Source organism: Weissella fangxianensis (assembly GCF_024718545.1).
Lineage (GTDB): Bacteria > Bacillota > Bacilli > Lactobacillales > Lactobacillaceae > Weissella > Weissella fangxianensis.
In genome coordinates this window covers 1-57,671 of the sequence record NZ_JAMXDB010000002.1, presented here as the reverse complement: position 1 = coordinate 57,671, position 57,671 = coordinate 1, and the positions used below count along the sequence as shown (strand labels likewise).

The 57,671-nt window shown below is 39.8% G+C and carries 43 protein-coding genes, 4 tRNA genes, 4 pseudogenes and 1 riboswitch (1 of these 52 running past the window's edge); of the genes and pseudogenes, 38 read left to right on the top strand and 13 right to left on the bottom strand.

Annotation, left to right across the window (positions count from 1 at the left end; all coding sequences use genetic code 11):
- Positions 1-153: the 3' end of a 23S rRNA (uracil(1939)-C(5))-methyltransferase RlmD gene (rlmD, locus tag NGR58_RS01115; protein WP_258087888.1), read on the top strand. 1,224 nt of this gene lie to the left of the window's left edge; 153 of the gene's 1,377 nt are visible here — the last part of the coding sequence; the start codon falls outside the window, past its left edge; its stop codon occupies positions 151-153.
- A 72-nt stretch (positions 154-225) separates the two neighbouring features.
- Here the strand turns inward: rlmD and NGR58_RS01110 are convergent, their stop codons facing one another.
- On the bottom strand, positions 226-738 hold the full coding sequence (locus tag NGR58_RS01110) for an rRNA methyltransferase (RefSeq protein ID WP_258087887.1): 513 nt from the start codon (positions 736-738) through the stop codon (positions 226-228).
- Complete coding sequence (locus NGR58_RS01105) at positions 701-1,393, bottom strand: phosphatase PAP2 family protein (protein ID WP_258087886.1); 693 nt, start codon at positions 1,391-1,393, stop codon at positions 701-703. Before NGR58_RS01105 ends, NGR58_RS01110 begins: the two co-directional genes overlap by 38 nt.
- Positions 1,394-1,548: 155 nt before the next feature.
- Between NGR58_RS01105 and leuS the strand changes: the two genes are divergently transcribed.
- From leuS to NGR58_RS01085, 4 genes are all read left to right on the top strand, one after another.
- The gene (leuS, locus tag NGR58_RS01100) at positions 1,549-3,963 is read left to right on the top strand and encodes a leucine--tRNA ligase (protein ID WP_258087885.1); all 2,415 of its coding nucleotides are present in this window, start codon (positions 1,549-1,551) and stop codon (positions 3,961-3,963) included.
- 315 nt (positions 3,964-4,278) lie between these two features.
- Positions 4,279-4,351: transfer RNA gene (locus NGR58_RS01095), tRNA-Arg, on the top strand.
- 26 nt (positions 4,352-4,377) lie between these two features.
- A complete protein-coding gene (locus tag NGR58_RS01090) occupies positions 4,378-6,387 on the top strand; it encodes a putative polysaccharide biosynthesis protein (RefSeq protein ID WP_258087884.1) in 2,010 nt (669 codons plus the stop codon).
- Between the two features lie 337 nt (positions 6,388-6,724).
- The gene (locus NGR58_RS01085) at positions 6,725-7,990 is read left to right on the top strand and encodes an aminoacyltransferase (protein WP_258087883.1); all 1,266 of its coding nucleotides are present in this window, start codon (positions 6,725-6,727) and stop codon (positions 7,988-7,990) included.
- A 147-nt stretch (positions 7,991-8,137) separates the two neighbouring features.
- On the opposite strand, the gene NGR58_RS01080 is transcribed toward NGR58_RS01085, so the two are convergent.
- The 3 genes from NGR58_RS01080 to thrC are packed head-to-tail and all read right to left on the bottom strand — an operon-like array spanning position 8,138 to position 10,935.
- Complete coding sequence (locus NGR58_RS01080) at positions 8,138-8,572, bottom strand: ACT domain-containing protein (protein WP_258087882.1); 435 nt, start codon at positions 8,570-8,572, stop codon at positions 8,138-8,140.
- Complete coding sequence (gene thrB / locus NGR58_RS01075; RefSeq protein WP_258087881.1) at positions 8,550-9,455, bottom strand: homoserine kinase; 906 nt, start codon at positions 9,453-9,455, stop codon at positions 8,550-8,552. Before thrB ends, NGR58_RS01080 begins: the two co-directional genes overlap by 23 nt.
- A complete protein-coding gene (gene thrC, locus NGR58_RS01070; protein WP_258087880.1) occupies positions 9,427-10,935 on the bottom strand; it encodes a threonine synthase in 1,509 nt (502 codons plus the stop codon). Before thrC ends, thrB begins: the two co-directional genes overlap by 29 nt.
- 101 nt (positions 10,936-11,036) lie before the next feature.
- Here thrC and NGR58_RS10260 point away from each other — a divergent pair.
- A pseudogene (locus tag NGR58_RS10260) lies at positions 11,037-12,236 on the top strand (homoserine dehydrogenase).
- A gap of 77 nt (positions 12,237-12,313) precedes the next feature.
- On the opposite strand, the gene NGR58_RS01060 reads toward NGR58_RS10260, so the two are convergent.
- Entirely contained in the window at positions 12,314-13,222 is a 909-nt protein-coding gene (locus NGR58_RS01060) for a magnesium transporter CorA family protein (protein ID WP_258087879.1), read from the bottom strand.
- Positions 13,223-13,394: 172 nt separating this feature from the next.
- Complete coding sequence (locus NGR58_RS01055; RefSeq protein ID WP_075268965.1) at positions 13,395-13,790, bottom strand: pyridoxamine 5'-phosphate oxidase family protein; 396 nt, start codon at positions 13,788-13,790, stop codon at positions 13,395-13,397.
- Positions 13,791-13,955: 165 nt separating this feature from the next.
- Here NGR58_RS01055 and NGR58_RS01050 point away from each other — a divergent pair, with 165 nt between their 5' ends.
- From NGR58_RS01050 to addA, 7 genes and pseudogenes are all read left to right on the top strand, one after another.
- Complete coding sequence (locus NGR58_RS01050; protein WP_165845925.1) at positions 13,956-14,093, top strand: hypothetical protein; 138 nt, start codon at positions 13,956-13,958, stop codon at positions 14,091-14,093.
- Positions 14,094-14,212: 119 nt separating this feature from the next.
- Positions 14,213-14,527 carry a DUF7671 family protein gene (locus tag NGR58_RS01045; protein WP_258087878.1) on the top strand — a complete coding sequence of 105 codons (315 nt, stop codon included), beginning with the start codon at positions 14,213-14,215 and terminating at the stop codon, positions 14,525-14,527.
- A 98-nt stretch (positions 14,528-14,625) separates the two neighbouring features.
- A pseudogene (gene gndA / locus NGR58_RS01040) lies at positions 14,626-16,052 on the top strand (NADP-dependent phosphogluconate dehydrogenase).
- A gap of 268 nt (positions 16,053-16,320) precedes the next feature.
- Entirely contained in the window at positions 16,321-17,655 is a 1,335-nt protein-coding gene (locus tag NGR58_RS01035; protein ID WP_258087877.1) for an APC family permease, read from the top strand.
- Positions 17,656-17,728: 73 nt separating this feature from the next.
- Positions 17,729-19,132: pseudogene (gene pepV, locus NGR58_RS01030) on the top strand (dipeptidase PepV).
- A gap of 170 nt (positions 19,133-19,302) precedes the next feature.
- Positions 19,303-22,869: a PD-(D/E)XK nuclease family protein gene (locus NGR58_RS01025; RefSeq protein ID WP_258087876.1), complete on the top strand. Its 3,567-nt coding sequence runs from the start codon at positions 19,303-19,305 to the stop codon at positions 22,867-22,869.
- Positions 22,869-26,669: a helicase-exonuclease AddAB subunit AddA gene (gene addA / locus NGR58_RS01020; RefSeq protein WP_258087875.1), complete on the top strand. Its 3,801-nt coding sequence runs from the start codon at positions 22,869-22,871 to the stop codon at positions 26,667-26,669. The genes NGR58_RS01025 and addA overlap by 1 nt, the downstream gene beginning before the upstream one ends.
- 93 nt (positions 26,670-26,762) lie before the next feature.
- Here addA and NGR58_RS01015 read toward each other — a convergent pair whose 3' ends face one another.
- A complete protein-coding gene (locus NGR58_RS01015; RefSeq protein ID WP_258087874.1) occupies positions 26,763-28,016 on the bottom strand; it encodes an MDR family MFS transporter in 1,254 nt (417 codons plus the stop codon).
- A 148-nt stretch (positions 28,017-28,164) separates the two neighbouring features.
- Between NGR58_RS01015 and glpK the strand changes: the two genes are divergently transcribed.
- From glpK to NGR58_RS00960, 11 genes are all read left to right on the top strand, one after another.
- Positions 28,165-29,676, top strand: coding sequence for a glycerol kinase GlpK (glpK, locus tag NGR58_RS01010; protein WP_258087873.1), 1,512 nt, complete (start codon positions 28,165-28,167; stop codon positions 29,674-29,676).
- Positions 29,677-29,799: 123 nt separating this feature from the next.
- Complete coding sequence (gene zwf, locus NGR58_RS01005; RefSeq protein WP_258087872.1) at positions 29,800-31,266, top strand: glucose-6-phosphate dehydrogenase; 1,467 nt, start codon at positions 29,800-29,802, stop codon at positions 31,264-31,266.
- 103 nt (positions 31,267-31,369) lie between these two features.
- The gene (locus NGR58_RS01000) at positions 31,370-31,840 is read left to right on the top strand and encodes an 8-oxo-dGTP diphosphatase (protein WP_258087871.1); all 471 of its coding nucleotides are present in this window, start codon (positions 31,370-31,372) and stop codon (positions 31,838-31,840) included.
- Positions 31,841-31,996: 156 nt separating this feature from the next.
- Positions 31,997-32,845 (top strand): pur operon repressor, encoded by an 849-nt coding sequence (purR, locus tag NGR58_RS00995; RefSeq protein WP_258087870.1) that lies wholly within the window; start codon positions 31,997-31,999, stop codon positions 32,843-32,845.
- Positions 32,846-32,866: 21 nt separating this feature from the next.
- Positions 32,867-34,249, top strand: coding sequence for a bifunctional UDP-N-acetylglucosamine diphosphorylase/glucosamine-1-phosphate N-acetyltransferase GlmU (gene glmU / locus NGR58_RS00990; RefSeq protein ID WP_258087869.1), 1,383 nt, complete (start codon positions 32,867-32,869; stop codon positions 34,247-34,249).
- Between the two features lie 124 nt (positions 34,250-34,373).
- The gene (locus NGR58_RS00985) at positions 34,374-35,360 is read left to right on the top strand and encodes a ribose-phosphate diphosphokinase (protein ID WP_258087868.1); all 987 of its coding nucleotides are present in this window, start codon (positions 34,374-34,376) and stop codon (positions 35,358-35,360) included.
- Positions 35,361-35,426: 66 nt separating this feature from the next.
- Complete coding sequence (locus NGR58_RS00980) at positions 35,427-36,371, top strand: nucleoside hydrolase (protein WP_258087867.1); 945 nt, start codon at positions 35,427-35,429, stop codon at positions 36,369-36,371.
- A 127-nt stretch (positions 36,372-36,498) separates the two neighbouring features.
- Entirely contained in the window at positions 36,499-36,798 is a 300-nt protein-coding gene (rpsF, locus tag NGR58_RS00975) for a 30S ribosomal protein S6 (protein ID WP_115471450.1), read from the top strand.
- Positions 36,799-36,869: 71 nt separating this feature from the next.
- Positions 36,870-37,421, top strand: coding sequence for a single-stranded DNA-binding protein (gene ssb, locus NGR58_RS00970; RefSeq protein WP_075268982.1), 552 nt, complete (start codon positions 36,870-36,872; stop codon positions 37,419-37,421).
- Between the two features lie 54 nt (positions 37,422-37,475).
- Complete coding sequence (gene rpsR, locus NGR58_RS00965; RefSeq protein ID WP_002828737.1) at positions 37,476-37,718, top strand: 30S ribosomal protein S18; 243 nt, start codon at positions 37,476-37,478, stop codon at positions 37,716-37,718.
- Between the two features lie 102 nt (positions 37,719-37,820).
- The gene (locus NGR58_RS00960; protein ID WP_258087866.1) at positions 37,821-38,294 is read left to right on the top strand and encodes a hypothetical protein; all 474 of its coding nucleotides are present in this window, start codon (positions 37,821-37,823) and stop codon (positions 38,292-38,294) included.
- A 166-nt stretch (positions 38,295-38,460) separates the two neighbouring features.
- Here NGR58_RS00960 and NGR58_RS00955 read toward each other — a convergent pair.
- Positions 38,461-38,533 (bottom strand) — tRNA-Lys (locus NGR58_RS00955).
- A 110-nt stretch (positions 38,534-38,643) separates the two neighbouring features.
- Positions 38,644-38,716 (bottom strand) — tRNA-Lys (locus NGR58_RS00950).
- A gap of 125 nt (positions 38,717-38,841) precedes the next feature.
- Positions 38,842-38,944, top strand: a riboswitch (purine riboswitch).
- 77 nt (positions 38,945-39,021) lie between these two features.
- On the opposite strand from NGR58_RS00950, the gene guaB reads away from it, so the two are divergent.
- The gene (gene guaB, locus NGR58_RS00945) at positions 39,022-40,173 is read left to right on the top strand and encodes an IMP dehydrogenase (RefSeq protein WP_258087865.1); all 1,152 of its coding nucleotides are present in this window, start codon (positions 39,022-39,024) and stop codon (positions 40,171-40,173) included.
- A complete protein-coding gene (locus tag NGR58_RS00940; RefSeq protein ID WP_258087864.1) occupies positions 40,173-41,063 on the top strand; it encodes an IMP dehydrogenase in 891 nt (296 codons plus the stop codon). The genes guaB and NGR58_RS00940 overlap by 1 nt, the downstream gene beginning before the upstream one ends.
- A gap of 57 nt (positions 41,064-41,120) precedes the next feature.
- On the opposite strand, the gene NGR58_RS00935 is transcribed toward NGR58_RS00940, so the two are convergent.
- Positions 41,121-41,193 (bottom strand) — tRNA-Lys (locus NGR58_RS00935).
- A 251-nt stretch (positions 41,194-41,444) separates the two neighbouring features.
- Here NGR58_RS00935 and yycF point away from each other — a divergent pair.
- From yycF to NGR58_RS00905, 6 genes are all read left to right on the top strand, one after another.
- The gene (gene yycF, locus NGR58_RS00930) at positions 41,445-42,149 is read left to right on the top strand and encodes a response regulator YycF (RefSeq protein ID WP_115470670.1); all 705 of its coding nucleotides are present in this window, start codon (positions 41,445-41,447) and stop codon (positions 42,147-42,149) included.
- A gap of 76 nt (positions 42,150-42,225) precedes the next feature.
- On the top strand, positions 42,226-44,109 hold the full coding sequence (gene walK / locus NGR58_RS00925; protein ID WP_258087863.1) for a cell wall metabolism sensor histidine kinase WalK: 1,884 nt from the start codon (positions 42,226-42,228) through the stop codon (positions 44,107-44,109).
- Complete coding sequence (gene yycH / locus NGR58_RS00920; protein WP_258087862.1) at positions 44,096-45,421, top strand: YycH family regulatory protein; 1,326 nt, start codon at positions 44,096-44,098, stop codon at positions 45,419-45,421. The genes walK and yycH overlap by 14 nt, the downstream gene beginning before the upstream one ends.
- Positions 45,422-46,240 carry a two-component system regulatory protein YycI gene (yycI, locus tag NGR58_RS00915; RefSeq protein WP_258087861.1) on the top strand — a complete coding sequence of 273 codons (819 nt, stop codon included), beginning with the start codon at positions 45,422-45,424 and terminating at the stop codon, positions 46,238-46,240.
- 171 nt (positions 46,241-46,411) lie between these two features.
- On the top strand, positions 46,412-47,212 hold the full coding sequence (locus NGR58_RS00910; RefSeq protein ID WP_258087860.1) for an MBL fold metallo-hydrolase: 801 nt from the start codon (positions 46,412-46,414) through the stop codon (positions 47,210-47,212).
- A 105-nt stretch (positions 47,213-47,317) separates the two neighbouring features.
- On the top strand, positions 47,318-48,535 hold the full coding sequence (locus tag NGR58_RS00905; RefSeq protein ID WP_258087859.1) for a S1C family serine protease: 1,218 nt from the start codon (positions 47,318-47,320) through the stop codon (positions 48,533-48,535).
- 331 nt (positions 48,536-48,866) lie between these two features.
- Here NGR58_RS00905 and NGR58_RS00900 read toward each other — a convergent pair whose 3' ends face one another.
- A complete protein-coding gene (locus NGR58_RS00900; protein WP_258087858.1) occupies positions 48,867-49,304 on the bottom strand; it encodes a DUF1934 domain-containing protein in 438 nt (145 codons plus the stop codon).
- A 103-nt stretch (positions 49,305-49,407) separates the two neighbouring features.
- On the opposite strand from NGR58_RS00900, the gene NGR58_RS00895 reads away from it, so the two are divergent.
- The 6 genes and pseudogenes from NGR58_RS00895 to NGR58_RS00870 all read left to right on the top strand — a co-directional run bounded on the left by NGR58_RS00895 (position 49,408) and on the right by NGR58_RS00870 (position 57,504).
- Complete coding sequence (locus tag NGR58_RS00895; protein ID WP_258087857.1) at positions 49,408-50,790, top strand: HD domain-containing protein; 1,383 nt, start codon at positions 49,408-49,410, stop codon at positions 50,788-50,790.
- Between the two features lie 9 nt (positions 50,791-50,799).
- Positions 50,800-51,636, top strand: a complete 837-nt coding sequence (locus tag NGR58_RS00890; RefSeq protein ID WP_258087856.1) for a Cof-type HAD-IIB family hydrolase — start codon at positions 50,800-50,802, stop codon at positions 51,634-51,636.
- 79 nt (positions 51,637-51,715) lie between these two features.
- Positions 51,716-52,303, top strand: a complete 588-nt coding sequence (rpoE, locus tag NGR58_RS00885) for a DNA-directed RNA polymerase subunit delta (RefSeq protein ID WP_258087855.1) — start codon at positions 51,716-51,718, stop codon at positions 52,301-52,303.
- Positions 52,304-52,477: 174 nt separating this feature from the next.
- Positions 52,478-54,088, top strand: coding sequence for a CTP synthase (locus NGR58_RS00880; protein WP_258087854.1), 1,611 nt, complete (start codon positions 52,478-52,480; stop codon positions 54,086-54,088).
- A 321-nt stretch (positions 54,089-54,409) separates the two neighbouring features.
- Complete coding sequence (locus NGR58_RS00875; RefSeq protein ID WP_258087853.1) at positions 54,410-55,672, top strand: UDP-N-acetylglucosamine 1-carboxyvinyltransferase; 1,263 nt, start codon at positions 54,410-54,412, stop codon at positions 55,670-55,672.
- Between the two features lie 294 nt (positions 55,673-55,966).
- Positions 55,967-57,504, top strand: a pseudogene (locus NGR58_RS00870) (DEAD/DEAH box helicase).
- 72 nt (positions 57,505-57,576) lie between these two features.
- Here the strand turns inward: NGR58_RS00870 and NGR58_RS00865 are convergent.
- Positions 57,577-57,669 carry an IS3 family transposase gene (locus tag NGR58_RS00865; RefSeq protein ID WP_407077141.1) on the bottom strand — a complete coding sequence of 31 codons (93 nt, stop codon included), beginning with the start codon at positions 57,667-57,669 and terminating at the stop codon, positions 57,577-57,579.
- Between the last annotated feature and the right edge of the window lie 2 nt (positions 57,670-57,671).

The following is a 57,671-nucleotide window of genomic DNA, read 5'->3' as shown; positions in this document are numbered from 1 at the left end:
GTTTACGTATCGTGCAATCCAGCCACAATGGCCCGAGATGCTAGGTACTTGATTGACCAAGGCTTCCACATAAAAGGGGATGTTCAGCCACTGGATCAATTCCCACAAACAGCCCATGTTGAAGTAGTCACCGTTTTTGAACCAAATAATTAGAAAAAGCGGTTGGAACATTTTTTGATGTTCCAACCGCTTTTCTTGTTGATTTTGTCTCGGCTTCTCCAACAATTAATGGCGTTGCACGACCAAGGCACTACTTTGCGTTAAGACGTCTTGATAATAAGAAACGCTATATGAAGTGTCAGGTAATTTTGCTAGATAACTTTTAATAGCTAATAATGAATCGTTATCCTCACTAAGTAAGCATAGCAAACCATCTGTTTTTAGAACCATTAGTAGTGACTTAATAATGGTTTGAACATTGGCCGCGATACTTTGTTCATCTAATTGAAAGATAGCTGCGCCAATGGGCTCAGTTGGGTCCAAATAAGCAGGAATATCAGTAAATCCCTTGCTAATTAGGTCGACACGTTCATTTAAGCCACTTAAAAATAAGGAAGCTGCGACATCATCGATTTCAGACTTTAAGTCTGAAAAAGCTAGCACTTTACCAGTATCACCAACTCGACTAGCTAAGAAGCGGGTGATATCACCGTGACGAATGGTTGCATCAATTGCTACATCCCCGGGTGTTAGATATTCATTAAGGGATATTTGTACTAGATTTTGAATTGAGCGCATTTTCGAAAACCTCTCGTGTGCGATATTTAAAAATTATTTCTTTAGACATGATTAATAAGAAAGTTCCTAAACCAAAACCGGCTAGAACATCTGAAAAATAGTGTACACCCAAATAAACACGGCTAACAGGGATAGCGATAACTAACCCAGCAAATAAGGTCATAAAGGCGTAACGGATATTATCTTCAGATTTTAGGTAATAGTGTACTAAAACAATCAATGAACCATATAGCAAGATAGCATTCAAGGCATGTCCTGATGGGAATGAATAACCTGATTGTTCAATAACGTGGTAAATCGCTGGTCGTGGTCGGTGAAATAGATGCTTAAATAATGACATGACGCCTAAACCAAAGACACCAACATTAACAATCATAAATATAGCCACGTCTAACTTACGAATCAACAAGGCAATAATTGCAGTGACTACCATGACGAGCGCTGTCCATTTGGTGTTTCCGGCACGTGTAATATTGCGAAAAAACCAAGATCTTTCTGGGGTCAGTGGTTCACGAAGGTAGTGGAACCCAAATTGATCTAACCAGTCAATATAACCAAGGTGGTATACATAGCCAATTGCCATGACGATAAAAATGACTAATCCAGTGAAAGCAGCAACTATTTGTAGATAATCAAATTTTCTTAGACGCCTCATTTGAATCCCTCCTTCTCAATCATTTCTCATTTAATTAGTTTAGCACAAAATGTTCCGAAAATATGAATAATAATTGATTGGTTTAATCCTTGATGAATATTGAAAGCTCGGTCTTTTTTTGATAAAGTAAGATTATTAAAGTGAGGTTATCAATCATGGCATATCAACACAAATTAGTAGAGAAAAAATGGCAACATTTTTGGGATGAACATCAGACATTTAAAACATCAAATGTTTCTGATAAGGAAAAGTATTTTGCAATGGACATGTTTCCATTTCCTTCTGGCCAAGGGTTACACGTTGGACACCCAGAAGGTTATACTGCAACAGACATTGTGTCACGTATGAAGCGTATGCAAGGCTATAATGTCTTACATCCGATGGGATTTGATGCTTTTGGTTTGCCAACTGAGGAGTACGCCATTAAAACTGGTGAAGATCCAAGGGCAGTGACAGCTAAGAATGTTAAAACATTCCGTCACCAAATGAAATCACTTGGCTTGTCATATGATTGGTCACGTGAAGTGAACACGACCGATCCAAAATATTATAAGTGGACGCAATGGATTTTTGAGCAATTGTACAAAAAAGGACTTGCTTATGAAGATGAAATCATGGTCAACTGGGCACCGGATTATAATGGTGGAACAGTTGTTTCAAATGAGGAAATCATTGATGGTAAGACTGAACGTGGTGGTTATCCAGTTTATCGTGTGCCAATGCGTCAATGGGCATTAAAGATTACTGCATATGCGGATCGTTTGCTTGATGACTTGGACGATGTAGATTGGCCAGATGCAATTAAAGAACAACAACGTTACTGGATTGGACGTTCTGTTGGGGCATCAGTTACATTTAAAGTGCAGGACTTTGATGATGAAATCGAAGTCTTTACCACACGTGCTGACACTTTGTTTGGTGCAACGTATCTTGTATTGGCACCTGAGCACAAATTAGTTGATTCGATTGTTAGTGCAGACCAGCAGGTTGCTGTTGACGCCTTTAAGAAGGAAATTGCTTCTAAGTCAGATTTGGAACGTACAGATTTGAATAAAGATAAAGCCGGTGTCTTCACTGGTGCGTATGCAATCAACCCTGTTAATGGTGAAGCATTACCTATCTGGATTGGTGACTATGTCTTATCTTCATATGGAACTGGTGCAATTATGGCAGTTGCTGCTCATGATGCACGTGACTATGATTTTGCTAAGAAATATGATTTGCCTATTCGTCCAGTTATCGAAGGTGGCGATGTTACTAAAGAAGCTTACACAGGGGATGGTAAGCACATTAATTCAGGTTTCCTAGATGGCATGGGTAAGGAAGAAGCTATCACGAAGATGATTGATTGGCTGGAAGAGCATGATGCTGGTCAAAAGAAGGTCAATTATCGTCTACGTGACTGGATCTTTTCTCGCCAACGTTACTGGGGTGAGCCAATTCCAGTTATTCATTGGGAAGATGGTGAGCAAACATTAGTTCCCGAGTCAGAACTACCATTGCTTTTGCCAGATGTCGATAATATTATGCCTTCTGGTACTGGTGAATCACCATTGGTTAACGTAGAAGACTGGGTCAATGTTGTTGATGAAAATGGTCGTAAGGGTAAGCGTGAGACAAACACGATGCCACAATGGGCCGGTTCATCATGGTATTACCTACGTTACATGGATCCAAACAATGAACAACAAATTGTTTCACCAGAAGCAGAAGCATACTGGCAGAACGTCGACTTGTATATTGGTGGTGCCGAACACGCTGTGCTACATTTGTTGTATGCACGCTTCTGGCATAAGGTATTGTACGATCTAGGTGTTGTGCACACTAAGGAACCTTTCCAAAAGTTGGCTAACCAAGGTATGATTCTTGGTGAAAACCATGAGAAGATGTCAAAGTCAAAGGGTAATGTTGTTAACCCTGATGATGTGGTCGAAGAATATGGTGCCGATACATTGCGTTTGTACGAAATGTTTATGGGACCTTTGGATCAATCAATTGCTTGGTCCGAAGATGGCCTAGCTGGATCACGGCGTTGGCTTGATCGTGTATGGCGTTTGTTCATTGATGATAATGATAAGCTACGGGATCACATTACGACAATTAACGAACATAAGTTAGATAAAGTCTATAATGAGACCGTTAAGAAGGTCACTGAAGATTATGAGGGCTTGCACTTTAATACAGCAGTTTCTCAAATGATGATCTTTGTTAATGAGGCATATAAGCAAGATAGTTTGCCAGTGGCATATGTTGAAGGCTTTATCAAATTGCTTAACCCAATTGCACCTCATATGACTGAAGAGTTGTGGAGCTATTTACATGCGGATGAATCAATTGCATACGCAGAATGGCCAACTTATGATGAGTCAGCATTAGTTGCTGATGAAGTTGAACTGATTCTTCAAGTAAATGGTAAGCTACGTGGTCATGTTACCGTTGCTGCGGATGCTGATCGTGATGCCATTACTGATGCTGCCAAGCAAAATGAAAATGTCCAAAAGCAACTAGATGGTGCAGAGCCTAAGAAGGTTATCGTTGTGCCTGGTAAGTTGATTAATTTTGTAATATAACAGTAGCGAAGTGTACGAATTAATACAATTAAAATAAGTAATGCTTAGATGCTTTTTATTCTGAGTACGCGGAGGCTGGAACATTTTTGTTTCAGCCTCTACTTTTTATAACATTTTTGTAGAGACGGCCGTTTAGTATGTTGAACTGCCTAAAACGTTAGCAAAAAGTCGTTAGAGTGGGCGGAAATATTTGCGACGGTGCCGTTTTTAAAACAATGGTCAACACTAATTGATTGGTCGTCAACCCATTATTTGTAGAAAAACATCTACAAACAATGGGTTTTCTTGTGTATAATAGATTACTAGGTTGTCATTGGCGCTATAGTTCAACAGGATAGAACAAGGACCTCCTAAGTCTTAGATCACAGTTCGAGTCTGTGTAGCGTCATCGAAATATTAGGAAGGGGAAGTAACATGGCTGACGATAAATCACCCCAATCAAAAAAAGGCTCGTCAACGTCGCCGTTTCGGCGTGACATTAGTTTTGAAGAATTAAATCAATTACTTAACGGTAAAAAGATTGATGAAATCTTTGAAGAGCGCGAAGACGAAACATCTGCTGAAGATACGGTGGCAGAAGATGACATTATTTCTGATCAGCAAGTGACAGAAGTCAAAGTACGGCCGAATGGTGTGTCAACATTTAAGGTGCATGAAGTCCCAGATACGGTTGCTCCAAAAACAAATATACCAGCAGCGACGACTGATACGGTCGCGGATACCGAAAAAAAGCCGCTTGCGGACCCTAAACCTAAGCAAGAAGTAACTACGAGTGAAGTGGATACGTCAGATGGTCAACCTGAAGAAACGGAGACGGCTGCTAAATCGCGTATGTTACGTGGTTCAGCTTGGATGACTATTGGTAACCTAACATCTCGATTATTAGGGGCCTTATATATTATTCCGTGGATTGCGATGATCGGGAATGTTTATTATAACCTTGCCAATTCGTTGTTCTCACAAGGATACCAAATATACAGTGTCGCCTTATTAATATCGACAGCCGGATTACCGAATGTGTTAGCTCGATTAGTCGCAGAGTACAGTGCCTCCAAGCAGTATGATGCTGTTCGGCATGTCTTTCGACAGGCTATCAATTTAGGAGCCGTTTTAGGGGTTGTTGTCGGGGCCGTCCTTTACTTGTTGGCCGGCGTGTTATCTCAAGGTGATCCAAATGTCGTACGAGTCATTCACGCTTTGTCAGCTGCGGTAGTTATTATCCCAATCCTGTCGATGTTACGAGGATACGTGCAGGGATTTGAATTTATGGGGCTGTCAGCGTGGTCGCAATTTATTGAACAATTAGTGCGTGTTATCTATATGCTGGCCCTAACCTATTGGATTATGGTTGGTCATCATGGTGATTGGGTCGATGCAACGGTTCAGTCAACATTTGCTGCCTTTTGGGGAGCTTTGGCTGGTATTCTAGTATTGTTACTAGGTATCGTTATGCGCCGTGGGTTCTTTGCAGAACAACGTCGACATTCTGTTAAAACGCAAAATTTTGATGCTCGTGCTGTCTTGATAAAAATGGCTCGGCAATCGGTACCTGTTATTTTTGCTGGTTCGGCGATTTCGCTAGTTCAAGTGTTTGATCAATATACGTTCTTTAGAATTATCAGGGCGTTTACGAATATTTCGAATGACGCAATGCAGGCGATGTATGCTCAGTTTGCTTTTAATTCTAATAAGTTAGTCATGTTGGTTGTGTCGCTAGCCGTTGGGATGGCAGAAACTGCCTTACCAATGTTGGCACGTGCAAGAGAGCTTGGTAATTTAGAAAATATTGGCCGTCAAATCCAATTTGCTTTAAAGTTGCTAGCGTTTGTTATGGTACCAGCAGTTTTGGGGATGGTTGCAATTGCACGTCCACTTTATATTCTGTTCTACCGGACGTCGGATTTGACGAATGGTACCTTGATTTTGCAATTCGCTAGTTATTCTGCTATTTTCTTAAGCTTGTATATGGTGATATTAGCCATTTATCAAGGATTGGGTAGATTGCGTTATACAGTTAAATTACTTGTCCTTATATTTATCATTAAAATTATTTTGCAAATACCATTAACGATTTGGTTGCAAGGTATGGGACCACTTGTATCAACAACGATTGCCTTCTTGGTCGGTATGGTTGTGGCTATTCATCACCTATCAAGTCTATATCATATTGATTGGGCATCGTTTAATAATACGTTTATGATTATCTTATTCTGGAGTTTGGTGATGTACGCTGTCGTTGCACCGGTCTCTTATACATTGGGACTATTTATACCAGACACTAAGTTATTCCAGCTATTGAATTTAACAATCGCTGGTATTATTGGTGCCACCATTTATGGTATTGCCGTACTGAAGACACACGTCGGCGAAGCTATCTTAGGTCCACGTGCCGTTTGGATAGCAAAGAAATTGCATTTAAAGTAATCGTGCTATTAGGATAAAGTTGATCTCAGTAATTGAGGTCAACTTTTTTTGATTAACTCTGTGGAAAAATCTGTGCAAAACTTGCATTTTCTGTGGATAAAAGGTGGAAAAGGGTGGGATTATTCTGTCTTTTTCCACTGGTACGGTCTAATTTAATATAAAATAGAACAAATTTTTCGCTAAACATATCGAAAACTGCATGATGGCGACGGTCACTTAATGACAGTTAAGTTCACTTGGGTGTGGAAAACGATATTGTTCAGTTATTTTCCAAAATTTAAGATGGATAGCGTATAATTCAAAGTAATAGAAAATAAGATAAGGAAATGGGTTAACTATGACACGTTCATTTAAAGAATTAACAGAAGAACAATTTGAGTCATTTGCACAAGCACACCCTGCTGGTAGCTATTTACAAACAGCAGCACAAGCGCGCTTATTGGCTCGTCGTGGCTGGCAAACAAGCCTGGTTGGTTTGGTTGAAGATAACCAAGTAGTCGCAGCCGCCGTGTTGGGATGGATTCCTGTACGAATGGGTAATCTGTTCCAAATTGATGGCGGGATGCTAATTGACTTTAGTAACCAAGACTTGGTAAAAGATTTTGTTGAAGGTGTGATGGCATTTGCAAAAGAACGTCACGGCTTGTTTTTGCGAATCATGCCGAATGCAATTTATCGTCGATTTGATGATGACGGCCAGCAAATTGGTGATACGGAGAGCACAGTTATTGATGCTTTGACACGAATTGGTTTTGATCATACGCCAGCTACGAAGGGGTGGACAACCAATTCTTCACCTTCATGGCAATATGTAAAGTCACTGCAACCAATTTTGGAAGCACAAGATACCAAAAAGGCTTTGCGGTCATCATTAGCGAAAGATGGTAAGTACTATCTGAAGAAGACAGATCAATTTGGTATTCAGGTGCGACGGTTAAGTAAGGCTGACTTACCTGATTTCAAAGCATTAACACAAGACACAGCAAATCGCTTAAACTATCATGATAAGGACTTAGATTTTTATCAAACAGTTTTTGATGAGTATGGTGATGATGCCTATTTTGTTTTTGCAGAAATGAATTTTCCAGCATACATTAAGGGTCAGCAACAAGCACGTGATCATTTAGCTGAAGCTGTCGCTAATCTCGATGCAAGAATTGCTGAAAAACCTAACTATAAAAAGTTAAAGCGGCAACGTGCAGAGTATGCTGATCAACATAAGCAACATGAAAAGCGGATTACACAAGCAAAGATGGCGCATGAGCGAGCTGGTAAAGATGTTGTCACCATTGCTGGTGCATTGTTCTTAGCTACGGCTAATGAAATGATTTATTTGTACTCAGGCACTTATGATGAGTATAAAAAATTCTACGGACCATATGCTGTCCAAGAATATGCCTTTGAACAAGCATTAAAGCGCCAAATTCCACATTATAATTTCTATGGTATTTCGGGTGTGTTTGATGGTTCTGATGGTGTCCTAGGATTTAAACAAGGATTTTCTGGTCATGCCGAAGAAAAGGTTGGGTCTTTTGTTCGTCCAATTAACGGACCAAAATATGCCATCTATCACTTCTTAAAGAAAATCCTAGCACGTGGCTAGTGAAAACAGGCATTTTTCATACGTTTATCCTGTAAAAATTACATGGTGATAATTAATACACGCTAAGTACAAAAGAGGTTGGGACAAAAAAGTCTCAACCTCTTTTTAACTGTCATGAACTTTGTTACGCTTGTAGCTTTTTATTAGTTATTCCATAGCGACTAAATGAACATTACTGGCGCCAGAAATTGTTTGAATTTCTTGCATTAATGCCGTTAAAGTTTGGGTCATTTGGTTGATATCTAGTGAAATAACAATACTGGCGACATCGTGAATAGGGACGTTTTGGTTAATCGTTAGCACACTTGCGCCAGACGCTGAAGTTATTTGCAACACCTGAGCTAATAAGCCACTCTTATCTTCTAGTAGGAACGAGATAATCGCTTTACGGTGACCGATGTTTTCGTCAGGTAAAAAGACTAAATCTTTGTATTTATAAAATGTTCCTCGACTGATACCAACTCTTTTGACTGCTTCACTGACTTGTGTCACAACGCCTTTTTCTAGTAGTTGGCGTGCTTCAATAACTTTGCCAAAAGAGTCCGGCAAGATTGAACTGTCAACGATATAATACTTCTCCACGATTTATTACCTCACTTTGTACACCGTTTTTATCAATTTGAACTGGTGAAATTTCCCACTGTGGAAACATCTCTTGGGCGTGAACCACTAGGTCATGAGCGGCTTGCAGGTTAGGCATAATTGCCATCAAAGTTGAGCCACTACCACTAATATACATCGTACCATAGTCGCTTTCAGCAAGTTGTTTGGCCTGTTGATATTCTGGAATTAATTTTGCACGATAAGGTTCATGAATGAGATCCTGACATGTGCGCTGTAACAAGTCAGCATCCCCAGTTTCTAATGCGTGGGTCATCATGGTGCAACGGCTGACCTGATGAATAGCGGTTGCGTAATTCATGGTTGTTGGTAGAACAACGCGTGCATCATGCGTACTGATGGGATAATTTGGTACGAGGGCGACAAATTTTAGTTCATCAGAAATCGTGTATTGTGCGACTACAGGTTGCTTCTGCTCATCTACAAACGATACACATAGGCCACCATAAATCGACGGGGTCACATTGTCGGGGTGACCTTCCATTTCAACAGCTAGTTTTAGTAGATTAGTTGTTGAAATAGCATTATCAAACCAGATACTGGCAGCTTTGAGACCGGCGACAATACAAACGGCAGAACTGCCTAATCCGCGAGCGACCGGGACTTGACTAGCAATGGTTATTTTGAGATTGGGCGTTGGTTTTTGGAGAAATTCACAGCCTTTTAGAAATGCTCGATAGACTAAATTATGACTATTTTGATAGGCAACATCGCAACCGCTGATTTCTAGTGGTTGATTACTGGCTTCAAAATAGAATTCTGAATACATGGAAACTGCTAGCCCCATGCAGTCAAAACCAACGCCAATATTTGCGCTAGTAGCGGGTACTTTGATTTTGAACATTAAAAATTACCTCCGCTTGTGTTTTAACGTATGCTTGCATTTTTTCAGGAGACAAAATATTTTTATGACGTATTGGTAAATCATGCAGGTGGGCAAGATTGTCTGGAACTGGTGTATTTGTATAGTCTGCTAGTCGTTGTATTAAAGCGAAACTACTATCGGCACCATCAACATTTGGCAAAACAGCTGGTGCGGTTGTTTCGACAAACTTATAGGGACTGGCTGTTGATAGTAAAACCATTGGCGTTTGGTCATGTTGTTGGTAATCACGCATCACATGATAGCCAGCAGCTGTGTGCGGATCCATTAAATAGCCTTGCTCTTCATAAACCTCTTTGATTGCTGTTTGGATATCGTGGTCACTACTGAATCCGCAGGCGAAGTCTCGTTGCAAATTTTGCAAAAGTTCATCTGAAACTTGATAATGGCCATTTGTTTCTAGTTGACTCATTAGTTGATCAATATAAGCACTATCTAATCCTGACTCGTAATATAGCAAACGTTCTAAATTGCTAGATACTTGGATGTCCATACTTGGTGCAACTGTATGTAAGAAAGGCCGTTGCCGATCATAAATACCAGTTTTGAAGAAATCTGTTAATACATTATTAGCATTGGCCGCTACAATGAGTTTTTTAATTGGCAAGCCTAGTAATTTTGCGTAATAACCAGCCAAAACATCACCAAAATTGCCAGTAGGAACCGTGAAGTTGACGAAATCGCCCAGTGCTATTTTTCCTTGTTTGACTAATTGTTGATAGGCAGAAAAATAGTAGACGACTTGTGGTGCTAAGCGACCGATATTGATGGAATTTGCACTAGAAAGATGCAGGTCACTTGCTAGTGTTTCTTTAAATGCTTCATTGTTAAAAATTTCTTTGACGTGACTTTGAGCGTCATCAAAATTACCAGTGATAGCAGCAATGCTAGTATTTCCGCCAGCAGTCGTCAGCATTTGTTTTTCTTGAATATCACTCACGCCACCTTCTGGATAAAAAACAGCAATGCCAATGTTATTGATGTTTTTAAAACCTTCTAAGGCTGCCTTGCCAGTATCGCCGCTTGTGGCGGTCAATATGAGACTATGTTCATTGTTCTCTAAGGCCAGCTGCATGAGATGAGGTAGTAGTTGTAATCCAATATCCTTGAAGGCACTGGTTGGACCATGCCAAAGTTCTAAAATATGGCAGTCGTTGATTGTATGTAAAGGTGTGATTTTAGTGGCATTAAAATTTTGATAGTAGGCGTTGTGAACAGCTTGCGTAAGCTCGGCTTGCGTAAAATCTGGCAATAAAAGATGCAAAATGTTTTGTGCAAGGGTTTGATAATCTAATGGTAATAGTTCAGTTAAATCGATTTTTTTCTGACCGAGGTTGGGGTCAACGAATAAACCATGATCAATAGCCAGCCCTTGCTTCACAGCCGTTTTAGCTGAGACTGGTTGTTGGCGACCTCTAGTACTAACAAATCTTCTTTTCATTTGATATCACTCCTTGCCTTTTAGTATTTATCATGATAATCTGTTCATCATAAAAAGACAAGTGTTTATATAAAATAAACATATTTTGGAGGTGGGTTAGTTTGAATATTGCAATTTTAGGATTTGGTACAGTTGGGACGGGCGTATTTAACATGATTAATCAGGTGCATCGCCTAACCGAAAATCTCCATGTAAAGTATGTTTTTGTGAGAGAAAATAAAAAAGATCAATTGGCAGAAGCAACTGCCAGTTTTGATGAAATTATTAATGATCCAGAGGTTGAGGTGGTTGTTGAGGTTTTAGGCGGTTTAGAGCCGGCGCATCAGTATATTTTAGCGGCGTTACGACATCATAAACATGTTATTACGGCGAATAAGGCGGTGATTGCTTGTTATTTAGAAGAATTTACTAAAGTTGCTGCTGAAAATCAGGTTAATTTTTATTTTGAATCAAGTGTGGGTGGCGGTACACCTTGGATTTCAGAAATAGAACGTGCTGCACGTGTTGATGATATTGACCACATCCAGGGCATTTTCAATGGCACAAGTAATTTTATTCTGGACCGTATGGCGCAAAGTGGGGCTGCATTTGCAGATGTACTTGGTCAAGCGCAAGAACTTGGTTATGCTGAAGCTGATCCCAGTGCGGATGTTGATGGTTGGGACATTGCCAATAAACTATGCATAAGTTGCGACATTGCTTATGATTGTTTTGTGTCACCGAGCCAGGATTTGCCCGTCTTTGGTATTCGAAATATTACAGCAGCAGATATTAGTGCCTTTGCTCGTCAGGGATATACAGTGAAATTAATGGGTAAGAGTCGTTAAATAGGGGATGCTTTTGACTATGTGGTTGAGCCCACCCTGTATCCTAGCCATACGTTTGAAGCAAATACGCATGAAAACTATAATTTGATTACCCTGCATGGCTAAACAATCGGTGATTTGAATTTTATCGGACAGGGAGCAGGGCAGTTACCAACTGCCAATGCTATTATTCAAGATATTTTAGATATTGTGCAACATCGAGTCCGTTTAAAACGTGGCTTTAAACGACAATTAACTTTTCAAGCTAACTTAACGAAAAGTGATTATTTATTGCGATCAACCATTAACTATCACCAATTATTTAGTAACTATGATGCGCATCAAGTGGGTGATTATGTGCTAGTTCATCAAATTCCGGTTGGCTTGATGCATAGTTTAATGAAAAACATTCAAGAAAAAGATCCGCGTGCTTGGATGGTTAATCTACCTGCTGAATCTCATGAAGGTATTGTACAGAAAGTTGCCTATAATTAATCTATTTTTAGCACAAAAATGGTTTGGAACAATTGATTTGCCCCAAACCATTTTCCATACATCAGTATATTGTCTGTTCATTTTTTAAAAAATCCGAACCGCCATAGAATTAATGTAATAATAATCATTAAAATGATTGTAATAACCACGGTATATAACCAACCACTTGATTCATGGGTAAAAGGCAGCGCCACGTTTTGTCCAAAAAAACCTGAAACAATCGTGGGTACGGTGAGGACGATTGATGACACAGTCAGTAGTTTCATTGTCCAATTCAAGTTTGCATTCGCAACATTGTCAAAGGCGTTAGCAACACTTTTGGTTACTTCCTGTGATAGTTTTCCTGTATCTAATGCTTGCTGCAGCTCAACTTGAACGTCATCAATACGTTCCAATTGTCTGGTATTTAATTGCTGACGATCGTGTGTTTGTAATGTTTTTAGAAGCACATTATCTGTCTGTAACGAATTAATCAAATAAATCAAGTCGGTTTGTAGTGACATTAGCTGATTAATGGCGGGTTGGGTTGGTTTTGTTGACTTAATCGTGCTTTGGATAGATAAGCGTTTACGATTAATGGTTAAGATTGCTTTCATAAATTCGCTAGATAATGATTCTGTCAGATTTAGGATGATATCAATCGGTTGGGTGTATGCTTTTTGGGATAATTTGGACAGCTGATTAATGGCGTAGTCAGTTTCTTTACGGGTGAATATGTACAGGATAGACTGGTCGGTCTTGTATAGCAATCCCACAGGCTCAGTAGTCGCTCGGTTTGAAGTGGGTGTCACAATATCAAATATCATTAAATGATAGTGATTAATGGCATCGAACTCCATACGAGCACTTTCATAAGGGTCAATCGCATAGTCGATCAATTCATTAGGAATACCGTGTTGGTTAACTAGGTTGACACGGTCGTCAGGGGTCATTTCATCAACATGGTATACCTTGCATTGAGAAAATAATTGCTGTTCTTTTATCATCTATCTTCGACTCTACTTTCTTTATAGGTATATGTATGTTCTGTTATTATCAGTATAACGAAATAATTAATTGGTGATGGCTTTTTTTGAAGGATTATAAAAAAGCCGCTAATCTTACCAATTGGTTGGTAGATTGACGACTTGCATATTTATCGTTAAAATTTTTCGGATTTTAAGAGATTTGGGTACCGGCTTCTAATGAGTTATCTAATTTGAAAATACTTTCAATATCAATGATGACATAAGCAGCACGTGGAAACCGTTCAAATAGACTATCTGGCAATTTTTCCTTAGCCAGGTCATCGTCTTCATGGATATGCACTTGGCCTTCAAAACGAAAGCCTTTTTGTGCAGAACGATCGGCAACGGCAACAGCGGCACGACCATTATCAGTTAAGTTATGGAATGCGTGATGGAAGGTATGCTCGAAGTAGGCTAAGTGAGTATCGTCCAGAACATGGAGTGATCCCTTAGGACCGACCTTAGGCATACCGTTTTCATCGGCAGTAGCTAAAAAGGGTAACTGTTCGTTAAGCATTTGTTTCATTTCTTCGGTTAATTCAGCCATGTTAAGTCCTCTTTTCAATTATTGCTTACTAATTATAAGAGGATATACTTAAAAAATCAAATTTATTGGCTTAAATTGGTGGCATGTAAATACTGATAGTTGACTAACGGTATAAAAATCGGTATACTTTAACAGTTATCGATAACAAAATTGGAGGAAATAATTATGGCAACTAGATCACCATATAACACATGGGCCCGTCGTCGTCCAGTTTCACATGACTATTCAAAGAAAGTTCGCGAAGCTGAAGTTGTTAACATTCAACAATGGGCTAAGGGTAAAGCTGAATTAGAATCAAAGTAATTTGATCTATTTAGCGATAGAACCATAAGACTAACGTAGATATACGTTAGTCTTTTTTTATAGCAATAAGCCAAATTGTTATAATGAAAGTACTACGCAATACATAGATGGAGGTTGGCATGGCAAGTAAATATCCAACGGCGGAATTAGTTGGCGTGGTAATGACACAAACTAATAGTGGTCAATATAAACCAAAAGAAACGCAACTAGATATGAATGCATTTCATAGTTGGCGCATCGGTAAACATACCAAAGGAAAGTTGCAAGAACCTGGACAATTATTTTTGACAGAGAATAATTTGGTTGTGATGTTAGTTGCAATCAAGCCGTTGGCGTTCAAAAATCGACATGATATGACACCGATGGCCCGTTTTTTAACAACTTCAGGGCCTGAGGAAGTAAAAACGCAATTATTAACAATCTATCATGACTAAATTGTTCGCTGGATTAAAGTAATGCTTTTTTAAGATTCTCGCGTTATACTATTAGCTATAGAATGTTTTTTGTCAATTATAGGGGGAAAATAATAAATATGACAACAGCAGAGTTTGGAGTCGTTGGACTTGCCGTTATGGGTCGCAACTTAGCATTAAATGTTGCTTCGCGCGGTTACAAAGTGGCGTTATACAATCGTACATCTGGACGTACGGATGACTTGGTTGAGAAGCATCCTGATTCAGGATTTGTACCTAGTTATTCAATTAAAGAATTTGTGGCATCGATAGAAAAGCCACGCCGAATTTTATTGATGGTAAAGGCCGGTGCTGGAACGGATGCGGTCATTGAGGAGTTGTTACATACTTAGATAAGGGGGATATTCTGATCGATGGTGGTAATACTTTCTTTGAGGATACGATTCGTCGTTCTAATAAATTAGAGAAGTCAGGTATCAACTTCATTGGTATGGGTGTTTCTGGTGGTGAGCTAGGTGCATTGCAGGGACCATCAATGATGCCCGGTGGTCAACGTGAAGCGTACGATCTGGTCGAGCCAGTTTTGCAAGAAATTGCTGCTAAGGCGCCGGAAGATGGTAAGCCAACCGTGACGTATATTGGCCCAAATGGTGCCGGTCATTATGTCAAAATGGTCCACAATGGTATTGAATACGGTGACATGCAACTTATCGCTGAATCTTATGATATCTTAAAGCGTGTCTTAAAGCTGAATAAAGATGATTTGGCTCAGACATTTGCTGACTGGAATAAGGGTGAACTAGATTCATATTTGATTGACATTACTGCTGATATTTTGACACGTGATGATGATTTGGAATCTGGTAAGCCAATGGTTGATATGATTTTAGATCGTGCTGGTAACAAAGGAACTGGTAAGTGGTCATCACAATCAGCTTTGGAAGTTGGTGCACCACAATCATTGATAACTGAATCAGTTTATGCCCGTTATATTTCAGCATTAAAGACGGATCGTGTTGCTGCCGCTGATGTGCTAGCTGGTCCAGATTATGAGTTTGACGGTGACATTGCCGCTACTACTGAAGATATCCGTAAGGCACTTTACTTTGGTAAGGTGATGTCATATGCTCAGGGATTTGACCAATTACGCATGGCATCAGACCATTATGATTGGTCATTGCCATTTGGTGAATTAGCACAATTGTGGCGTGCTGGTGCCATTATCCGTGCCCAATTCTTGCAACGCATTACCGATGCTTATGATGAAAAGCCTGAATTACATAACTTGTTGCTAGCACCTTACTTTAAGCAGATTGCGGAATCATATCAAGCATCTGCTCGTCGTGTGATTGCTTTGGCAACCGCAGCCGGTGTACCAGTGCCATCGTTATCAGCGGCAGTGGCTTATTATGATTCATATCGTTCAGCAGTTTTGCCAGCTAACTTGATTCAAGCACAGCGTGATTACTTCGGTGCACATACTTATGAACGTGTTGATAAGCCAGCCGGTGAAATGTACCATTATTCATGGTATGACGAAGCTTAAAATAATAATCAATGATAATTGATATTGTTTTGCTGTTTAAAACATGTCAATATTTGTCTAGCGAAAAAGAAAAACGTACATTAATTGGGGAGAGACCATCAAATGTTTGATTTTATTAATAACAATAATAATAATCGTTTGAACTCAACACAATTAGTGATTGGGCGTTTTTGTAACGCTTAAACTGTGAGAACTTACGAAGCAGTCAACCAATTACTAAATTGGCTGACTGCTTTTTTGTTTATTTTTTTTACTTAGGAGAATAGTTATGCCACAGCAAGTTGAATTAAAACGATCAATGGGCATTTGGTCAGGCTTATCGTTAGTTGTTGGAACAGTTATTGGTTCAGGGATCTTCTTTAAACAAGCTGGTGTCTTACAAACGGCTGGTTCGTCAACTTTAGGATTATTGGCTTGGTTAACTGGCGGTATTATTACTTTGGCAGCGGGCTTAACGATTGCAGAAATTGGTGCTCGCTTACCCAAGACTGGCGGCTTGTATAGTTATATCGAGTCATTATATGGCCCAGTTGCTGGATTTTTGACTGGTTGGATGCAGGTAGTTATTTATGCACCAGCCGTGATTGCATCAATTGCCGGATATGCAGCCTTTTTGACGGCTAATTTTCTTGGGTTACCCACAAGTTCGGCAACTTGGATTGCCGTGTGCTATATTGTTTTTATTGCCGGAATCAATCTTTTCGAAAATCGCGTTGCCGCTAGTTTTCAAGTGATTACCACGTCAATCAAATTAATTCCAATTGCGATTTTAATTATCTATGGGCTTTTCTTTGGGAAGGTCAACGCATTAGGACAAACTGTTTCAGACACTGTTTCTCATGGTGGCGGATTTGGTATGGCGATTTTAGCAACCTTGTTTGCCTATGATGGGTGGATTTTATTAGCCAATATCGCTGGTGAATTGAAGAATCCGCGCCGTGATTTACCTCGGTCGATTGTTGGCGGTGTGAGTTTAATTGTGGTTGCTTACGTTGGCGTTTCGTTTGGGGTGTATCATGCTTTGCCATCTGATCAAATTGTGGCCTTACAAAATAATGCGACATTTGCCGTGGTCCGAACAGCTTTTGGTGAGTTTGGGGGTCGTGCATTGAGTGTCACGATTATTATTTCTATGCTGGGTACGTTAAATGGTAAAATGATTTCTTTCCCAAGAATGGCGTATGCGATGTCACTTGATGGGCTATTTCCCAAATATTTATCAAGATTAACACCTAAAACGCAAGAGCCAACCAATGCGATTGTAACAGTTTCGTTAATGACGATTACTTTAGCCGTCTTGTATACCAATGGTGTGGATCGTTTATCAGATATTGCAATTTTTACTATTTGGATTTTTTACACGGCAGCCTTTTTTGGTGTCTTTATTTTACGTCACAAAAAACTTGATAAAGATGTTGATCCAACAACCTTATTTAAAACACCATTGTTTCCAGTGACCCCATTGGTGGCAATCATCGGTGCGTTGTTTGTGATTGGCTCAACTATTATGAATGATTTTTCAGGAGCGGTCATTTCAATTGCCTTGGTACTTGTTGGATTACCTGTCTTCTACTACTATCAGCATAAACGCGAACAGTTGTAATGTCGGTATATTGTCACTCGTTATAAAACGCGGTAAACTGGCTCTATTAGATTTTGATTAGAGGTAGTACGATATGACGTGGGTAAGACAAGCAAAGCAGTACGAGGCAGCTTTGATTAATGATTTAAATCAAATTGTTCGAATTCCGTCTGTATTGGATTCAAAAACGCAAACAACACAAACACCTTTTGGGATTGATATGATTCGTGCGTTATCCAAAATGGAGGAATTAGCTAATCGAGATGGTTTTCGTTATGGACGAGTTGATAACATGGTGACATGGATTGAATTTGGGCCAGCCGATGCGCCAGAGTCGTTGGGGATTTTAACGCATATCGATGTGGTTCCAGCAGGCGATGGTTGGCTCCGTCAGCCATTTAACCCAGAAGTTTTAGATGGTCTATATTTTGGGCGTGGTGCTGCAGATATGAAGGCCGACTTGACGTAAGCATATTATGCATTGAAGATGCTTGCTGATCAGGGACGTGTCTTGAAGCGTAAGGTACGTTTAATTATTGGTACGGATGAAGAAAATGGTTGGTGTGATATGCCGCATTATCTAGCACAAGAGGGTGAACCGACAATGGGCTTTTCACCGGATGGCGCCTTTGCAGTCGTGAATGGTGAGAAAGCTTTTCAAACCGTACAACTACGTTTTCCAAGTGTTTCAGAAGGTCCCTATATTTTAGAACGATTTATATCAGGTAACCGGGCGAATGTTGTTCCTGGGGAAGCAAAAGCTAGAATTAATGTGCCACAGGGGATGTTGATTGCGGCGGACTTCGCTGATTTTTTGGAACAATATCCTTTCTTAGAAGGAAATGTACAACAAATTAATGAAACGGTTCGATTAACATTATATGGTGTGCAAGCTCACGGGGCATATCCAGCTGATGGTAAAAATGCCGGCACATATTTGGCTTATTTTTTGGAACAATATCCATTTGGTGGCGATGCACAAGCTTTTTTGAATTTCTTGGGGACAACCGTTCATCAAGATATTTATGCTAAGAATTTAGGATTAGCTTACCGTGATCAAAAGATGGGCGCGTTAACATTGAATATTGGTGTGATGCGTTATAGCCACCGCGGTCAGGGAAACATATTACTTAATTTCCGTTATCCAAAAGGGGTTAACCTGCAAGCAATCATTACCCAGGTCCAGCGACATATGGGTGAATTAGCGGCTGAGGTCACTAATGTTCAAGCTGGTATGCCACCACACTTAGTCGCAACTGATGATGAATTAGTAAGCACCTTGTCTGAGGTTTATGCAGCACAAACTGGACAATATTTACCGCCACGGACATCTAATGGTGGTTCATATGCGCGGTTATTGAAAAGAGGTGTTGCCTTTGGCGGTCAATTCCCTGATGTGAAGGTAACTAGCCATCAAGCCAATGAATTTACACCAGTGGCTAATTTAACGCGATCGATGGCAATTTTTGCAGAATCGATTTGGCGTTTGTGTCAGTAAAAATAATTTGATAAGTGGCGTTTTGGGCCAGTTGTCACGTAATTTACGTGACATACTGGATGCAAAACGTCTTTTTCTTGCACGTTTTTTACATATTAACGACTATGTAAAAAAGTTAGCTGATAACTGGTAAAATATATAGTAATAACTAGTGATATTGGAGGCAACACATGGCGTTAGAATTATTATTTGGTCGCTCGAGCGCTGACCATGAATTGGCATTATTACAGCGCATACAACAGGTTTTAGCGACAGATAAACAAGCACAAGTATTTTATATTGTCCCAAATCATATCAAATTTGAAACAGAAATAAATGTTTTAACCAGGCTGGCAACATTGGAAGGTCACCATGGTGCTGCTATTTCAGTGCCTAATGTTTCAGTCTTTTCATTAAGTCGTTTAGCATGGTACTACATGCAAAATGATCCAATTTATCAGCAGGCAAATTTGTCCCAAAATGGGCTGACGATGTTAGTCCAGACACTACTGCAACAACATCAAGATGAATTACAATTATACGGTAATTTATTGACCAAGCAGGGATTCATTGGCCAATTTACAACGCAATTACTAGAGTTAAAACAGTCCGGTTTATCCTGGGATGACGTAACAGCCATGGCTGATGGACTGACAAATCAAGAGACGTTGCAGATGAAATTGCATGACTTAGCGACCATTGGCCGTTCGTTAGAAACTGAATTGACCCAACGTGGTCAGTATTTAAGTAGTGATTTATTATTGGCCTTGAAAGTCTATTTAGCAACGGAAAAAACAGATGTTTCACATCATTACTTCTTTATCAATGGTTATTCGCAAATGACGTCGCCTGAACGTGGACTAGTCGAAGCATTGATTACGTATTCTGGTGGGGTAACGATTGCATTACCTGCTGATGATGGATCGGCTAGTTTGACCGAATCAGCCATTTCTGAAAATGATTTGTTTTATCGACCTAAGCAACTTGGTCGACAATTACGGGATGCGGCTGTTACACATCAAGTGCCAGTTGTCGCAAATACGATTGCAACCCAGCGTCAGATGAGTACGGGGATGTTGGCTGTTGAAGATTTTTGGATAAAGTATGAGCAGCAGGGAATTGTGCGCGAACAATATGATGCCCATGGGGAACTTGAAATTTGGCAGACTCATACGCGTTATCAAGAAGTGGAACAGATGACACGTTTGATTCGTCAAGAAGTCGCTACTGGTAAGCATCGATATCGTGATTATTTATTAATGACACGTGATTTGGGTCAGTATGAAAATATCGTGCCAGCAGTTTTTGCTCGTTATGACATTCCGATGTTTATGGACTTAGACCGTCCTATGTCAGCCCATCCGTTAGTCGCTTTCTTGGATAAATTACTACATTTGGCACCAACATACACAATTACAGATGTCATGAGTTTTTTAAAAACGGAGTTGCTGATACCAGCAGACGTTTCGTTAGCGGATTATCGTGAAGCCCTTGCGGAAACCGAGAATTATGTGTTGGCCAAAAACGTTGCTGGCTGGCAATGGACGGATAAGACACCTTGGCAATATGATCGTCAAGCATTGACCAGTGATGATGAAGTAACTCGGGAACGTGTTGCTGGTAAGGATGCGCAGTTGGCGATGATTCATGATCAAATTAGTGAAGTGGTTGCACCGTTTTTGCATCAGTTACAACAAGCACAAACTGCCCGTGAAATGGCCCGTGAATTATATCAATTTATAACCCAAATCGGTGTCCAAAAGCGGTTGCTTGATTGGCGTGATCAGGCGATTGCCCAAGGTGATTTGTGGGCTGCACAACAGCCTGAACAAGTTTGGCGAGTGTTTATTGGTATTTTGGATGATTTCGTCCAAGTATTTGATACGGCAGCAATGACATTAGAAACATTGCAAGATGTTTTTAAAGCGGCCTTTGATAGTGCAAATTATGCTGGTGTACCATCCACGATGGACCAAGTGCACATTTCTGAAAGCGGAATCGTGCAACGAACAGGCTATGAAACGGTCATTGTATTCGGTGCGACGAATCATAATTTACCAGCTGTTACGCGAATTAAGGCAATCCTACATGATGGTGATCGGGCAGTTTTGCAGTCAGCACTGCCCGATAATGTTTTTTTGAAAGAGACTTCGGAACAGCAAATGGCCCAAGAATCATTGTTGATGTATCGCGCAATGATGGTTGCTGATCGACGGTTGATATGGACATATGCAACAAGTGATGGGGATGGTGCGCAACAACCATCTACCTATGTCACACGTATGCAAAAGCAATTTAACCTGGATCCGGTCCAATTTGATGCCTTGCCTGATCCAATGAGTAATCATGTCGCTAATTATGTTGGTACGCCTACCAGTACGATTGCGCAAATTGTAATCGCTAATCGGCAGGCTAAGCAATCTGGGACAGCGGATAATGATTTAAGTAGTGCCTGGCGTAACTTGATAAAGCAAGTACAACAATTGGCACCACGTCAATTACAACGTTTATTAGGTAGCTTGCATTATCAAAATGAACCAGAAAAATTACAACCAGCATTGGTCAATAAACTCTTTGGCCACGATTTGAAAGCTTCGATTTCGCGTTTGGAAAGTTATTCACGTAATCCGTATGAATTCTTCTTACAATATGGTTTGAGGCTACAAGAACGACAAGTTTTGCAGTTAACACCAGCTGAAAAGGGAACTTTGATGCATGCTATGTTGGAACAAATTTTCCAAGTGTTAATTACTAACGAACAAGTACTCGGTGCATTGACTGATGACCAACTGCGTAAATTAGAACAGGATATTTTACAAGGGCTTTTGACCAGTGATGATCCAACATATGATATTTTCAATAGTTCATCACGGATGCAATTTTTGACCCAACGGCTGGCGATGCAGGTTCATGAAACCATGACGAGCATGAAACGTGGTCAACTGCTTGATGGTGGTATTCATACACTTGGTGTTGAAGCCGGTTTTGGTCTGCCACAAAGTGACCTAAAACCAGTTGCGTATGAGATACCGTTTGGACACGTTAAAGTTCGTGGTAAAGTTGATCGCTATGATTTGGTTGAAACTACTGCCGGTAATTTTTTAACTATTGTCGATTATAAATCAAGCAAGCGTGTGTTTGATTATAGTAAAGCTTATGCTGGATTAGAGTTACAATTAATGACTTATTGGACAGCTATGCTAATGAATAAAGATGTTTTACCAGCTAGTGAGATGGGGGGAGCGCTATTTTGGACACTCCAAAATCCATGGATCAGCATGAGTGATCTGACAGGAGATTCCTTACAACAACTGCAGTCAGCTGCTGATAAACAAGCGATTGATCAAGGTCGTTATCGGGGAGTCTTACGCACAAACGAGGATTATATTACACGGCTCGAAAGCACGCCTGATATTGTAGCACCTTATGCAATTGATCGGAAAAAAGATTCATCGTTTAAGAAAAGTGCAGATGTTGTTTCAGATGAGACCTTAGAAACCTTGTTGCAGTTTAATGAATATAAAATTAAAGATATCGCTGAGCAAATTTTGGACGGAGCCTTTCCGTTATATCCATTCCGAGATGGTGCTGCCAATACAGGGTTAATGTATTCACCATATAAACCAATTATGATGTTTGATGCCATGATGGGAAATCGGTATAACGATCTGCAAAAATTATCAGTTAGTGCGACGTTAGAAGCCATGACGCGTTTTATTCAGAATTATCATCAGGAACCAGAGGAGGGTCAAAAATAATGAAATTTACTGATTCTCAATCAGCAGCCATTGAGACGAAAGGTCGTAATGTCCTGGTATCAGCCTCAGCCGGCTCAGGAAAAACGCGTGTTTTGGTTGAGCGTGTGATGCGTCGCTTATTGGCTGGTGAAAATGTTAATGAGTTTTTGATTGTGACGTTTACCGAAGCAGCGGCAAGCGAGATGAAAGAACGCTTAGAAGGAGAAATCCGTGCCAAGCTTATTGAGAGCATTGGTGACCAACGACAACATCTTTTGAAGCAATTGCGGCTGTTGAATATTGCTAATATTTCAACATTACATGCTTTTGCGCTGCGTTTGATTGAACAATACCACTACACGATTGATTTGGATCCACAGTTTCGGCTGATGGATGATGCAGAACGTACCTTAGTGATGCTCGAAGTCTACAATACGCTGTTAGAAGAACAATATGCCGATGATGAACAACAGTCTTTTGCAACTTTTGCTGCGCAATTTACGACGAGTAGTACAGATGATAAATCTTTGCAGGAAGCAACTTTTTCTTTATATGATTTTGCGACTGCCCGTCCCGACACGGTTGATTGGTTGGATCATCTATCGGATTTATATCAGATTGGGTCAGCTGATTTCACAACGAGCCAGTTTTATCAGGAGCAGTTAAAACCACAAATTTTAAAGGAGTTACAAGGCATTGTTGCTAAGGCATCCGGGTTGGTTGCACAAGCTCCCGATACAATGGATGAAGCCCCGGCGGTGAATCGTTTATTGAATTTGCAGACGGATGAAACAACCTATCAACGGGCTTTGCAAGTTGTCCAAAGTGAAACTAGTCATTGGGATGCCATGCGCCAAATATTACGACAGTCGGAACTAATGGGATGGGGCCTTGATGAACAAGGTAAACGTAAAAATTTCACAAAGAAACATGATCCGGCGCTGAAAGCGGCTTGGGATAAAGTCAAAGATGATCGTGAAGCATTAAAGAAGCGCTTTACGGACTTATTGGAAAAGTATTTTGTTCTTGACCAAGTGGGGTTGTCATTAGCCATTAAAGGAGCTGGGTCTGTGATTTCACGTTTGGTACAGTTAACCAAAGATTTTAGTAATGACTTTTTGACCGAAAAATTACGTCGCAAAGTGCTGGATTTTAATGATTTAGAGCATTTTGCTTTGCAAATCGTTAGCCAAGAAAAAGTGAAAACCGAATTACGTGCACACTATACTGAAATTATGGTCGATGAGTACCAAGATACGAACCAATTGCAGGAGGCAATCTTGCATGAGATTACTGCAGGAGATAATTTATTCCAAGTCGGGGATATTAAGCAATCTATTTATAAGTTCCGTCAAGCGGATCCGACATTATTTGCGGGTAAATTAGCAACTTATCCAGCTGATACAGCAAGTACCGTCATTACATTACAGGAAAATTTCCGTTCACAACCTAACGTGACGAATTTTATTAACTATATCTTTGCGCAAGCGATGAGCCGTTCATTGGGTGATATTGAATATACTGGTGAAGCTGAATTGGTTGCTGGCGCAGATTATTATCCTGAGGAATTACCTAAAAAAGCTGAATTGTTACTCTATTTAGATGATGCAAGTCCAGAAGATGTGGGTGCAGATACAGAAAGCAACACAGGAGTTGAGGCAACAACTACTGAAGCACCTTACACAAAAGCGACAGGTCAGATTCGTTTGACAGCATTAAAAATTCAAGAATTGGTGCAATCAAAGTTTGAAATTTTTGATCGACATGCCGCAACGAAGCGACCAATCAACTATGGTGATATTACGATCTTGGTGCCAACGAAGAGCCAAAATTTGGATGTCTTGGATATCTTTCGTGAAATGGGCATACCAATCATGATCGATGGCACGGAAAATTATTTTCAGACAACTGAAATATCAGTGATCATGAGTTTCTTACAAGTGATTGATAATCCACATCAAGATATTCCGTTAGCGGCTGTGTTACGTTCACCACTGTATAGCATTGCTGAGAATGGTCTGGCATTGATTCGCGCACAAACGCCAGATGAAGATTTTTATACGGCCGTTCAACAATTAGCAAGTCCTGAAGCGCGTGTTGATATTCCTGATATTTCTGCTGAATTAGTTACAAAAACACAGGCGCAGGTGCAACGCTTTTTAGCTGATTTAGATGTATTTCGTGATTTGGCCGTGCAAAACCAAATTGTGACGCTGTTATGGGCAATTTATAATCGAACTGGGTGGCTAGATTATGTTGGTGGGTTACCTTCAGGCGCTCAGCGACAAGCAAATCTGCATGCACTGTATGAGCGTGCAGCTGCTTATCAAAAGAGTAGTTTTGTGGGGTTATATCAGTTTATTAACTATGTGACTCAATTACAGAATCAAGATAAGGACTTAGGTGAAGCCGATGCGAATGTGGCACAAAATAGTGTGTCATTGATGACGATTCATCATTCCAAGGGATTAGAATTCCCAGTTGTCTTTCTATTAAATGCAACCCGTACCATGATTAGTCAACGAGAAACGCAAGGCAGTATTATTCTCGATGCCCAGGCTGGTGGTGGGATGAATTATATTGATTTACCGCATCATTTGAAATTAAGCACGCCACAGCACGAGTATATTGCGCAAGTAAAGCGCCAAAATGCTTATGCTGAACAATTACGAGTTTTGTATGTGGCGCTGACACGTGCTGAGCAGCAATTATTTATAGTTGGTGCCTATGATAGTGTTGATAAGTTATGGCAAACTTGGCAGCAGAGTGCTGGGGTAACGGAGTGGATGTTACCAGATACGATTCGCCTCGCTGGAAAATCATTCATGGATTTGATGGGGATGACGTTGATTCGCCATCCCCAAGCACCAGAACGTTTGGCGCCATTGCGCGCTTATGATGAGCATGACGTGATGCAGTTTGATGATATCCGAGCCAAAGCGCCTAAAAATGCCTTTGAATATGACGTGGAAGTTGTGAATACACAAGATTTGGTGACACGAGTAGCAAACTACCAACCAATGGTTGATGAAGAACAAGATACGGTAGATATCGCGCAAACGGTAACTGAAAATACTGATTGGCAACCAGTCCTCCAGTTTCAATATCCTTATGAAACAGCGACGCGTGCCACCGCTTATCAGTCGGTATCAGAAATTAAACGACTATTTGAAGACCCTGATTTAACTGAGGGACGTCAGTTGATCGATCGCCGGTTGGTAACGGATGATTTGGCGGGACTACGGCTGACTGATGAAGAGTTACCAGCGCCGGACTTTATGCAAGAATCAGCGACACGATTGTCTTCAGCTGCAATTGGAACGGCGACTCATTTGGTTATGCAACGGCTAGATTTAATGGCCGGTTTGCCAACATCGGCAACAATCAAGGCACTTATCCAAGAACTAGTTATTGAACAATTAATTGACGATAAAATTGCACCGTTAATTTCGATTGATAAAATCGCACGGTTCTTTACTGATTCACCACTTGGTAAGCAAATGGTTCGACATGCTGATACGTTACAACGAGAAGTACCGTTTTCACTGTTGTTAGATGCAAAGCGGCTATACCGCGCATTTGATGGTGACGACAAAGTGTTAGTACACGGAATTATTGATGGGTATTTCCAAGTTGACGACGAGATTTGGTTGTTTGATTATAAAACAGATCATGTTTCACAGAGGTCGGCAACAGATGTTTTGACTAAGCGATATGCTGGACAATTAAATATCTATGCACAAGCGCTAGTTGCGATGGGCTTACCAATGCCTAAACGATTTATTTATGCTATTAATGCCGAAAAATTAATTCGGTTATAAGGCGTTTAAGCAGACTTTTTAACATGTTTATGCTGTAAAAATTAAACATAAAAGGGTTGGGACAACATGTCCCAACCCTTTATTTAATTTAGATTACTTTTTTAGATGACGCATATTTAATATTAAAGTTAAAGCGACGAAGAACATCATTAGAATAAATACGGATGCAAAGAGTAACTTGTATGACCCACCATCGATCAATAAACCACCATAAAGCGGACCGATTGCACGTCCTAATGAAACAAACATAGTTAACAACCCTTGAGCGTGGCCTTTAGCAGTTGGATCACTTAATTTGTCGACCCAGGCAGGAATCTGTGGACTGGCAAAAATTTCTCCAATAGTCAAAATGATAAAACTAACAATAAACATGGGATATGTTTTTGCCTGAATCAATACTAGGAATGATAACGCAAATAAAGTTGAGCCACCTAAAACAGTTAGGCGTAGTGGTAAACGGTCAATAATTCGGTTCAGTAATCCTTGGCCAAAAATAATGATGATACCATTTAAGGTCCACAAGAATGAATAATCTTTGGTTGTCATACCAAGGTCGGTCATATGCATTGCGATGACAGTTTCCCATAACATATATGACATATAGAAGGCGAAAGCTAATCCTAAAATGGCATAGATGATAGTGGGCGTTTTGAAGGTGCTTTTTGCAGCCCGAGCAGCTGCTTGGGCGCTTTGCTTGGCTAACCCTTTAATATTAAAGTACTTAATGACGAGTATAAAAAATACGGTGTACATGATAGCGGCGCTACCAAACACGTATTTAACTCCGTAATCGAATAGAAAACCGACGATTGCGGTACCGGCAACGACACCGACATTCATAAATAGGTATTGGAAATTAAACACCTTTCTCGTATCTATGGATTGGATGGTTGTTGCGTAGGCATTTACTAAAGTGTAAATAAGACCATCTGCGAAACCAATTAATAACATAAATAATGCAAAAACTGGCCAACTGTGCCAAAAAGTTAGCATGATTAGAATCGCTAAGGCGACGCCGACCGAGAGGGTCATGGCTTTATAGGGACTCCAGCGATCAAAGAGACGCCCACCTAACCAATTACCGAGCATCATGGTTACTGAAAGCCCCATCACAACTACGCCTGATATAGTCATACTTTGATGTAAGACATTATGCATATAGAGCGTCGTGATTGGCCAAATCAATGAAGCACCTGTGGATTGGAAAAACGTTGTAATGTATAAAATGATGGCTTTAATTTCGACGTGCTGTGGTTTGAGCACATCGCCGTCTGGTGACGACGACTTATCATAAATCCTCCGTGAATGTGTGAACTGATATAAATGGAAATTGTGACACGATATCATTTTAAGGTGACTCTTATATGTGGTATCATGCACCTAAAAAGTGTGTCTATTTGTTTTGACTCCTAGAAAAGTTTAGCATAATCTATGGGAATTGGTATACTTAATGAAGATGAGTTTCAAATCTAGATAGAATTATTGGGGAATAAAAATGGCGATTAAGAAACCAGAATATATTTTAGCAATTGATCAAGGAACAACCGGTACGCGAGCGATTGTTTTCAATCATAATGCTCGGCGTGTGACATCAGTTGCTATTCCAATGACGCCGGTGATTCCAAGGACCGGTTGGCTAGAACAACGGCCGTTAGATATTTGGCATGCCACTCAGACAGCAGTTGCGGATGCGTTAATCAATGCTGGTATTCGAGGGGATGAGATTAAGGCGTTGGGAATTGCAAACCAACGTGAAACGACGATTATATGGCATCGTCAAACGGGACAGCCAATTTATAATGCCATTAGTTGGTCATCGACACAATCGCAGGATATTGCTCAAAGTATTGCTGATGATGCTGAAAAGACAGAATTGATTCGTCAAAAAACCGGTCTGCCAGTTAGTGCGTACTTTTCAGCAACAAAAATTCGTTGGATTTTGGACAATGTTCCTGGCGCTCAGGCAGCAGCCGAAAATGGGGACTTAGTTTTTGGAACTGTTGATACATGGTTAACGTGGCAGCTGACCGATGGTGCAGTTCATGCGACTGATGCGACGAATGCTGCCCGAACAATGTTGTACAATATCCATACTCAAGAATGGGATGACGAATTATTAAAGATGTTCAACATTCCATTAAGTATGCTGCCTGAGGTCCATAACAGCAGTGAAGTGATTGGTCACACGAGTCCAATGTCATTTTTCGGTGGTCAAGTCCCAATTGCTAGTGTTATTGGTGATCAAAATGCTTCGATGGTTGGTCAACTGGCACTTGAAAAGGGTATGGTCAAAAATACCTATGGTGCTGGAGCATTTATGATTATGAACACCGGTAATGAACCTGTGATGTCTAATAATCGTCTGGTTACGACCATTGCTTATAAAATCGATGATCAACCCGTCTACGCCTTAGAAGGATCTATTTTTTCAGCTGGAACAGCTATTCAATGGCTACATGATCGTTTAGGAATGATTGAAACGCAACTAGATGCCTGGTCGTTGGCTGAAGAATCAGATAATCATAATGAAATTTATGTGATTCCCGCATTTAATGGTTTGGGAGCACCTTATTGGGATCCAAATGCACGTGGGACTGTCTTTGGTATGACACGGGGAACAAACAAAGCTGATTTTGTGAAGGCAACTTTGCAATCGATTGCTTATCAAACAGCGGATATTTTATCAACCATGAAGAAAGATTCAGGCTATGAATTAGCAACAATGAAAGCGGATGGTTCAGTTTCACGTAATCCATACTTAATGCAATTTCAGTCGGATATTGCGCATGTTGATATTGAACGTTCCTTAGATGAGGACGCTACGCCACTTGGGGCAGCCTTTTTGGCTGGGATAGCAGTTGGATATTGGCAGGATCTATCGGACTTACAACATTATGTCCAAGCTGGTCGTCAATTTAAACCAAACTTGCCTGAAAAACAGCGCCAGCACTTACGTCAAGGTTGGCGTAATGCCATCAAGGCGACTCGATTTTTTGGGGAAGTCTAAAATTGTAAGCGATTTACATTGTTATAGAAAACTTGTGAAAAAAAGTTTATAATTGTTGATGAAAGTAATGATGTACTTATTTAATAATTGTTTTAAGAACTCACTAGTAAAGGAGCATTCATCGTGCCTAAAGAAATTACAACATTGTTGACGTTTTTTGGTGGGACTGGAGACTTAGCTAAGCGTAAGTTATATCCATCTACCTATAACCTTTTTAAGAAAGGTTTCTTACAAGAACATTTTGCGATTATTGGAACTGCTCGTCAGGATTTAACGACAGATGAATTCCGTGAGCTAGTTCGCACATCAATCGCTGATTTTACTGAAGATCAGGCGAATGCTGAAGAGTTTGTTTCACACTTTTATTACATTCGTTTAGATATTACGGATAAAGCTGGCTACGCTGATATACTTGCATTGAATAATGAATTGGATGCTAAGTATGATTTGAAGGGCAACCGTATTTTCTACATGTCAGTTGCACCTCGGTTCTTTGGTACAGTTGCTAAGTATTTGAAGTCAGAGAATTTGCTAACTGAAAATGGTGAATTTAACCGTTTGATGATTGAAAAGCCATTTGGTTCTTCATATGAGACAGCTGAAGAATTGCAAAACGAATTGTCAGAAGCTTTTGATGAAAACCAAATTTACCGTATCGATCACTATCTTGGTAAAGAAATGGTGCAAAATATTGCAGCAGTTCGTTTTGGTAACCCACTATTTGATGCGGCTTGGAACAAGGACTACATCGAAAACATTCAAGTGACTTTGTCAGAAGTTTTGGGTGTTGAAGAACGAGCTGGATACTATGATACAGCTGGTGCTTTGCGTGATATGATTCAAAATCACACGATGCAAGTGATTGGCTGGTTAGCTATGGAAAAGCCAGCATCATTCAATGATAAAGAAATTCGGGCAGCTAAGAATGCAGCCTTTGATTCTTTGAAGATTTATAACACACCTGAGGAAGTTGCGGCTAACTTTGTGCGTGGCCAGTATGGTGAATCGGCAGATGGTTCACAAAAGAAATACTTGGATGAGATGGATGTACCAGCAGATTCACAAAATAATACGTATGTTGCTGGTAAACTACAATTTGATATGCCCCGTTGGGAAGGTGTACCATTCTATATTCGTTCAGGTAAGCGTTTAGCTGCGAAGGCAACACGTGTCGATATTGTCTTTAAGAAAGGTTTGAATATCTTTGGTGAAGGTGTTTCATTAGATAACCCAGTATTATCAATTTTGATTGATCCTAAGGGTGGTATTGAATTTAAGATTAATGCTAAGGATATTACTTCAGCGTTTGCAACGCGTATGATTGACCTAGATTGGCAAGTTTCTGATGAAGATAAGGCCGTGACACCTGAGCCATACGAGCGCATGATTCACGATGCCATGAATGGTGATGGATCAAACTTCGCTGACTGGAACGGTGTGGGAACTGCTTGGAAGTTCGTTGATGCCATTCAAGCTGCTTGGGATGCTAAGAAAGAATCATTCCCTAACTATGTTTCAGGTTCAATGGGACCAGTTGCGGCTGATGAGTTGTTAGCAAAAGACGGCAACGAGTGGGTCTTCAAGGGTTAAACTGATTTTTAAAAATTAAATAGATTGTCAATCCTCCGTAGCGCTTGTTATTTGATAATAAGTGACGGAGGATTATTTGTTTCAAGAATAATAAGGAGTCATTATGGCTAGATATACAGCAATTGAATTAACTAATATGATTATGATTGAAAATTCGCAAACGCACGAAATTTTAGTCGAAAATCGACGGAATCCGACGTGGCCAGGAGTTACTTTTCCGGGCGGACATGTAGAGGAGGGTGAAACGGTCACGCAGTCAGTTTATCGAGAAGCCTACGAAGAGACCGGTTTAACAATTGCATCACCTAAAATGGTTGGTATCAAAGAATGGCCATTAGCAGATGGGGCACGCTATATCGTCTTTTTATATAAGACTGATCAATATCAAGGTGAGATTCAAACTGGACGTGAAGGAGAAATATTCTGGACGACCCGTGAGGCATTATTGAGTGGCCAGTTTAAATTACCGCATACGTTTGCAGAGATGTTGCCCGTTTTTGATAAGCCTGAAATTAATGAATTAGCGTTATATGCAACGATTGATCAGCAGCGGCAAGATATTAGTTGGCAATAATATGTTAAAACACGAACGTCCGAAAAAATGCTGATTATTATAAAAAACATATTGGCTGACTTCGGCTTTAAACGGTTTTTTAAAACGAAAAATGAACGGATATGTTATACTATCAGTATTAAATCAAAAAATACCGAACGTTCGAGGTTATAGAATATGAAAACACGTCGAAGCGATCGCTTAGTAGATATGACACGTTATTTACTAGAACGACCACGTACTTTAGTTTCACTAACACATTTTGCTGAAGAATATGAAAGTGCCAAATCATCTATTTCAGAGGATTTGACCATTTTAAAGCGGACTTTCCATGAGCGCGGCATTGGTCTTTTGGAGACAATTCCAGGGGCGGCTGGTGGTGCCCGCTTTACACCCTATATGACAAAAAATGATGCCAAAGAATTTGTGGACTCATTAGTCAATGCCATTGATGATGAGACCCGTGTCTTGCCAGGGGGCTACGTTTATTTATCAGATATTTTAGGTCAACCCTGGTTTTTGCAACGCATTGGTCGCTTGATTGCAACCCAATATTTGCGCGAACCAATTGATGCTGTTATGACGGCAGCGACCAAAGGAGTCCCAGTTGCTCAAGCAGTTGCTGAAGAATTAAATGTCCCATTTGTGATTGTCCGTAATGATACCAAGGTTACTGAAGGACCAACGATGTCGGTTAATTATGTCACTGGTCAGTCACAACGACTAGAAAAACTCGAATTATCACGACGTTCTTTGCCAATGGGATCACGCGTATTGATTGTCGATGATTTTATGAAGGCTGGGGGTACTATCCGTGGTATGGCTTCCCTAGTTAAAGAATTCGAAGGACAAGTGGTTGGCTCTGCCGTTGTCGCTGAAGGTCGTGTCGAGCATCGTGTGATTGATGAATACACATCATTGATTCATGTGGATACCAATAAGGATGATGGGATTATTCACGTCACACCTGGTAATTATGCCGACGAAATTTATACCAAGTTTGAAGAAGAATTAGAAAATAAATAATATTAGATTAAGGTGGGAGTCATGCAAAGATTTGTCATTGTTTTAGCTGCAGGAAAAGGGACTCGAATGAAGTCTACTTTACCAAAGGTATTGCATAAAGTTGGTGGTAAGCCAATGGTACAACTGGTAGTCGATACGGTAAAACAAGCCGGTGTTGATAAAACGGTTACCGTTGTTGGTAACGGTGCTGATCAGGTAAAAGAGACGCTAGGAGATTCTTCTGAATTTGCAGTGCAAACGCAACAATTAGGTACCGGTCATGCCATTCGGATGGCTGAATCCTTGTTGGCCAGCGAACAAGGGGTAACTTTGATTGCTTCAGGGGATGCACCCATGTTTACTACTACCACTTATGAAGACCTATTTAGCTATCATGAGCAATCAAATAATGCTGTTACTGTATTGACAGCCAAAGCGCCAGATCCAACTGGATATGGTCGTATTATTCGTGATGAACAGGGTAACGTTTTACGGATTGTCGAGCAAAAAGATGCTAGTGATGATGAGAAAAAGGTTGATGAAATCAATACCGGTGTCTATGTTTTTGATAATCAATTATTATTTGAAAGCTTGCAACATGTTACGAACGATAATGCACAAGGTGAATACTACTTACCTGACACGTTAGAAATTTTGCGTGAAGCCGGTCAAACGGTTGGCGCCTTCCAAATCAGTGATTTTGGTGAATCAATGGGGGTCAATGACCGTGTTGCTTTAGCTAAGGCAAATCAAAGCATGCGCCAACGTACCAATGAAGCCCACATGCGAGCTGGTGTAACCTTGATTGATCCATCTAATACTTACATTGATGTAGATGTCCAGATTGGTGCCGATACGGTGATTGAGCCAAATGTCTATCTAAAGGGGCAAACTAAGATTGGTAGCCATGTTGTTTTAACAGCGGGAACAACAATCATTGACTCAATCGTTGCTGATGGCGCTCAAATAGATGCCAGTCATTTGGAAAAAGCTGAAGTACGCGAGGCAGCAACGGTCGGACCGTTTGCTCATCTACGCCCAGCAGCTTTCTTGGATCGTGAAGCCCACGCTGGTAATTTTGTTGAGGTGAAGAAGGCAACATTAGGCGTGCGCTCAAAAATGGGACATTTGTCTTATCTAGGTGATGCAACGATTGGTGCTGATGTGAATATTGGTGCTGGGACTGTATTTGTTAACTATGATGGTATGAATAAATGGCATTCAAATGTTGGTGACCGTGCCTTTATTGGTTCAGGATCAAAAATTATTAACCCGGTAGATATTGCTGATGAAGCGTTTATTGCCGCTGGTTCGATCATTACAGATGATGTGCCAGAGCATGCTATGGGGATTGCCCGTGCTCGTCAAACGGTCAAAGCAGATTTTTGGCAACGGACACCATTGTTCAAGAAATTTAATAAATAATTATTGAATTAAGTTGATTGTCATGTTGGTCGGTTAATAATGGATTGAAGAATACGTTGAAAAACGGTACAATAAGATTATTAAAGACTGGAATACGCACGTGAATGTGTCTATGGAGGAAAGCATGTCAACTTATTCGGATCCACATTTGAAAATATTTTCATTGAGTAGCAATCAACCATTAGCGGAAAAGATTGCTGCTGCTGTTGGTGTGGAACTATCGAAAATCAATATCGCCCGATTTAGTGATGGGGAGATTCAAATAAATATTGAAGAATCTGTCCGTGGGGATAATGTTTATATTATCCAACCAACATCAGCACCAGTTAATGACAGTTTGATGGAACTGTTGATTATGATTGATGCATTACGTCGAGCAAGCGCACGTTCAATTAATGTTGTGATGCCTTATTACGGTTATGCACGTCAGGATCGTAAAGCTCGTTCTCGTGAACCAATTTCAGCAAAATTGGTTGCTAACATGCTAGAGATGGTTGGTGCAACACGGGTATTAGCACTTGACTTGCATGCATCACAAATTCAAGGATTCTTTGATATCCCTGTTGATCACATGACTGGTGCGCCATTGTTGGCTGATTACTTAATTACCACGGGCATCGCTGATAATAATACTGTGATTGTATCTCCTGATCATGGTGGTGTTACTCGTGCACGTGCCTTGGCAGAATTATTAGGTTCACATGAACCAATCGCAATTATTGATAAGCGTCGGCCAAAGGCTAATGTTGCGCAAATTATGAATATTATTGGTGATGTTAAGGGTAAGCGTGCCATCATGATCGATGATATGATCGATACTGGTGGTACCATTACGCAAGGTGCTCAAAAGTTGAAAGACGAAGGGGCTGCCGAAGTATATGTGGTTGCAACACACGCAGTCTTCTCAGGTAAAGCTGTGGAGAATTTGCAAAACTCAGTATTTGAAAAGGTAATTGTGACGGATTCAATTAATCTACCAGAAGAAAAGAAGTTCCCTAAGTTGGTTCAAGTTTCTACTGCAGAATTAATTGGTGAAGCAATTAAGCGCATTAATGAGAACAAGGCTGTTTCACCTTTGTTTAAGACACGCTTTCACCGGACATCTGACTAAGAAAGAAAATGATTCGTTGTTCTAGCAAAGTTTAGAGCAACGTTTTTTTATAAGAGGGGTAATGTAATGGCAAAAAAGAAGATGATTTTAGACCTAGATACCGGTGTTGATGATGCGTTGGCATTAGCTTATGCATTAGCAACACCCGATGCTGATTTAATTGGTGTGGTATCCTCATTTGGCAATACCCAAGTTGAAACTGCTGCACAAAACACCTTGAAGCTATTAGAGCTACTAGGGAAATCGGATGTACCAGTTTTTGTTGGGGCGGCACACTCTTCAACCACTGATAATTTTGAGACCATGCAGGTGTCAATGGATATTCATGGTAAAAATGCAATTGGGGACGTTGATTTACCAGATCCTAAGACAACCCCAGCAACAACATCAGCGGTTGATTTCCTGATTGCATCGGCTCATCAATATGCTGATGATTTGGTTGTGGTACCAACTGGTCCATTGACTAATTTGGCTGCGGCTTTTAAGAAGGATCCGCAAATAGCTGATTTGATTGGTAACATTACGTTAATGGGGGGCGCGCTTGTTGTGCCAGGAAATGTGACGTCATACACTGAAGCAAACATTAACCAAGATCCTAAAGCGGCTGACTATGTGTTTAAGCATGCTAAACATCTGGTAATGGTTGGACTAGACGTTACCTTACAGACCTTGTTAACAAAACAGGAAACGCAACAATGGCGTGATTTAGGGACTGAAAAGGGACGTGTTTTTGCAGACATTTTTGATTATTATATTGATGCTTACTACAATTTAGATATTAATAAAGCTGGGGCAGCCTTACATGATCCGCTAGCAGTGGGTGTGGCAGTCGACCCAAATTTTGTGACGCTATTACCACTCAACATGATGGTAGATGTTAACGATGGTCGAACGATTGGTGATCCTAGCCGCTTGCGTGACCCACATAAGAATAACTATGTCGCCGTCGAGGTTGATGAACCGTTTTATTTGGAGCGCTTCATGAATTATACATTAGCAGTATTATCGTAATTAATGCATAGCTAAGGCTTGCAAAAAGCTTTTTTGTCGTGTATTATAAGTGTTTGTGAGTTATCACTTATTGATAGCTTTCCTTGCCGGCAGGTAGTCGGCCATAGACCAAAAGGAGGAATATATAATGGCATACGAATTAACATACATTATTCGCCCTGACATGAATGCTGACGCTAAGAAGGCATTGGTTGAGCGTTTTGACAAAGTGTTGTCAGATAATGGTGCTACGGTGGTTGAGTCAAAGGACTGGTCATCACGTCGTTTTACTTTTGAAATTGCAGGTTACCGTGAGGGTCTTTACCACGTGGTTACGTTTACTGCAGAAGATGACGCACCAGTTAACGAATTCGATCGTTTGGCTAAGATCTCAGAAGATATCTTACGTCACATGGTTGTAAAGCGTGAACTAGCATCAGCTGAGTAATTTTTAAAAATTACATTAATTTAATAAAATTTAGTGACTAGGTCTAAGGACCTTGAAAGGAGGCTTTCCATATGATAAATCGTGTTGTTCTGGTTGGTCGTTTGACACGTGATGTTGAATTACGCTATACGACTTCTGGTGCTGCTGTTGGTTCATTTACAATTGCCGTCAATCGACAATTTACAAATGCTAACGGTGAGCGTGATACCGATTTTGTTAATGCTGTCATTTGGCGTAAGTCAGCAGAGAATTTTGCTAATTTTACATCAAAAGGTTCGTTAGTTGGTATTGAAGGCCGTATTCAAACTCGTAATTATGAAAATCAACAGGGACAACGTGTTTATGTCACGGAAGTAGTTGTTGATAATTTCTCATTGTTGGAAAGCCGTGCTGAAAGTGAAGCGCGCCGTTCTCATAATGGTTCAAATAATACGAATAATTTTGGTGGTGGACAACAGCGCAGTCAAGGGAATTTTAATTCTTCAGCGTCACAAAATCCATTTGGTGCACCAGCATCAAGTGGTAATGTGTTCAATGGCAGTTCAGCTAGTTCACAATCATCAAATGATCCTTTCAGTGGTGGTCAAGAGATTGATATCTCTGACGATGATCTACCATTTTAAATTATTAACAACAAGATTGTCTAACGACATCATTCTATCAGGAGGAATTTAATCATGGCACAACAACGTCGTGGTGGCGGACCTCGTCGCCGTCGTAAGGTTGACTTTATCGCAGCCAACCACATTGAATACGTGGATTATAAAGATACTGAATTGTTGGAACGTTTCATTTCAGAACGTGGTAAGATTTTGCCTCGTCGTGTAACTGGAACTTCAGCAAAGAACCAACGCAAGGTTACGACTGCTATTAAGCGTGCTCGTATCATGGGTCTTTTGCCATTCGTTGCAGAAGACTAATTGCATATAAAAAACCGAGACAGAAATGTCTCGGTTTTTTTGCCCCGTTTTAATCGATTTTACGAGTACTGTCAGTTATAATACCAATACAAGGGGGAGATTATGAAAAAAATATTAATGTATATCTTAGTATTTGTTGTAGGTGTCGTCCTAGGTGGGGTAGGCGTTCATTACGTTTCGGATTACCAAGCTGATAAATCTGAGGATCAGTATGAATCAAGTTATAGTGAATCACGTGCTTCATCACTAAAGCAGAATTCAAGTAGTTCTTCTGTAAGCAGTCAAAGCAATGACACACAAAATAGTAGCTCTGTCGCATTGCCTTCACAAGAAGCAGTCACTAAGCGTGTAAGCGATGATCTTGATAAATTTATTAAAGAGCAGAAGGATGATTTGATTAAGACAGCGTCTGTTGAAGATGCAGTTGATGCCTTTGAGGATTCATATGTTGATACGTATGAAGAAGAGTTGCAAGCCAAGTATCCAGGTGATACTAATGAAGATAATATTGAACATTTGATTGATACAGCAGAAGCGACGGTTAATGTGCAACAAAAGATTTCAGATAATAAGTAATCAAAACTAATTTATTTTAGACTGGTACAAAGGAATGTGTACCAGTTTTTTTAGTATGCAAGTAGTGACATAGGCAAGAGGTTTTGCGAAGAGTAAAAAGGTTATTATGAATGATTTTTAGGCACAAAAAAGGGGAATGACCTAACAGTCATTCCCTTTAAAGTAGTGGACAAGCAGGGGCTCGAACCCTGGACCCACGGATTAAGAGTCCGTTGCTCTACCAACTGAGCTACTTGTCCAAGTGAATTAATTGTCTCGCAACAACAAATAATAATATATCATATAATAAGTATATACGCAAGTGTTTTTTAAAATAAAAAAAGACTGATTTAATATCAGCCTTTACTAGTGGACAAGCAGGGGCTCGAACCCTGGACCCACGGATTAAGAGTCCGTTGCTCTACCAACTGAGCTACTTGTCCAAATGAATTAATTGTCTCACAACAACAAATATTAATATACCATATGAAACATAGGTATGCAAGAATTTTCTTTATAAAAAATTTGTTCTTGCATTTTTCTGGAGATGATTAAAATCATTTGATAAATAAATATGAATTACCTTGTAGATTTAATCGTTAGATAAATGGGCTAACAAGTTTCTACCGCCTACCCAATAATAGGCGACAATCCACAACTGTTTAGTAAAACTGTCAATCTTACTAGCATTTGTTGGATTCTATAAAATCTTACAAATGCTTTTTTTATATAAAAAAATGGAGGAAACATGGCTGAATATAGTATTGCAAATAAATTTGTACCAATGGGGTTAACCTTTCAAGACGTTATGTTACCAATTAGTTATGCGGATGATCAAGAAGATGGGCTATCTATGAAAACAATTCTTACGCCAACGCTGAAGTTAAATCAACCAATCTTATCGGCTGCGATGGATACGGTCACAGAATCGACAATGGCAATTGCTTTAGCGAAGCTTGGTGGTCTCGGTGTGATTCACAAAAATATGTTGATTGCGGATCAGGCAGCTGAGATTCGTTTCGTGAAAGAAGCGCCTGTAGATTTAAATAGTGACGTCAATGCAGCTGTTGACCAACAGGGGCGTTTATTAGTTGCTGGTGCCGTTGGTGTCACATCAAATACTCTTGAACGTGTTGAAAAATTAGTGTCAGCTGGTGCAGATGCAATTGTACTTGATTCAGCTCATGGACATTCGGCAGGGGTCTTACGTAAGATTCGTGAAGTTCGTGATGTTTTTCCTGAAATTAATATTATTGCCGGTAATGTTGCCACAAAAGCTGGGGCAATTGCGTTATATGAAGCTGGTGCAGATGTGGCTAAGGTTGGCATTGGCCCTGGATCAATTTGTACAACACGGGTGGTTTCTGGGGTGGGGGTTCCCCAAATTTCAGCAATAGCCGCTGCAGCAGAAGCTGCCAAAGAATATGGGAAAGCCATTATTGCTGATGGTGGTGTCAAAACATCAACAGATATGACGAAAGTTATTTTAGCTGGTGGCCACGTGATTATGTTAGGGTCAGTTCTTGCAGGTACTTTGGAAACTCCTGGTGAGGTATTTACGGATAAAAAGAGTGGGCGCCGATTCAAAGCCTATCGAGGCATGGGATCAATTGCTGCCATGCAGAATGGATCAAAAGATCGTTATTTTCAAGGCGAAGTTAACGAGGCCAATAAGATGGTACCAGAAGGCATTGAAGGGCAGACGATGTACAAAGGCACGTTACTTGATGTGTTGCAGCCATTATTAGCAGTGGTAGCCAAAAATTTGATTAATGGTGGGTTTCACGCTATCTCACAAGCTGCTAAGAATGGTCGCCTGATAGCTATGACAGATACACAAGATTATGCCAGCGTGCCACAGAATGTTCGAATCATACAAAATAAGGAGGAACTTGTATAATGTTTAGCCATAATGGACTAGGACTTGATGGGGTCTTACTGGTACCGAGTGCATCGGATGTATTACCCAATGAGATTGATATTAGTGCCCAAGTTGCTAAAAATATTAAATTATCAATTCCGGTTATTGGGGCAACAAAATTTGCAACATTATCAAGAGCCATCAAGTTTGCTGAAGCGGGTACTCTGGCGATATTACCAGAACACTTATCAACGCCCGAAAACGTGGCAACCATTAAGCAGATAAATAACCATTATTTAGTTGGTACATCAGTAATGGCTAATGATCAATTAATGATAACGGTTAATGAACTGGTCCAAGCCGGGACGGATGTGATTCAAATTTTACCTACGGCCGATCAAAAACTTTTAGGAAATAATATTATTGATATTAAACATAGGCATACAGCATTGCCGATATGGGCTGGCCCAATAAATGATTTGGAAATTGCAAAGCAATCATTATTAGCAGGTGCAGACACGGTTATTATTGGAACAACAACTAGTCAGCCATTGCATCATACGCTTACCACTGTTATGAATTTTGTAGAACAAGCGGCCAAGTTTGATAAAAGTGTTATTCTTGGTTCGAATATTCAATATACTGGTGATGTGGTTAAGACATTAGCTGCTGGTGCGGTGGCGACGATGATTGATGAAAAATTGATTACCGATAGTATTTCTGATAATCTTTTTCAAATTAGTGGTGGTTTGCGATCAGGCATGGGGTACACTGGATCAGAGAATGTTGAAACGTTACGTCAAAAAGCACAGTTTGTACAAATTACTTCAGCTGGTTTAGCTGAAAGTCACCCGCATGATATTGCATCAATTAAGGATGCGCCAAATTACCATCATGGCTCAGTTAGAACGAATGGTGGTAAAGGTTAATAACGATAATTAGTAAAAAACCGTCGGAATAAAAATCCCGACGGTTTTCAATATTAGTGGACAAGCAGGGGCTCGAACCCTGGACCCACGGATTAAGAGTCCGTTGCTCTACCAACTGAGCTACTTGTCCAAGTGAATAATGCTGTTTCGCAACAACGAATAACAATATACCATCTGTGAAAAAATAAAGCAAGTGATAAATGGGAAAATGCTATTATTTTTGGCACAGTCAGTAGCTTTGACGATGGAAAATATGTTAAAAGTTAGGGTTGTTGGGCCGCTTTTATTGTTTTTTTAAATTTTTGATAAAGTATTATTTTGGTAAAACCTACTTGCATGATATAATATCAAGCAGAGACCCACTCCTGGGAGGATATAGTGATGAGTAAAATATTGGTCGTAGATGACGAAAAGCCTATCTCAGATATTATAAAATTTAATTTAACTAAAGAAGGTTATGATGTCGCTGTGGCGATGGATGGTCGTGAAGCTTTAGATTTATTTGAGAGTGAGGAACCAGACTTGGTTTTGCTTGATCAAATGTTACCTGAAGTTGAAGGAACTGAAGTATTACGTCAAATTCGGACAAAATCTCAGACACCGGTGATTATGGTTACTGCTAAGGATTCGGAAATTGACAAAGTGCTTGGATTAGAAATGGGTGCAGATGATTACGTCACAAAGCCTTTTTCAAATCGAGAATTATTGGCGCGAATAAAGGCTAATTTACGTCGCCAATCACCAGTTTCTGGTCAATCAGGTCAAATCGACGATAGTAGTGATATTAAAATCGGTGCATTAACTATCCACCCCGATGCCTATATGGTTTCTAAAAACGGACAAGATATCGAATTGACCCACCGTGAATTTGAATTATTGCATCATTTGTCAAAACATATTGGACAAGTTATGACACGTGATGACTTACTACAAACGGTATGGGGTTATGATTATTTTGGTGATGTACGTACAGTAGATGTTACCGTACGACGTATTCGTGAAAAAATTGAAGAAACCCCAAGTCATCCACAAATTTTGATGACACGTCGAGGTGTTGGTTATTACCTGAAAGCTTCAGAAGAATAGATCATTAAATTAAAAGGCTAGTGCCTTGCCGAATGGCATGGACTAGCCTTTTTTGTAATTAAGAAAGGCAATATTTATGCAAAGTAGTCGCAGATGGCGTCGCTTTTTTTCATCCATTCACTTTAAAATTGCACTAGTATTTACGCTAACATTAATTGTTACATTGGAATTAGTGGGTGCTTTTTTTGTGCGCCAATTAGAACAGCAAAGTTTAGCATCTTTTCGTGATCAAATTGCCTTGCCTGCGTATGTTGATGACTCTTTGACACAACAGTTAGCTAGTAATAGCCAATCGAAAGTGAACCAGAATGTGCATACAATTCTGAATTCGACGAACAACGCTGCGATTTCAGAGGTTCAAGTTTTTGACACGGCGGGGGTATTACGCGGAACCGATGATGTCAATAATCAAGATGAAATTGGCCAAAAGACAACTGATAAAAATATTAAGGCAGCTATTAACGGTAATAAATATCAGAAAAATCCCATTGTTACTAATAATGGGACACGTTATCAGTTAGTTGTTAAACCGCTGGTTAGTACAGTCAACGGAGAAAGTAACGTGGTTGGTGTCGTTATTGTGCGTGCTAGCCTAGAGTCGGTTTACGATAATTTGACGAAGATATCATACATTTATTTTGCTTCGTTAGTTTTCGCAGTTGTTTTGGGGATTATTATGGCGATCTTTATTTCGCGTAGTATTACACGACCAATTGCTGAAATTAGTGCCAGAACGGCGAAAATTGCCCAAGGAGATTATTCTGGTGGTATTGTGGTTCGCACAAATGATGAAATTGGTAAGTTAGCGCAAGATGTGAATGTCTTAGCTGAACGAATCGAAGAAACGACTAATTCGATGGATTTTGAACGTCGACGTCTAGACTCTGTTTTGGAACACATGACTGATGGGGTCATTGCCACGGATCGACGCGGTAATATCAATATTATCAATATTGCTGCTTTACGGATGACAGGTATATCAGAAAATAAAACGGCTAATGGACGCTCAATTTTGGACGTTTTACGTATTGCTGATAAATATAGTTTACGCGATTTGTTAGATAATCGACATGAGTTGTTATTAGATTTTAGTACTGATGAACATCCATTGATGATTCGAGCATACTTCAGTCTGATTGAACGGTCATCTGGCTTCATTTCAGGATTAGTGATCGTACTGCATGATGTCACGGAACAACAACGTACTGAACGTGAGCGCCGCCAGTTCGTTTCTAATGTTTCACACGAATTACGGACACCGTTAACTTCTGTTAAGTCATATGTTGATGCCTTACAAGATGGCGCAGTGGATGATCCTGAAATTGCTCATAGTTTCCTTCATGTTGCTCAGGATGAAACAACTCGTATGATTCATATGATTAATGATTTACTAGAATTGTCGCGTATGGATTCAGGGACAATGAAGATTGAGGAAGAGTATATTAATATTGCCGAATTGTTTAATTACATTTTGGATCGTTTTGATATGATTATTGCCAATGATGATAAGCCGGAAAAATATTATACGATTAAGCGTATGATTCCTCAGCTGCAAATATGGGTAGAAATTGATACGTCGAAATTCACGCAGGTTATTGATAATATTATGAACAATGCGATTAAGTATTCACCTGATGGTGGTGTTATTACTGCTCGCTTGGAAGATCGTGATAGTGAAGTTGTTTTGAGTATTACTGATCAAGGTTTAGGTATTCCAAAGGCAAACATGAAACAAATTTTTGATCGCTTTTTCCGTGTTGATAAAGCACGCTCTAGAGCACAAGGCGGTACCGGACTTGGATTGGCTATCTCAAAGGAAATTATCGAGCGCTTTGGTGGTCGCGTATGGGTAGAATCAACTGAAGGTGAAGGTTCAACATTTTCAATTGCGTTACCATATGAGCCATACGATGAATTAGATGATGAATGGGACGATGGTGCTTGGGATGAAGAAGAATAAGCAATGGCGAGTTAATATTAGATATTTCAGGCAACGCTATGGTGTGATTATTGCTTTGATTATTGCGATACTGATCAGCATATTCCTATCGATTCAATTATGGTATAGTCCTGGTCAGTCTACGAAGCAACAAAGAGCTAATGAAGCGGCCCAAGAAAATGCGACTGGTGAAAACTTAACAAGTGTTTATAGCATTTCGCAAATGGTTTTCAATCAATCAGACAAAAAAATCAGTGTGATTGATTATCGGACGTTATATGCCAAAATTGTTGATCGTGTAAAAAATTGGGATGCTGGCTATAAATCGAGCGAGGTCTTAAAAAAACAAAATTATCTTGATTCGCTTTCTCAAGAAAAGTCAATTGTGATGACCTTTCCCGATGCGGTTTCTGGACATGTGATCAAGTCTATTTTTGGTAAGCATATCAAGCTAGCTAATAATGCAACGGTTAATCATGTGCAGGTGCCGCAAGGTGATAGTAATAAATTCTATTTTTACGATGATCGACATCGTAAACGATATACTTATCAAATTTCAAATGCGCCAAAAAAGTTGCAACATCTAAAACCAGGCAAAAAGACGGCTGACGTCAGTTACCAGTGGATTGGTAAACATGTGATGGCGGCCACAACAACGTCGGTTAACTTGCAAAGTTACAGTTATTTACTAGATGTCGACAGTACGGTGTCAAGATTGACCAAACTGTTTTCAGATGGTGGTACGCGTGATGTTAACAATGGTCAAGAAATTTTAACGTATTCGAACGGTGATAACCGCCGGATGCAACATAACATAACAACGGGGCTTATTAATTACGATGCTTATAATATTAATCGTAATGTAAACAGTCTCAGCCAGCGACAAAATGAAGGCTATCGCTGGTTGCTGCGGTTGCATCAAAATGCCGATAATTTATATTATTTTGAAGAACACAACAAAGGCCAAACTTTAACCTATCGTTTGTTTGTTAATGGCTTGCCAATTTTTGGCCAGACAACGTATGGGACTGTACGCGTCAAACAATTACCTAATAACCATGAACGAATTGGTATGTCGCAATATTCATTGCGGGTACCACTGCCGACGGATCAAAAAAACCAAGTTAATCTTGAGCCGATGACCGATGCAATGACCAAATTACAAAGCGTTGGTGTCTCTAAGGATGATATTGAGCAAATGACAATTGGCTATCGTTGGCAATTAGACACGGATAATCAAATAGTTACATTGCACCCAGAATGGTGCTTTGAACAAGGCCATGTTTGGCGGTCAGTCAATGATCAAGTTAAAAGTGAGCAGGGAGGTCATTAAATGGATTTTAAAAAAGTCTTAGCGGCCTTCTTGTTAGTATTCGTTGCGGTAGATATTTTTCTAGGTGTGCAGTGGGTGCAGGAATATCCATTTAGTGATAATCGTACGACTGACCAGCAAATACTAGATGAAATGAGTGATGATGGGATTTCCTATGGCAAGTTGTCACAGAATCGCCATACGGGTTCGTATTTGGCAGGTAAAAGTGGTAAACAAGAACTTGCTAATCAGCAAAAAGAGTTGAAGTCAGGTTGGCAATCATTATTTTCAGATGACCAATTGGTAGTCATACCAGCCACAGATGTGCAATTAGGTACGGATGAAGATAGCGATCGTGTGGCTTTAGATAAATTAGTTGCTAAAGATAATCGGGTTATTAAAGGTGATGAGTATCAATATAGTCAGAAGATGACCGAACTTGTGCGGGCTAAAGAAAATACGGCCTCAAAGCTTTATGCTTATGTGGAAAAAGTGCCGTCAGATAACCACAATCTTGTGACTAATCAGGCGCAAATCGTTTTTGAAGTTGATAGTAAGCATCGTCTACAAAAATACGAGCAGCAATATGTTAATCAATTGCAGTTCTTACGAGATGATATGCAATTAATTTCTGAGAAACAGGCCCTGATTAATTTATATCAATACAATGAATTACCTAATAATAGTACGGTTAAATTGTCAAAATTAGGTTATGCGCCATTAACAACAGTCAAAGATGATATTATTTTTATCCCTGTCTGGCAATTTCTGGTAGAAACCAGTAATAAAGAAACGACCCTGATTACTGTTAATGCAATAAATGGGTCGATTATGAAATAAATATTCCATCACGTGTTAGAATATAACTTATAGTGGAATCATAGATGAAAAGCGCGTTGACATCGTTGTCTTTTCTTGGTTGCCCGTAATCTCACAGAAATTAGTGGATTGCGGGCTTCTAAGTATACTTTGACAAGAGACGTCGTATTTTCATTTAGTAAGGAGTTAGGAATGGCGAACGATTTTAAAGTATCAATGTTAGCATCTGGTAGTAAAGGTAATGTGACGTTTATTGAAACGCCACAGCATAATATACTGGTGGACGCAGGATTATCTGGTAAGAAAATAGCTGGTTTGATGGCTCAGATAGGACGGTCCCTGACAGATGTGGATGCTTTGTTTGTGACCCATGAACATAGTGATCATATTGCAGGCGTTGGTGTTTTGGCCCGTAAATATGGTATGGATATTTATGCTAATCAAAAGACATGGGCGGCCATGCAGAATAAGATTGGTAAAATCAATCCAGATCAGATGCAATTATTTGAGCCAGGACGAACGAAATTAATGGGGGACTTGGATATTGAGAGTTTCAGTGTATCTCATGATGCGGCTGACCCACAATTTTACGCCTTCCACCATGATAATAAAACGTTTGCTATGTTAACGGATACCGGGTACGTGAATGACCGGACGATTGGTGTGATTAAAAATTCGGATGCTATTCTAATGGAAGCCAACCATGATTATGAAATGTTACGCATGGGCAGTTATGCTTGGCCATTGAAACAACGTATTTTGAGTGATCAAGGTCATTTGTCTAATGAGGATGGTGCATTAGCTTTGACCCAAATTCTTGGTAATCGTACAAAACATGTCTATTTAGGACACTTAAGTCAAGAAAACAACCAAAAACCACTGGCGCACTTAACCGTACAATCAGTATTAGAGGAACACGATTTTGGTGTTGATCATGATTTCGGTTTATTAGATACGGATCCGTCCGTTGCAACGCAATTGATTCAAATATAGATAGATCACCACGAGTTAAGGCGATTTAAAGGGGAATGGCCTAAGATTGTGGTTACATAGACAAACAAAAGTTAAAACAGGAAACATAAGATACGGGGCATAAATATGAAATTATCATCAGGAACAAAAGTTGTGGTAATGAGTGTCGTCGCTGGATTGATTGGTGGGGGAGCTGCTGCCGGGGGTGTGACATATTTTTCACAGGACAACCAGGCAGCCGAAACGTCTAGTAAGACAACTGCTGTCAAAGTGAACGACAATAATGTTAAAGGAACTTCAAGTGCGACTAAGGCATTTAAAAATGTCTCTGGTGCGGTCGTTTCAGTTATTAATCTACAAAAACAGCAGTCGCTACAGTCAGGTACGTATGGTAATATAACTGGTGGCTCGTCTGATAGTGATTCGTCTGATCTTGAGACGGCTTCAGAAGGTTCAGGTGTTATTTATAAAAAGAATAATAACACGGCCTACATTGTGACGAATAACCATGTTGTTTCGGACTCAAATGCTATCCAAGTCTTATTGAGTGATGGTACAAAGTTAACGGCTAAATTAGTAGGTACTGATGAACAAACTGACTTGGCAGTGTTAAAAGTGTCAGCAAATAAAATCAAGGAAGTTGCAGATTTTGCGGATTCGTCTAAGGCAGAGGCTGGACAATCAGTACTGGCCATTGGTTCACCACTTGGTTCTGACTATGCAACGTCAGTAACAGAGGGAATCGTTTCAGCAACAAAACGACAAGTTGATGCCACTGATGAGAGTGGTAATTCATTAGGAAAAGCAACCGTTTTGCAAACTGATGCGGCGATTAACCCTGGAAATTCAGGTGGTCCGCTAGTTAACTTGGCTGGACAAGTAGTTGGGATTAATTCAATGAAATTAGCATCTTCAGAAGATGGGACATCTGTTGAAGGGATGGGTTTTGCAATTCCTTCAAATACGGTCGTGAACATTATTAATGAGCTAGAGAAGAATGGTAAGATTGAGCGGCCGGCCTTAGGGGTTTCAATGGTTGATTTGAGTAATGTTTCTACGAGTGATCAAAGTGATGTTTTGCATTTGCCTGCTAGCGTATCAGGTGGTGTTGTCGTGGTTGACACTGAGAAAAATTATCCAGCAGCGAATGGTGGCTTGACCCAATATGATGTGATTACCAAGGCTGATGGTAAGAGTGTCGATAATTCAGGTGAGCTCCGTGATGTGCTGTATAAACACAAAATTGGTGATTCCGTTAAGTTAACTTACTACCACGGTGGTAAGGAAAAGACGGTGACGGTGAAATTGGATAAATCAACGAGTTCGCTAAGTAACAACCAATAGATAACAATAAAATGTGAGAAAGGTATGAACAAATTCATACCTTTTTTATTTTGTAAACAAAACGAAATTTTTATGTAACACAAATGAAATGGTGATTGTTTATATTATAAATATCCGCTTTTGTTAGTGGAATTCATTACTCCCCAAAGTATATGAAAAATTACATAGTTCCCCAAACTATGTATCCCCCCTTCGCTGGTTGCGATAGTAGCCGGCGGTGGACCATCGCTGCGTTCCCCCTCTTGCACGATGGTCTTTTTTTTATCCAAAAAAGTCGTTTACAAAAGATAATTTGACTAGATGTCAATTTTTTTGTAAACGACTTTTCTTTTTATGATTGTATATTTAATGTCAGTTGGTATTGGCCAATGACTGCCTGGTTATTTAACAAAGTGTATGCAACAATTAATTTGCCATAAGGGTGATCGGATGTGATTTCATTGCTTAATTGGTCAGTTTTGACTGAAATAGGGATATTTCCCTGTGATGTTAGGTAATGTGATTGGAATTCTTGGCCAGGAACAAAGTGTAGTTGCACATCCGTGAAATCATTATGCCGATGTAGCAATATATCGTCGCTTTGTGATATTTTAAAAGTGGCAGGTGTTGCGACACCTTGCTGATGCTCAGTATAGCGTATGTACAGGGCATTCGTCGTGAGAGTTAATTTACCAGTTTCCTCAAAGTTAAAAGTTTCCACTTGGTCATCTTGTGTGATTTTGGTTGATAGGGAAATGGGTGTTGACCATGTTTTTCTCATAGGTTGCATATAAAACTCCTTAGAATATGATTGTTTCAGTCCATTATACAGGCTTTAATAGGGTATAATATAATAAAAATATGTATTATTCGTCAGAATTAGAAAGGAAATCATGACGCAATTTATTAAAACAGGTTCAGAAAAGGTTTTTAGGGATCCCGTGCTGAATTCAATTCGGGTAAAAGATCAAGTCATTCTTGAGTTAATTGGGACGTCTGAATTTCAACGTCTGCGCCGAATAAAACAATTAGGGGTCGCTGGCGCTGTTTTTCATGGTGCCGAACATTCACGCTTTTCACACTCGCTTGGTGTTTATGAAATCGCAAGAAGGTTTTCTGAACATTTAGAACGTTTTTATCCTTCACAAGAACCAGGGGATGGCTTATGGGATGTTAATGAACGGTTAGTTTTGTTGTGTGCTGCCCTATTACATGATGTTGGTCATGGACCATATTCACATACGTTTGAGCATATTTTTAATACCGATCATGAAGCTTATACGCAAGCAATTATTCTATCACCTAGTACCGAAATTCATCAGGTGTTAGTCCGAGTAGCACCTGACTTTCCTGAAAAAGTTGCTAGTGTTATTGCAAAAACTTATCCTAATCCGCAAGTTGTGCAATTGATTTCGAGTCAAATTGATGCCGATCGAATGGACTATTTATTGCGGGATGCTTATTATTCTGGTGCAACTTACGGCCAATTTGATTTGTCGCGGATTATTCATGTTATGCGACCATATACAGGGGGCATTGCCTTTGATGAAAAGGGGTCTTATGCCATTGAGGATTATGTCGTCTCGCGTTATCAAATGTACGTACAAGTTTATTTTCATCCAGTATCGCGTTCTTTTGAAGTACTGTTACAACACTTATTAGAGCGTGCGAAATTTGTCTTTGATGAAGGCCAAAAAGATTCACGTGTTAATACGGATTTTATTTCACCAACCCTACAACCATTATTTGCTGGTAACTTAACCTTGCAACAGTATGTGATGCTAGATGATTCTTTGATGCTAGCAAATATCAGTGCTTGGCGATATGCAGAAGATGCCATCTTGGCTGACTTAGCTATCCGTTTTATTGATCGTAAACCACTGAAATCCATTGTTATTACTGATGAATCTAAAAAGTTATTACCAACAATTAAGCAGTTGATTAACTCGGCTGGGTTTGACACCAGGTACTATACAGCTGAGAATGATAGCTTCGATTTACCGTATGATGCTTATAATCCAAAGGACAAAAAGCCGCGGACACAAATCGAGCTCATGCAATTAGATGGTTCTTTAACTGAGTTGTCAACGCAAAGTGCGTTGGTTGAAGCGATGACCGGTCGGATTTTTGGAAATGCACGCTTCTTTTTCCCACGAGAAATGCTCGTGCAGCATGCTGTAGATGATATTATGGCGCCAATATATGCGGATTTTCAACGTTATGTACATAATGAAACGTTAGTTGATCCATCAAACGATGAATTAAAAGAGGAGTAGTTTTGAATCATGGGGATTAAGTTAATTACGATCGATATTGATGATACGTTAGTGAATTCTGATAAGCAGATTACGGCACGTGTCAAACATGCACTGCAAAAAGCCACGAATCAAGGAATTAAAGTCGTATTAGCAACGGGTCGCCCACTTGCGGGAGTACAAGATTATTTAACAGAGCTGGCATTAGCTGATCAGTCGGATCAATTTGCGATTACCTATAATGGTAGTGTTGTTCAAACAACATCTGGTGAACAGATTGGCGGTCATGAACTATCTTTGGCTGACTATAAGAAATTTAAAGCTATTGCTGATAAATTTCACTCTTATATTCAAGTGGAATCTTTATCTTATGCCATTACGGCTAACACGATGGTGAATCGGTTTGCTAATGGTGAAAATAATATGGTACGTATGCCCCTAAAATTTCAACCGATGGCTGAAATGACTAAAGATGAACATTATGTTAAATTTATGTTCATTGATACGGCAGAAAAAATTGATGAAATTGCTGATAATATGCCGCAAGATTTAAAAAATGAATATTATATTGTCAAATCAACACCTAATTTTTTAGAAGTGATGCATAAAGAATCAACAAAAGGGAATGGCTTACAATTGTTAGCTAATAAATTAGGTATTGATATAAGCGATACGATGGCAGTAGGAGATCAGTATAATGATTTAACGATGATTGCAGCAGCTGGTACAGGTGTGGCAATGGCAAACGCCGTACCAGAAGTGAAGGCAACCGCGGATGTGATGACAACTTCGCAAAATGAGGACGGGGTCGGATTGGCTGTAGAAAAATGGGCTTTGAACCAATCTGTCCCAGAATTAGAAAATTAAAAGTAAAAGCATTTGCCGAAATGACAGAAATATTGTAATATTAGACATTGAGTAAGACCGCGAAAGGACGTGCAGTGATTTGGCATTAACACAATTTGACGACCAAAATAAGGATGAGCTTTCAATGATTGAAGTTGCTCGTGCAATTTTGTCTGACCGTCATGAAACCATGGGATTTAATGACTTGTTGAATGAAGTACAGGCATTTACAGGTAAGTCGGATGAAGAAATTCGGACGCGCTTATCACAATTTTATACTGATTTGAATATTGATGGTTCATTCATTTCATTGGGTGACACAATGTGGGGACTGCGTTCGTGGTACCCAATTGACTCAATTGATGAAGCTGTTCATTTGGATCTAGAAGAAGAAGTTGAAGGCAAGCCTAAGAAAAAGAAGAAGCGTAAGAAGATTAACGCATTCTTGGCTGATGCGGATGACGATGATGACGTTATTGATTACAATGACGATGATCCTGAAGATGACGACTTCGATGTTGCGGATACTGACGATGATGACAGTACTGACGATGACGATGATGATGACAAGAAAGATACCGATGGTGATTTTAATCATGATGAGGTTTCTGGTGGACTTGGTGACGAAATTAGTGGCATCAAGACCAACGTAGATGATGACTACGGTTCAGGTGATATTGAACATTAATCATCAATTAATTAATTGACAAAAATGGGATTTTCATGTATTGTTAAATTCCGGGCTCTTGTATTAAATACAAGGCGTAATCAAAGTTGATTAATGCTCCCAACGCTACCATAAGCATTGGGAGTTTTTTTATTTTTTGTTGGCATTGGCATAGAACTCGGAGGATATATTTATATGACGGCTAAATACATCTTTGTTACTGGTGGTGTGGTTTCATCATTAGGAAAAGGTATTGTTGCAGCATCACTAGGACGGTTATTAAAAAATCGTGGTTTTAAAATTGCGGTACAAAAATTTGATCCGTACATCAACATTGATCCAGGGACCATGTCACCATATCAACACGGTGAGACATTCGTCACTGAAGATGGATTGGAAACAGATTTGGATTTGGGTCATTATGAACGTTTTATTGATATTGACTTAAACAAATATTCAAACGTGACATCAGGACGTGTATATTCAGAAGTTCTTGCAAAAGAGCGTCGTGGTGATTATGATGGCGCAACTGTCCAAGTTATCCCACATATTACGAATGCTTTAAAAGAAAAGATGATGCGTGCAGCTGAAACAAAGGATGCCGATATCGTAATTACCGAAGTTGGTGGAACGGTCGGTGATATTGAGTCGTTGCCATTTATTGAAGCATTGCGACAAATGAAGCGAGAAGTAGGCCCTGAAAATGTGGCTTATATTCACACTTCATTAATTCCATACTTGCGTGCAGCAGGTGAGATGAAGACAAAGCCAACCCAGCACTCTGTCGCTGAATTGCGCTCATTAGGTATTCAACCAGATATGTTAGTGGTTCGTACGGAGCAACATATCACGAAGGGTATGCGTGATAAGCTAGCATTGTTTACTGATGTGGCACCTGAAGCAGTGATCGAGTCATTAGATGTTGATATTTTGTACGAAGTTGTCTTGAACATGCAAAAGCAGGGGATGGATGATGTTGTTTTGAAGCGCTTGGGACTTTCAGCACCAGCAGCCGACCTAACGGAATGGCGTGGTATGATCGATAAAATTCGTAATCTTAAGAAGAAAATCAAGATTGCACTTATTGGAAAGTACGCTGATTTACAGGATGCTTACATTTCAGTTAATGAAGCTTTGCGCTCTGGTGGTTATGCAGTCGACGCTGATGTGGAAATTAGTGCGATCAATTCTGAAAACGTGACGTCTGAAAATGTGGCTGAAGTGCTTGCAGATGCCGATGGTGTGATGATTCCTGGTGGCTTTGGATCACGAGGAACTGAAGGTAAGATTGCGGCTATTCAATATGCCCGTGAAAATAATTTACCATTCCTTGGTGTTTGCTTAGGTATGCAATTAGCAACTGTCGAATTTGCTCGTCACGTATTAGGACATGCTGATGCTAATTCTATTGAGTTAGATGAAAATACAGATGCACCAGTTATCGCTTTGATGAATGGTCAGAGAGAAATTACAAATCGTGGTGGTACCATGCGTTTGGGATTGTACCCTGCCTCATTAAAGGAAGGTAGCCTAACCAAGAAATTGTATGGTGATCAAGCAGAAATACAAGGTCGTCACCGTCATCGTTATGAATTTAATACAGCATACCGTCAAGAGTTTGAGGATGCAGGAATGATTTTTGCTGGAACTTCTCCTGATCAGAGTTTGATGGAAATTATCGAGATACCTGCTAACGACTTCTTCGTAGCAGCACAATATCATCCAGAGTTAACATCACGTCCAAATCGCCCAGAACCTTTGTATGCTGGATTTATTAAGGCTGCTTTGAATCATAAAGAAAAATAATTTTAAAAATGATTGATAATTTTAATTATCAGTCGTTTTTTTTAGGTTATTATAGTATTCAGTTGTTATAATAGTTTAAGTAGTTGTTCTTGAAGAAGTTTGTTTCTCTATTTATGATTTTTTCGAGTAAAAAAGATAAATAAGCGACATCTTATTGTAATTTAATTGTAACTACTGTAAACTTGTTTAAGTGTATTGTTAGCAATGGTGACCGACCATTATCGTTTGGCGATAGTCAAATGATTAATAACAATGAAAAATTTTGAATGAATGGACCTTAATAAAGGATGATAGAGTAAAAACTCTAAAAGGATTGATAAAATGAAGAAGTTGGTAATCCATGGTGGACGACGGCTCAGTGGTGAAGTAACCATTGGTGGGGCAAAAAACTCAACTGTTGCACTAATCCCAGCAGCAATTTTAGCTGAAACACCTGTGAAATTTGATAGTGTACCTGATATTTTAGACGTTTATAATTTACAAGCTATTTTGAATTCAATGAATGTCACGTCTACATTTGAAGGCGGTGAATTAATGATTGACCCAACTGATATTGTTGAGTCTGAATTGCCATCAACAGCAATTAAATCATTAAGAGCATCTTATTACTTTATGGGATCTTTATTGGGTCGTTTTGGACGAGCAACCGTAACATTCCCGGGTGGTGATAATATTGGGCCACGTCCAATCGATCAGCATATCAAGGGCTTTGAAGCCTTAGGGGCAACAGTTCATGAAGAAAACGATACTGTATTTATTAATGCAGAGAACGGATTAAAGGCCGCTCGTATTTTCTTGGACGTTGTCTCAGTAGGTGCCACAATGAATATTATTATGGCAGCTGTACACGCTGAAGGAACAACAGTATTAGAAAATGCTGCTCGCGAACCAGAGATTATTGATCTGGCTACTTTTTTGAATAATATGGGTGCGCAAATTCGTGGTGCCGGAACTGACGTTATTCGCATTACAGGGGTTGAACACTTAGAGTCTAAGAACACACATACGATTATTCCAGATCGTATTGAAGCTGGTACATATCTTGCTTTGGCAGCCGCTCAAGGAGATGGTGTGCTAGTTAAAAATGTTATTCCTGAACACTTAGAGTCATTTACAGCAAAATTGTTGGAAATGGGTGTTAAACTGGATGTTCGTGAAGATAGTATTTATGTTCCAAAGTCAGTTGATTTACAGCCGATCCATGTTAAAACTGCACCTTTCCCAGGGTTTGCGACTGATTTACAACAACCAGTTACGCCACTATTGACGTTGGCTGGTGGAACAAGTGTGATTCAAGAAACAATTTATCCAGAACGCACACGTCATATACCAGAACTACAGAAGTTAGGTGTTGACATTTCTAACAATACCTATGGAAAAATTGAAGTTACACAATCAAGTAATTTTCATGGTGCCCGGGTATCTGCTGCCGAAATTCGCGCGGGTGCTTCGTTAGTTTCAACGGGATTAATGGCTGATGGGGTTACTGAAGTGGTTAATGCAGAGCACGTTTTGCGTGGTTATGATCATATTATCCATAAGCTAACAATGTTGAATGCAGACATTCAAATTGCAGAAGAATAAAGCATATTTAAAAATGTAAAGAATGAGATGTTGTGCAAGAAGTTAGACATTGGTCTAGTGAAAGCGTACACATTTTGTTTTTTACATTTTTTTTAACAAATAATTCAAAAAAATAGCCTTAATGGTTGCTAATTACCTATTATCAGGATAAACTAGATAAGTTACAAAAATAGAGGACGATTACTAATAGTAAACGCAGTATGGACGCCGGATTGTGTTTAGTTTATTGTTATGTTGATAAGTTCACGATATTGAAGAACGATTGTTGCGGCAATCGTTACCGGAGGAAAAATTTTGAAGTTTTCAGAGTTAGGTCTTACGAAAGACCTGTTAACGGCCATTGAAAAGCATGGCTATGTAGAAGCAACGCCAATCCAGGAAAAAACAATTCCCTTGACTATGGCTGGTAAAGACGTTATTGGTCAAGCACAAACGGGAACTGGAAAAACAGCAGCGTTTGGGTTGCCAATCTTAGAGATGATTGACAATGAAAATAAAGATGTGCAAGCATTGGTTGTCTCACCAACCCGTGAATTAGCCATCCAGACACAAGAAGAATTATTTAAATTAGGACGTGATAAGCACGTCCGTGTACAGGCCGTCTTTGGTGGTTCAGATATTCGTCGCCAAATTAATGGGCTGAAGCATGGGGCTCAAATTGTTGTTGGAACACCTGGCCGTTTAATTGACCACATTCGTCGTGGCACGATTAATTTATCACATGTTAAGACATTAGTTTTGGATGAAGCTGATGAAATGTTGAACATGGGATTCTTAGAAGATATTGAATCAATTTTGAAGGCCGTTCCTGATGAGCGTCAAACATTGTTGTTCTCAGCAACAATGCCTGCAGCAATCAAGCGCATTGGTGTGCAATTTATGACTGATCCTGAGCACATTCAAATTGCTGCTAAGGAATTGACAACTGACTTAGTTGATCAATATTACGTACGTGTCCGTGATTTTGAAAAGTTTGACGTACTAACTCGTATTTTGGATGTACAACAACCAAAACTAGCGATTATGTTCGGACGTACTAAGCGTCGTGTTGATGAATTAACACGCGGATTAACTTTGCGTGGTTTTGACGTTGCTGGTATTCATGGTGACTTAACACAACAGAAGCGTACCCAAGTTTTGAAGCAATTCAAGAATCGTGAAATTCGTATTTTGGTCGCTACTGATGTTGCTGCTCGTGGTCTAGATGTTTCGGGTGTTGATTACGTTTACAACTTTGATATTCCACAGGACTCAGAATCATATGTCCACCGTATTGGTCGTACTGGTCGTGCCGGTGCTCATGGTAATTCTGTAACCTTTGTAAGCAATTCAGAGATGGATTACTTAAAGGATATCGAAAAGCTAACCAAGAAGCGTATGCAACCATTAAAGCCTTATACTCGTGAAGAGGCTTTGGCTGGTCGTATGAACGTAGCAGCCGATTCAGTAGCTGACATTGTCAAGTCAACTTCTGGCGTTGCTAATTCAGAACAAGTTGACAAATTAGTTGAGCAATATGATGCTAAAGACTTAGCAGCTGCTTTGTTAGGTGCTGTTGCTAATGTTGAGCAGATGGATGCTGACTTTAAGTTGTCACATGAACGTCCATTACCACACAAACATGGTAATTTCCGTGGTGGCCGTCGTGGTGGCGGACACCGTGGCGGTGGTGACCATCGTCGTGGTGGTGGTTATCGTGGTAACCGTGGTCAACGCGAGCGTCGTTCGTATGATCGTGGCTCACGCAATGGTTCAGGTGATCGCTCACAACGTGGTCATTCAGGGCTTCACGTCGCCAATCACGTAATTTTGTGATTAAAAATAACGACTAATTAATATAGTTTAAGAATAAAAGGTTGAGACAAAAAGTGTCTTGAACTGAACCCCAAAAATTGGAGAGAAGTTTAAGCAACTAGCTGGTCGGAAAGATTTCGGTATTGAACCGGAGTTTTTCCGGCCAGTTTTGTTTTAATCCGTTTATTATTGTAGTAATAGATAT

Bases quoted from the DNA above. Each gene is read 5' to 3' on its own strand.
- NGR58_RS01110 (WP_258087887.1), bottom strand. From the start codon at position 738: ATGCGCTCAATTCAAAATCTAGTACAAATATCCCTTAATGAATATCTA.
- NGR58_RS01105 (WP_258087886.1), bottom strand. From the start codon at position 1,393: ATGAGGCGTCTAAGAAAATTTGATTATCTACAAATAGTTGCTGCTTTC.
- leuS (WP_258087885.1), top strand. From the start codon at position 1,549: ATGGCATATCAACACAAATTAGTAGAGAAAAAATGGCAACATTTTTGG.
- NGR58_RS01090 (WP_258087884.1), top strand. From the start codon at position 4,378: ATGGCTGACGATAAATCACCCCAATCAAAAAAAGGCTCGTCAACGTCG.
- NGR58_RS01085 (WP_258087883.1), top strand. From the start codon at position 6,725: ATGACACGTTCATTTAAAGAATTAACAGAAGAACAATTTGAGTCATTT.
- thrB (WP_258087881.1), bottom strand. From the start codon at position 9,455: ATGTTCAAAATCAAAGTACCCGCTACTAGCGCAAATATTGGCGTTGGT.
- thrC (WP_258087880.1), bottom strand. From the start codon at position 10,935: ATGAAAAGAAGATTTGTTAGTACTAGAGGTCGCCAACAACCAGTCTCA.
- NGR58_RS01060 (WP_258087879.1), bottom strand. From the start codon at position 13,222: ATGATAAAAGAACAGCAATTATTTTCTCAATGCAAGGTATACCATGTT.
- NGR58_RS01055 (WP_075268965.1), bottom strand. From the start codon at position 13,790: ATGGCTGAATTAACCGAAGAAATGAAACAAATGCTTAACGAACAGTTA.
- NGR58_RS01050 (WP_165845925.1), top strand. From the start codon at position 13,956: ATGGCAACTAGATCACCATATAACACATGGGCCCGTCGTCGTCCAGTT.
- NGR58_RS01045 (WP_258087878.1), top strand. From the start codon at position 14,213: ATGGCAAGTAAATATCCAACGGCGGAATTAGTTGGCGTGGTAATGACA.
- NGR58_RS01035 (WP_258087877.1), top strand. From the start codon at position 16,321: ATGCCACAGCAAGTTGAATTAAAACGATCAATGGGCATTTGGTCAGGC.
- NGR58_RS01025 (WP_258087876.1), top strand. From the start codon at position 19,303: ATGGCGTTAGAATTATTATTTGGTCGCTCGAGCGCTGACCATGAATTG.
- addA (WP_258087875.1), top strand. From the start codon at position 22,869: ATGAAATTTACTGATTCTCAATCAGCAGCCATTGAGACGAAAGGTCGT.
- NGR58_RS01015 (WP_258087874.1), bottom strand. From the start codon at position 28,016: ATGATATCGTGTCACAATTTCCATTTATATCAGTTCACACATTCACGG.
- glpK (WP_258087873.1), top strand. From the start codon at position 28,165: ATGGCGATTAAGAAACCAGAATATATTTTAGCAATTGATCAAGGAACA.
- NGR58_RS01000 (WP_258087871.1), top strand. From the start codon at position 31,370: ATGGCTAGATATACAGCAATTGAATTAACTAATATGATTATGATTGAA.
- purR (WP_258087870.1), top strand. From the start codon at position 31,997: ATGAAAACACGTCGAAGCGATCGCTTAGTAGATATGACACGTTATTTA.
- glmU (WP_258087869.1), top strand. From the start codon at position 32,867: ATGCAAAGATTTGTCATTGTTTTAGCTGCAGGAAAAGGGACTCGAATG.
- NGR58_RS00985 (WP_258087868.1), top strand. From the start codon at position 34,374: ATGTCAACTTATTCGGATCCACATTTGAAAATATTTTCATTGAGTAGC.
- NGR58_RS00980 (WP_258087867.1), top strand. From the start codon at position 35,427: ATGGCAAAAAAGAAGATGATTTTAGACCTAGATACCGGTGTTGATGAT.
- rpsF (WP_115471450.1), top strand. From the start codon at position 36,499: ATGGCATACGAATTAACATACATTATTCGCCCTGACATGAATGCTGAC.
- ssb (WP_075268982.1), top strand. From the start codon at position 36,870: ATGATAAATCGTGTTGTTCTGGTTGGTCGTTTGACACGTGATGTTGAA.
- rpsR (WP_002828737.1), top strand. From the start codon at position 37,476: ATGGCACAACAACGTCGTGGTGGCGGACCTCGTCGCCGTCGTAAGGTT.
- NGR58_RS00960 (WP_258087866.1), top strand. From the start codon at position 37,821: ATGAAAAAAATATTAATGTATATCTTAGTATTTGTTGTAGGTGTCGTC.
- guaB (WP_258087865.1), top strand. From the start codon at position 39,022: ATGGCTGAATATAGTATTGCAAATAAATTTGTACCAATGGGGTTAACC.
- NGR58_RS00940 (WP_258087864.1), top strand. From the start codon at position 40,173: ATGTTTAGCCATAATGGACTAGGACTTGATGGGGTCTTACTGGTACCG.
- yycF (WP_115470670.1), top strand. From the start codon at position 41,445: ATGAGTAAAATATTGGTCGTAGATGACGAAAAGCCTATCTCAGATATT.
- walK (WP_258087863.1), top strand. From the start codon at position 42,226: ATGCAAAGTAGTCGCAGATGGCGTCGCTTTTTTTCATCCATTCACTTT.
- yycH (WP_258087862.1), top strand. From the start codon at position 44,096: ATGAAGAAGAATAAGCAATGGCGAGTTAATATTAGATATTTCAGGCAA.
- yycI (WP_258087861.1), top strand. From the start codon at position 45,422: ATGGATTTTAAAAAAGTCTTAGCGGCCTTCTTGTTAGTATTCGTTGCG.
- NGR58_RS00910 (WP_258087860.1), top strand. From the start codon at position 46,412: ATGGCGAACGATTTTAAAGTATCAATGTTAGCATCTGGTAGTAAAGGT.
- NGR58_RS00905 (WP_258087859.1), top strand. From the start codon at position 47,318: ATGAAATTATCATCAGGAACAAAAGTTGTGGTAATGAGTGTCGTCGCT.
- NGR58_RS00900 (WP_258087858.1), bottom strand. From the start codon at position 49,304: ATGCAACCTATGAGAAAAACATGGTCAACACCCATTTCCCTATCAACC.
- NGR58_RS00895 (WP_258087857.1), top strand. From the start codon at position 49,408: ATGACGCAATTTATTAAAACAGGTTCAGAAAAGGTTTTTAGGGATCCC.
- NGR58_RS00890 (WP_258087856.1), top strand. From the start codon at position 50,800: ATGGGGATTAAGTTAATTACGATCGATATTGATGATACGTTAGTGAAT.
- NGR58_RS00880 (WP_258087854.1), top strand. From the start codon at position 52,478: ATGACGGCTAAATACATCTTTGTTACTGGTGGTGTGGTTTCATCATTA.
- NGR58_RS00875 (WP_258087853.1), top strand. From the start codon at position 54,410: ATGAAGAAGTTGGTAATCCATGGTGGACGACGGCTCAGTGGTGAAGTA.